Below are 55994 nucleotides of genomic sequence, written 5' to 3'. Positions count from 1 at the left end.
GGGATATTTATCGCCTGAGAAAGAAGGTCAGGCCAACAGGTCTTGCAGGGTCGCGAGGCTGTCCGCTTCATCGACGGTTTTATCCTGGCGCCAGCGCAACATCCTCGGAAAACGCACGGCAATTCCGCTCTTGTGCCGCCGCGACAGAGCGATGCCTTCGAAGCCCAGTTCAAACACCAAACTCGGTTTCACGCTACTTACCGGCCCAAATTTCTCCACCGTGGTCTTGCGCACAATGCTGTCGACCTGACGCATCTCCGCATCCGTCAGTCCCGAATACGCCTTGGCGAACGGCACCAGCGCCCGTTGGCTCGATTCCGGTGGGCCGTCCCACACGGCAAAGGTGTAATCGCTGTACAGACTGGCCCGGCGCCCGTGGCCGCGTTGCGCATAAATCAACACCGCATCGACGCTGAACGGATCAACCTTCCACTTCCACCAGACGCCCATGTCCTTGGTGCGGCCGACGCCGTACAGCGAATCGCGCGCCTTGAGCATCATCCCTTCGACGCCCAAACGCCGGGAGGCCTCGCGCTGGCGGGCAAGGTCGAACCAGTCGCTGCCGGTCAGCACGGGCGAGGGCAGTAACACCGGACTGTTACAGCGCGCGATGACCTCTTCCAATTGTGCTCGGCGTTTGGCCTGTGGCTGATTGCGCCAGTCCTCGCCCTGCCATTCCAGCAAATCGTAGGCGAGCACCACCACCGGCACCTCTTCGAGGATTTTCTTGTCGAGGGTTTTGCGGCCGATGCGCTGTTGCAGCAGGGCGAATGGCTGCACCGCTGGCGGCTCTGTCGATTGCGGATCGAAGGCATCTTCGGTGGTCGGGTGAGTGCTTTTCCACACAACGATTTCGCCGTCGATCACCGTGCCATCGGGCAAGCCGTGCACCAGCACATCCAGTTCGGGAAAACGCTCGGTGACCAGTTCCTCGCCGCGTGACCATACCCACAATTTGCCGTCGCGCTTGACCACTTGCGCGCGGATGCCATCCCATTTCCATTCAATCTGCCAATTACTGGCCGGGCCGATCAGCGCTTCAAATTCTTCAACCGGTTGCGACAACGCGTGGGCGAGGAAAAACGGGTAGGGCTGACCGCCGCGCTGGGCATGTTCATCAGCCGATTCCGGTGCGATCAGTTTCAGGTAGCTGGCGGCGTTCGGGCGGTTCGACAGATCGGTGTAACCCACCAGCCGTTGTGCCACGCGTTTGCTGTCCAGGCCGGCCATCGATGCCAGCGCGCGGGTGACGAGCAATTTCGACACGCCGACGCGAAAGCTGCCGGTGATCAGTTTGATGCACAGCATCAGGCTCGACCGATCCAGTTGTGTCCACAGATCAGGCAACTGGCGCGAGAGGAACTCCGGGGTTTCACCGCGCAATGGCAGCAGTTTGTCTTCAATCCATTCGGCGAGGCCGGCGTCGGAGCTGTGCAGGTTTTCCGGAAGCACCAGCGAAATGGTTTCCGCCAGATCGCCGACTGACTGATAACTCTCTTCGAACAGCCACGGTTCGAGGCCCGACATCCCCACGGCAATCTCGCGCAGGATGCGCACCGGCACCAATTGTCGAGGCCGTCCACCGGACAAAAAGTACACCGCCCACGCCGCGTCCTGCGGCGCCGCTTGGGCGAAGTAAGCTTGCATCGCTGCCAGTTTGGCGTTGCTTGAAGTGGTGGCGTCGAGCTCGGCGTACAACTCGGCGAAGGCTTTCATGTTGGCGTCTCGGCGACAGTGGGTTCGGCGGCGATGTTGTCTTCCTCGTCATCGCCATATTCAGTGTTGAAGCCTTGGGCATCGAGGCCTTGCTCGCGCAGATGGCGCACTAGCACGCCGATCGAGCCGTGCGTGACCATCACCCGTTCGGCGCCGGTCTGGTTGATCGCCCATAACAGGCCGGGCCAGTCGGCGTGATCGGAGAGCACGAAACCGCGATCGACGCCGCGCCGCCGGCGGGTGCCGCGCAAGCGCATCCAGCCACTGGCGAAGGCATCGCTGAAGTCGCCAAAGCGGCGCATCCAGCTACTGCCGCCGGCCGAGGGTGGGGCGATGACCAAAGCCTGACGCATGAGCGGATCATTTTTGCTGACGTCACCGGCGTAAATCGTCGGCGGCAGATACACGCCTGCTTCGCGGTACACCCGGTTCAGCGGCTCGACCGCACCATGGCTGAGAATCGGCCCGAGGCTTTCGTCGATGCCGTGAAGAATCCGCTGGGCCTTGCCGAACGAATAGCAGAACAGCACGCTGGCCTTGCCGGCGGCGATGTTGGCTGTCCACCACTGATTGATCTCGGCGAAGATCTGCGCTTGGGGCTGCCAGCGATAGATCGGCAGGCCGAAGGTCGATTCAGTGATGAAGGTATGGCAGCGCACCGGTTCGAAGGGCGCGCAGGTGCCGTCCGGCTCGACCTTGTAATCACCGGACGCAACCCAGACTTCACCGCCGTATTCGAGGCGCACCTGTGCGGAGCCGAGCACGTGGCCGGCGGGGTGAAAACTCAGGGTGACGCCGTGGTGGGTCAGGCGCTGGCCGTAGGCCAGGGTTTGCAGGTTGATGTCCTGGCCCAGACGCGCGCGCAAAATCCCTTCGCTGGCGCTGCTGGAAAGGTAATGCTGATTGCCCGTGCGGGCATGATCGCCGTGAGCATGGGTTATCACCGAGCGCTCGACGGGGCGCCAGGGGTCGATGTAGAAATCACCCGCAGGGCAATAAAGACCTTCGGGACGCGCGATAACAAGGTCCATGTCGTTACCAGAATGGGGGGCTTGTTAGCTATGAGGCTGGCGCTGGGCTGGAAGTTCTATCGACTTTTTCGCGGGGGTAAAAAGCAAAAGATCGCAGCCTTCGGCAGCTCCTACATTGATCGGTGTAGGAGCTGCCGCAGGCTGCGATCTTTTGATCTTGCCGTTACTTGCCCGGGGTAAGAGTCAAACGAGTTTTGCCATACACCCGGTCAAAGTTCTGCGGCTGCATCGGCAAACCGATGTATTGCCCCTTCAGCCACGCATCAATCCCGTTCACGTAATTCGGGCTGACCGGATTCCCCGATTGCCCTGTACCGTTCTGGCCCATCAGCGGTTCAGTCTGACCGAAGTCGACGATGAAACGCATCGAAGGTGCGCGGTTGGTGGTGAAATCCTGGCCCCAGGCAAACGCTGCGGTGTTCAACGTAGTGTGATCGCCACCCGCCGCCAGTGGGCCACGCACGTTCTGGCCATTGCTGTTTTTCCAAGTATAGCTGTGCAATTTGCCCCACTGCCAAGCCTTGTGATCGCCACCCAATTGACTGTCGCCCGCGCTGATCGCGGCGGCCAGACTGCGGGCGAGAATCAGCGCTTTGTCTTCTTTCTGCGGCGTGCGAATGTCGTCCCAGAACGGACTGTCTTCACGCCCCAGCAGGTGATCGGCCTGTGCCGCGTAGGACAAATCACCGTTGGCGATAAACGCTTTCCACGCCGGGCTCGATTCCGGACCCAGCTCGTCGAGGAAGATCTGCTTCATGCTTTCCTGCAGGAACAGCTCATAAATCGCCGCGTCCGCCGAGGTCGGGCTGAGCTTGCCGTCGAACGCCATCAACCGCGTGAAAGCCTCGCGCGCCTTGCTGCGATCCGCTTCCGGCAGGGCATCTATCGCCTGTTTCAGCGGTTGCTTCATGCCCGGAGCTTCGAAGACTTTCTTCAGCTTGGCAGCAAACGTGGTGGTCTGGTCGTACTGCATGGCGATCACGCTGCGGCTGTCATGCTTGCCGCTGCCGGCCAGTTCAGCCAGGCGTTCGCCACGCTCCGGTGCGGCCCAGGAATTGGACAGCTGCATGCCGTAACCGTGAGGAATCACGCGCTGGTTGGCGGTGCCGAGCCAGCCTTGCGCCGGGTCCTGATCGTAGGGGTGCAGCATCGGGTCGGCGTAACCGTCCCAGTCGTAGCGACCTTCCCAGCCCGGCGAGGGCAGCAGGCCTTCGCCTTCACGGCGATTGGGGTAGCGGCCGGTGACTTGCCAGCCAATGTTGCTCGCGTCGGCGAACACCAGATTCAGCGCGATGGCGCGAATTTCACGGCTGGCGTCCGATGCACGTTCAACGGTTTGAGCGCGGGTCAGATCAAAAAAGGCGTCCAGCGACTTGTCGTCGGTGAAGCTCGGCGTCTGCAACGCTACGCCGAAACCATTGCCTTGCGCGGCAGCCTGAACGCTGTTGAGCAGCGCACCGTGACGGGTTTCGTACACCGCTTCGCGAACCGGTCGCTGGCCTTTGACGAAGTAGGTTTCGTTGCGCACGCCCAGCGGCTGCCATTTGCCGTTGACCTCATAGGCCAGGCTGCTGCCCTGACGACGGATTTTTTCCAGAAACAGGTCCTGGTTGTCGCCGAGCACGCTGGTCATGCTCCACGCCACTTTGCCGTTGAAACCACCGAGTACGATCGGCAAACCGGCGACGGTGACGCCGGCGGCCTGATACTTCGGTGCGCGGATCTGCACGAAGCTCCACAGCGAAGGCGCAGCCAGCGGCCCGTGGGCATCGCTGGCCAGAATGCTCTTGCCGCTGCGGCTGCGTTGCGGGGCGATCGCCCAGTTGTTCGAAGACGTCGTGCCCAACAGGTTCAGCGCCGACAATTGCTGGCTGGCGCTGCTCAGTTCAGTCAGGCCGGGGATCTGCCCGTTGAGCTTGAGGCCTTGCAGTTTGTCGGCTTCGGCCAGCGGCAGGTTTTCATCGGGAGCGGACGGCGTCAGCCAGGCGAGTTTGTCGGTGGTGACGGTTTGCGCGAGCACCAGCGAGGAAATTTCTTCCGGCAGGTTGGCCGACTGGCTGAAATTCAGCAGGGCGAAAATCAGCGCCGAATCTTCGGGTTTCCAGTATTCGGGCTTGTAGCCGCTGGAGGCGAGGTCACCCGGCAGTTTGTCGGCGTAGCGGAACAGGTAGGCATTGACGCCCCGCGCGTAGACTTCGAAGAAGCGCTTGAGGCGTGGCGACGAGGCTTTATACAGCTCGCTGGCGCTTTTCTTCAGGTTGACCGCACGCATGTAGCGGTCAGCATCGAGCATCGACGCACCGGACATTTCCGCCAGACGGCCCTGAGCCAGCAGGCGCAAGGTAACCATCTGGTTGATGCGATCGCTGGCGTGGACGTAGCCGAGGCTGAACAGCGCGTCGTGGAAGGTATTACTTTCGATCAACGGTATGCCCATGGCATTGCGTCGCACCGACACGTTCTGCGCCAGGCCCTTGAGCGGTTGCACGCCGGAGGTCGGCGGGAGGGTGTCCTGAGCGTTCCAGGTCTGGCAACCGGACAGGCCCAAAACACCGGCCACTGCTGCGGCAACGCCGAACCGGGGAAGAAAATGTGTGAGGGCTGGCGAGGCCATGGCAAAGCTCCTGCGGGGGGTAGCGTCAGTAAAGGCGCTACGTTAGTGAGCAGGAGGATGCCGCGCAAGCGGGGGCGGGGGTTATTTCAGGATTTGTCTGATAAACAGCAACCTGGAAGTCGAGCCCAGTACTTGTGGTGAGGGGATTTATCCCCGACGGGCTGCGAAGCGGCCCTGATCCGGTTAACGCGGTCTGCCAGTTAAACCGCATTTGCAGGTTTTGCGACTGCTACGCAGCCGGTCGGGGATAAATTCCCTCGCCACAGTTTTTACTCAACAGCCTTACAAATCGGTTGGTTCAGGATTTCGGCGGATTGATTTTCTGCACCAGCGCATACGCCTTCACCGTCGCCGGGCGATCCTTGATGTGGTTGAACCAGCGCTGCACATGCGGGAAATCCTCAAGATTCTGGCTCTGCCATTTATGCGAAACGATCCACGGGTAAATCGCCATGTCGGCAATGCTGTATTCACTGCCCGCCACAAATTCGTTATCGGCCAGTTGCTTGTTCAATACGCCGTATAAACGTGCGGTCTCGTCGATGTAGCGCTTGATCGCGTAAGGGATTTTCTCCGGGGCGAACTGGCTGAAGTGATGATTTTGCCCGGCCATCGGCCCCAATCCGCCCATCTGCCAGAACAGCCACTGCAACGCCGTTTGCCGACCGCGCAGATCCTTGGGCAGAAACTTCCCGGTCTTCTCCGCCAGATACAAAAGAATCGCCCCGGATTCGAACAACGACAACGGCTCACCGCCATCGGCCGGTTCATGGTCGACGATGGCCGGGATGCGGTTGTTCGGGGCGATCTTCAGAAAGTGCGGCTGGAACTGCTCACCCTGACTGATGTTGATCGGGTGCACGTTGTACGGCAGGCCGGCCTCTTCGAGGAACAGCGAGATCTTGTGGCCGTTGGGGGTGGTCCAGTAATACAGGTCGATCATGGAAAACTCCGAAGCTGAAATGGACGTGCGTGCGAACAGCAAACGCCGGCGTCAGGTCGTCCTGTGTGCGTTCGATAGCTTGCTTAGTAGCAAGAGGTGATGCTGAACTGCGCAGAATTCAATGACCCCGCGTGAGAAAAATCGCCATGGAGCTTCAGGCCAATGCAGCACTGATCATCATCGACCAGCAAAAAGGCATCCTGCAGCCGCGTCTGGGGCGACGCAATAATCCTCTGGCCGAGGAACGGATTCTTGATCTGCTGGGGTTTTGGCGGCGTAGCTCAAGGCCGGCGATTCATGTGCAGCACCTGTCGCGCGAGCCTGATTCGGTGTTTTGGCCCGAGCAGGAAGGCGTTGAGTTTCAGCAGCGGTTTTTGCCGCAGGACGGCGAATGGCTGATTCAGAAACAGGTGCCGGATGCGTTTTGTGCCAGCGGCTTGGAGGCGCAGTTGCGTGGGGCAGGAGTCGGGCAACTGATCATCGTGGGCGTGGCGACCCATAACTCGGTTGAGTCAACGGCGCGCTCGGCGGGCAACCTGGGGTTTGATACGTGGGTGGCGGAGGATGCGTGCTTTACCTTCGACAAGGCCGATTATTTCGGAACGCTGCGCACGGCTGAAGAGGTGCACGCGATGTCGCTGGGGAATTTGCACGGGGAGTATGCGACGGTGGTCAGTGCTGCCCTGATTTTGGCAGCCGACTGATAAACCTGTGGGAGCTGGCTTGTCGGAACGCCGCATCGCAGCGATGGCGGAGTAACAGGCGACATCAATGTTGAATGTGCCGGCCTCATCGCTGGCAAGCCAGCTCCCACAGGGCCTGCAGATGTCCACAAAAAATGTGTTCAGTGCAGATCAACGGTGGCAGCGAGCCTGCTCGCGATAGCGGTGTGTCAGGCGAAGAAGGTCTTCGCCTTGAGCATCAAGCGCCGTGGCACTTTTTGAATTTCTTGCCGTTGCCGCATGGGCAAGGGTCGTTGCGGCCGACGTCTTTCAGGGCGTTGCGCACCGGTTCCTGGTGGGCGTGGCCGCAGTTCGGGCCGTGGACGTGGCCGTGGTCATGATCGTGGTGATGGTCATGATCATGATCGTGGTTGCAGTCAGGGCCATGGACATGAGGTTGCTGGGTCATCGGTATTGCTCCGGAATAAAATCGGCGGGGATTATCACGCCATTGCGCTCAAGGTGCACGTAGTGAGCGATGAATAAACCGGTTTCCATTTCACCCTGCAAGCGATAGGGGATCTGCTGGGTCGGACTTTTCAGCATTTTCACCACGTCTTTTACCTTCGGCCACAGGTTGGTGCGGATCGGTACTTTGAAATAGGCACTGCGTTTGGGTCCCACCGTGAACCAGTGTTCATGCTCGCCCTCGGCCAGCAGCATGTCTGCCAGATGAATGCGGTATTCGAGGCCGCGCACGGTCAGGTCGCTGTCGTTGGGGTTGTCGATGCGAAAGTGCAGGATGAATTTTTGTTCGAGCAGTTTGGCGCGCACCACTTCAACTTTCACCAGATGCACGGCGGGGTCGACGCTGTCGTCGCTGAACCACGAGGCGCAGCCGCCGAGGTTCAGGATCAGCATCAGAATGAAGCATTGGCAGGTGCGCCGACGACCGAGCATGGTTTAACTCCCTTTGGTGCCAGTCTAGACGCTAAAAGATCGCAGCCTTCGGCACCTCCTACAGGGTACGCAATCTCATGTAGGAGCTGCCGCAGGCTGCGATCTTTTGATCTTAAGCGCCAAAATACCCCGCACAGCATTTCTTGAACTTCTGCCCACTCGCGCACGGGCAACTGTCATTGCGCCCTAGCTTCATCTGCACCGTCGGGTCGATGAAGTACCAGCGCCCGGTGTTCTGCACAAACGAGGAACGCTCGCGATGGCTGTGCTCGCCCTGACTGTCATGCCAGCGCGCCGTAAAGGTGACAAAGGCGTGTTCCGGCTGGCCGCCGAAGACTTCCGAATGCTCCACCTCAAGGCCCAGCCAGGTGCTCTGCGCGCTCCAGTTGCTGATCGACTGGCGATCCAGGCCCGCTTGCTGGGCGGGCAGGGTGGTCGCCACCAGATAGTCGATCAGCCCCAGTACATAGGCGCTGTAGCGCGAACGCATCAGGGCCTCGGCGCACGGGGCCGGGAGTCCTGCGTGATAATGGCCGCAGCAGGCTTCCAGCAGATTGCCGCTGCCGCACGGGCAAATGGCTGTACTCATTGCATTACCACCAGTATTTGCCGAAGTTTTCCGGATTGGCCCAGAACCGTGAGTTGAGCCAGTCGGGGACTTGTTTGTATTCAAGCAGATCGTAGGTGAACAGCGTCAACACTTGATCGTCGCGCTTGAAGCGCTCGCTGGCTTGCAGGGCCAGCGAATAAAAGTCGGTTTCCTGCCAGCCACAGGCTGCCAGATCCGCCAGCACGGCGATGCGGCTGGCGTTCAAATTGCGAATCCCGCCCAACAGGTTCAGGCCATCGCGCTTGGGCAGATGTTCCAGGCAATCGACCACCAGCGCCAGGTCGAAACGCTGGGCGGCGAGCTCAACCGGTAACGCGCCAGGCGCAGCATGGGCCACGGCACAGTCCGGATGCGCCGCTTTGAAAGCGCTCAGCGCCGGAAACTCGCTGGCGCCAATCAACAACAAACGTGCCGGGGCGTAGCGATCCAGCAAAGCGGCCAACGCCTGTTGCGGCGTGCGCGAAGAAATAGCAGCGTTCATCGAAGCTCCTCAATCAGATCGCCAAGACTAGCCTGCCTGAACGCGCGGGCAAAGTGCCCTGTTCCGCTGGTTTGCGGGCAAAGCGCCAAAGTCCTGTGAACACTGTCGCAAACAGCAGTGGCCTATTGCTGGCGGAGATTAAAACTCCGGTCTTTACTCCCTGAATCGGTTCTAAGCCGATCCCTCAGGAGAAAACCAGATGAGCATAGTTCGGACAGCATTACCTTTGATTCTGCTAACCAGTGTGTTGACTGGTTGCGCAGGTTTGCAGAAAACCGACTGGCCGACCTGTGCGGCGGTCGGTGGTGTCGTCGGTGCCGGTCTCGGCGCCACCGAGAGCTCGGCGTGGGCAGGGTATGGTGCGCTGGTGGTCGGTGGTACGGCAGCGGCCTATTGCTGGGTTCACGGTGATGGCGACGAAGACGGCGATGGCGTGCCGGACAGTCGCGACAAGTGCCCGCATACGCCTAAAGGCGTGCAGGTCGATGCTGACGGTTGCCCTCCACCTGCGCCTGCTCCCGTGGTTGAAGAAGCTGTAGTGGTCAAGGAAGAAACCATCGTCATTCGTGATGTGCACTTCCAGTTCGACAAAGCCACGCTGACCGGTCCTGACAAACAAGTGCTCGACAAGGTCGCCACGCGCCTGAAACAGGAGTCCTCCACCGCACAACTGACCGTGACCGGTCACACCGACAGTGTCGGCAGCGATGCCTACAACAAGAAACTGTCGGATCGTCGTGCGCACTCGGTGGTTGAGTACCTGATCCAGCAGGGCGTACCGCGTGCCAGCTTCGTGTCGGTGTCCGGTCTGGGTGAAAGCCAGCCTGTGGCCGATAACAAATCGGCTGATGGTCGCGCGCAAAACCGTCGTACCGAAATCAAAATCGTCCGCTAGACCTCTCGCATCCGCGGCTTGTGCAGTCGCGGATGCGGGTCTTTACTCCTGTGTAACCGGTATGGGCCGGTGACACAGGAGCTTTCACAATGAGTGTTTTCTCAAGGTCCGTCTTGCCGGTACTACTGCTAGGCAGCTTGCTCACCGGTTGCGCCACCCACAGCGATGGCACTGCCCCCCTCAATCAACGTACGTGGCCGATCTGCAGCCTTATCGGCGGGCTGGTCGGTGGCGGTCTCGGCGCCATTGAAAGTGGCGGCTGGGCCGGTGGCGGCGCAGCGCTGGGGATTCTGACCGGCGGACTGATCTGTTATGCCCAGGACGGCGATGAGGATGACGACGGCGTATTCGACCGCCGCGACCGTTGCCCGGACACTCCGCAAAATACCCCGGTCGATCACCGCGGTTGCCCGCTGCCGCAATATCCAGTCACCGAAAAAGTACCAGAACCAGCGCCGCAGACTGAGGTGATTACCCTCAGCGATGCCGGCAACGTGCTGTTCGATTTCGACAAGTCCGACCTGACTCCGGCGGCGAAAGCCCAGCTCGATACGCTGATGGACAAGCTGCGCAATGCTGACGTGGTGAGCATCAAGGTCATCGGGCATACCGACAGCAAAGGCTCGGATGCGTATAACCAGGCCTTGTCGGAACGGCGCGCGAGCAGTGTTGCGGCGTATCTGCTGAGCCAGGGCCTGGCACCGAACAAACTCACCAGTGAAGGTCGCGGGGAAAGCGAACCGGTGGCCGACAACGCCAGCGACGAGGGACGCGCGCAAAACCGTCGCGTGGAGTTGCACATCAATCGTTAGGACGCGTCTGAAGGGCGCAGGCTAGAGCTGCCGGGCGGCGATCATCGTCGTTCCGGCAGCCATTTGGCGGTGCAGCGAAGTTTTTTCATTTTCCCCTCTGGCTTATCCCCCGCAGAAGCCGTTACTGTGCGCCCAAAGAATAATTCGCAACACGGGGGAGCGTATGAAACTGTTCTGGGGGCTGGGGCGTTTGTTGACCCTGCTGTTCTGCTGCGTGGTGCTGGCCAATCAACTGGTGCCGTTCGTACATCCGCTGCACCTGCTGGTCAATCTGGCCGGTGGTCTGCTGTTGCTGATCCATGTATTCGAAGTGCTGCTGTGCAATCGCAGCCTCAAAGGCCGTCCGCACCCTTGGCGTGACCGTGGCCGCATTCTGCTGTTCGGCGTATTCCACCTGCAAACCATCCCGGCCCCGGCCGCTCCGGAGGCTTCTTCCCATGCGTAAACTTTGCCTGCTCGCTGCATTCATCAGTCCTTTGGCCTGCGCCCAGGTGGTCAGTGTCGAAACCAATTCGCTGATGCGTTTGCCCAACACCGCCAGCACCTTGCAGCTGGAAAAACTGGAAGTCGCCGATTACGGCACGCTGTTGATTCCTGCCAACGTGACCGAGTTGAGCGTCGGTGAACTGCGCCTTGGTCATGAAGCGCGCATTGCGATCGTTCCGGGCGAACAGGCGCTGGACCTGAAGGTGCTTCGCGCCGAGTTGAGCGATGGCAGTCAGATCACTGCGCGCGGCGCGCCGGGCACCTACGAAAAAGCTGCGCGTGCCGGGCGCAATTTGAATCTGCAATTCAAGGCGTTGAATGCGCCGCAACTGTTGGTCGATGCCCGTGGCGGCACCGGTGCGCCGGGTTTTGTCGGTCTGGATGGCGGCAACGGTGAAGACCCGGGCTGTACGTATGGCTCGGCTGGTCATGGTTTTGATGGCAGTAACGGTAGCGACGGTCAGCCCGGTGCACCGGGTGCGCTAGTGCGCCTGGAAGTGCCACGCGAGTTTCCGGCCGATTTGATCAAGGTCAACGTGGCTGGCGGTGCCGGTGGCCCGGCGGGTGTTGGCGGTAAGGCAGGGAAGGGCGGCAAGTCCAAGGGCTGCCTGGTGTATCGCGCCGATGGCGGCAAGAGCGGCAAGGCCGGGGCGGATGGACAGCCTGGGCCGGTGGGGGCGGCGGGTGCGGTGACGGTGCAGCGCTTGTAAGCGCTTTTACTGATTGTTCCCACGCTCTGCGTGGGAACACAGCCAGTGACGCTCCGCGTCACTGGACGCGGAGCGTCCCTTGCGGCATTCCCACGCAGAGCGTGGGAACGATCACGGCCTCGCCGCAGCAATCGCCACCAGCACCAACCCCACAATCAAATTAATCCCCACTACCCGGCGAATTCGCCCCAGTACCGCCGCACCCGCCGGCCAGTCCTTCGCGTCCACCGCCGTGCGCAATTCCGGCAGCATCAACCCCTGAATCCGGATAAACAGCGCCGTCATTACCACGTACAACCCGATCATCACCTGCACATACTTCGGCGCGGTCTCAAACCCGACCTGCTGCAGATGCAACATGCCCACGCCGCTGATCGGCAACAGGATCACCGCGACCCAGACCCAGCGAAAAAAACCTTGAAACACTTCCACCCACAAGGTCAGTCGGGCAGGTCCGTCGAGGGCCTTCACAGCCGCGGGGCGCAGGACCATCCAGGCGAAAAACATGCCGCCGACCCATACTAAGGCGGACAGGACATGCAGGGGATAAACGAGGCTAAAAGGTGTCATTGGGGTACTCCGTTCTGCGCGGGATCGATTCGCGGGGTATGATAGCCGCCGAACCGAACCACTGAAAATTTATCCAGCGTTTTTGCGCCCGACACTCAATGATCAGCACTGAACTCAAAACCACGATCCAGGGCGCCTACTCGCGTTTTCTAGAGGCCAAGAGCCTCAAGCCGCGTTACGGCCAGCGCCTGATGATCGCTGAAATCGCCAAAGTCCTCGGGGATATCGACACCGACGACGAAGGCCGGCGCAGTGGCGACCCCGCAATTGTTGCGGTGGAAGCCGGCACCGGTACCGGCAAGACCGTGGCCTACAGCATGGCGGCGATCCCCACGGCCAAAGCCGCCGGCAAGCGTCTGGTGATCGCCACCGCGACCGTCGCCCTGCAAGAGCAGATCGTCTACAAGGATTTGCCCGACCTGATGCGCAACAGCGGGCTGAATTTCACTTTCGCGCTGGCCAAGGGCCGTGGCCGCTACATGTGCCTGTCCAAACTCGACATGCTCTTGCAGGAAGGCCACGCGCAAACCGCCACCGCCCAGCTGTTCGAAGAAGAAGGCTTCAAGATTGAGGTCGATGAGGCCAGTCAGAAGCTGTTCACCAGCATGATCGAAAAGCTTGCCGGCAATAAATGGGACGGCGACCGCGACAGCTGGCCCAACGCGCTGGAAGACGCCGATTGGGCGCGCCTGACCACCGATCACAGCCAGTGCACCAACCGTCATTGCCCGAACTTCGGCCAGTGCGCCTTCTACAAGGCCCGCGAAGGCATGGGCAAGGTCGACGTGATCGTCACCAACCACGACATGGTCCTGGCTGACTTGGCCTTGGGCGGCGGGGCAGTGCTTCCCGATCCGCGCGACACCATTTACGTGTTCGACGAAGGCCACCACCTGCCGGACAAGGCCATCGGCCACTTCGCCCACTACACGCGCCTGCGTTCCACCGCTGACTGGCTGGAAACCACCGCGAAGAACCTCACCAAACTGCTGGCCCAGCATCCGCTGCCGGGCGATCTCGGCAAGTTGATCGAGCAGGTGCCGGAGCTGGCGCGGGAGATCAAGGCCCAGCAACAGTTCATGTTCAGCGCCTGTGAGCAGGTTGCCGATTTCAAACCCGGCGAAGATGTCGAGGGCCGTGAGCGGCCGCGTCATCGTTTCGTCGCCGGGGTGATTCCCGAGCACATGCGCGAAATGGGCATCGAGCTGAAAAAAGGCTTTTCGCGCCTCAACGATCTGTTCACCCGTCTGACCGACCTGCTCAAGGAAGGCATGGACGGCGAGGTCAACATCGGTATCGCCAGCAATCAGGCCGAAGAGTGGTATCCGTTGTTCGGCAGCCTGTTGTCCCGCGCCTCCGGCAACTGGGAACTGTGGACCGCGTTCACCGCTGAAGACCCGGAAGACAGCCCGCCGATGGCGCGTTGGCTGACCCTGGCCGAAAGCGGCTCGCTGTTTGACATCGAGGTCAACGCCAGCCCGATCCTCGCTGCCGAAACCCTGCGCCGCAGTCTGTGGAACGTGGCCTATGGTTGCCTGGTGACCTCGGCAACGCTGACGGCGCTGGGCACTTTCGACCGCTTCCGCATGCGCGCCGGTCTGCCGAAAAAAGCCGTCACCGCCGTGGTGCCGAGCCCGTTCCATCACGCCGATGCCGGCGTGTTGCGCGTGCCGGACCTGAAGGCCGATCCGCGTGATGCCCCCGCGCACACCGCTGCGATCATTCGTGATCTGCCGGATCTGGTCGAAGGCTCGCGCGGCACGCTGGTGCTGTTTTCTTCGCGCAAACAGATGCAGGACGTGTTCGACGGCCTCGACCGCGACTGGCGCAAGCAAGTGTTCATTCAAGGCAACCTGTCGAAACAGGAAACCCTGAACAAGCACAAGGCGCGGGTGGATGGCGGTGATTCCAGCGTGCTGTTCGGTCTCGCCAGTTTTGCCGAAGGTGTCGACTTGCCGGGTGCGTACTGCGAGCACGTGGTGATCGCCAAGATCCCGTTCTCGGTGCCGGACGACCCGGTCGAAGCGGCGTTGTCGGAATGGATCGAAGCCCGTGGCGGCAATCCGTTCATGGAAATCTCCGTGCCCGATGCCTCGCTGAAGCTGGTTCAGGCCTGCGGGCGTCTGCTGCGCACCGAAGAAGACCGCGGCACCATCACCTTGCTCGATCGGCGCCTGGTCACCCAGCGCTATGGCAAGGCGATCCTCAATGCGTTGCCGCCCTTCCGTCGTGAAATATCCTGAGACATCAGTGGGCAGTTTTGCCCACTGCGTTGTCTATCTCTCTGCCATCGCTTTTCCATTGGCCTCAGTTGGTCGTTAGGGAGAACTCCGTTCTTATGATTCGCCGTTCGTTGCCTGCCGTTTTCGCCTTGATCTTCGCTGCGCCGTTGCTCGCAGCGCCAGCCGGTCAGCAGACCCTGTTCAACTTTGTGCGTCCGGCCGACGTGGTAAAGATCGCCACGGAAAACGCCGATTTGCCGCAAGCCAATGCCGAACAGACGGCTGAAGGCGAAGTGCTGCGCCGGGTAACCTTCAATCCGGTGGCCCGCCCGACTTTGCGCCTGACCCCGCAAACCGGTGCCTGGGATTGGTCGCAGTCGGGGATGATGACCCTGCGCTTGCAGAGCGCGATGAACTGGGCTGTCACCGTATACGTTCAGATCCAGAGCAATGACGGCCGCACGCTGGTCAGCCGCGTCGATCTGCCGGCAGGTCCTGCGCAGACGTTGCTGGTGCCACTGGTGGCGACTGCACCGTTGAGCCAGGGCATGAAGGCCGGCCCGCCGATGCCGATGACCGTCGATGGCCAGCGGATTTTGCTGGCCAGCAGCAGCGGTGAAATTGATCGCAGCCAGGTGGTCTCGGTGAGCTTGTCGATGGATCAACCGAAAGTCGCCCAGAGCCTGCTGCTCGAGCGTTTCGGTGTGCAGGACGGCGACTCGGTGACCCAGGCTGTTTACGGCAATCTGGTCGACGCCTACGGGCAATCGACCCGCAGCAAATGGCCGGAAAAAGTCGCCAATGACGAACAACTGAAATCCGCCGCCGCCAAGGAACAGCAACAGCTGAAAACCTGGCTGGCCGAGCGCGAGAAGTCCTCGTTGGACAAGTTCGGTGGCTGGAACAAAGGCCCGGCGTTCAAGGCCAGTGGCTTCTTCCGCACGGAAAAGCGTGATGGCCGCTGGTATCTGGTGACGCCTGAAGGGCACCCGTTCTACTCCCTTGGCGTCAACACCGTCAGCCCGGACGTCAACCAGACCTACGTGGCCGGTCGCGAGTACATGTTCGAATCGCTGCCCAAAGCTGACGAGCCACTGGCCAGGCATTTTGGCGAAGGCGATAACCGAGGTGGCAACGGCGCCGATCAGGGCCGTGGCCACGGTAACGGGCGTTGGTACGACTTCTATGGCGCCAATTTGCAGCGTGTGTACGGCGAACCGTGCAAAGCGGACAGCGAAAGCAAATCCGGCGTTGCTGAAGCGGCGAAAGCTGAAGCGGCTGAAACCGCTGCCGCCAAGGCATCAGAACCTGCCGCTGTACCGGCTGAGCCGAAGTCTGGCGTCGCCGAAGCGGCCAAGACTGAAACCGTGCAAGTGGCCAGCGAAAAGGCTCCCGCGCCGTGTAAAGCAGCAATTGATGAGTCGCAGTGGGCCAACCACACGCTTGATCGCCTGCAAGCCTGGGGCTTCAACACGGTCGGCAACTGGAGCGCGCCTGAGCTGGGCGATGCCGAGCGGGTGCCGTACACCTTGCCTCTGTCGATCGTTGGTGACTACACCAGCATCAGCACCGGCAGCGACTGGTGGGGCGGCATGCCCGATCCGTTCGACCCGCGTTTTGCCATGGCCACCGAGCGCGCCGTGGCCATTGCTGCCCGCGATCACCGTGACGATCCGTGGCTGATCGGCTATTACGCCGACAACGAACTGGCCTGGGCCGGTCCCGGCGCTGACCCGAAATCGCGTTACGCGCTGGCCTACGGCACGCTGAAAATGACCACCGACGTGCCGGCCAAGCGTGCGTTCCTCAAGCAACTGCGCGACAAGTACCGCAATCAGGCCGGGTTGTCGAAGGCTTGGGGCATTGACCTGCCGGCGTGGGAATTGATGGAAGACCCGGGCTTCGAACCACCGTTGCCGAGCCCGGAACACCCGGAAATCGAAGCCGACTTCAAATATTTCCAGAAGGTCTTCGCCGACACCTACTTCAAGACCATCTCCGATTCGCTGAAATGGCACGCGCCAAACCAGATGTTGCTCGGCGGTCGCTTCGCCATCAGCACTCCGGAAGCCGTGGCGTCCTGCGCGCAGTATTGCGATGTGCTGAGTTTCAACATGTACACGCTCAAGCCGCAGGATGGTTATGACTTCGCGGCATTGGGGGCTTTGGACAAACCGGTGTTGATTACCGAATTCAACTTCGGCTCTGCTGATCGCGGCCCGTTCTGGGGCGGCGTGACGCAACTGAGCAAAGAAGAAGATCGTGGCCCGGCCTACGCCAATTTCCTCAAGCAGGCCTTGAGCGAGCCTTCGATTGTCGGCGTGCACTGGTTCCAGTATCTGGATCAACCGGTGACCGGGCGTCTGCTCGATGGCGAGAATGGTCATTTCGGCTTGGTCGGGGTGACGGATCTGCCGTATCAGGGCTTTGTCGAGACGGTGCGCAAGAGCAATTTGCAGGCAGTTGAGCAGTTGGGGCAGGAAGCGCAGAAAGCCCCCGTGCACGAAGCCGAAGGCGGCCGCAAAGGTGAGGCCGGCAAAGGCGCGGGGGCAGGGCATGCGGGTGGGCATTCGGGGAATGGTCATTAAGGTTTGAAACGCTAAAAGATCGCAGCCTTCGGCAGCTCCTACAAAGGAACGCAATCCCATGTAGGAGCTGCCGCAGGCTGCGATCTTTTGATTTGGCTTTTTAACCGTCTGGCCCGCAGCTGTTCCCAAATCCCTCAAGGGCTGGAACAATGCGGGCCACTTTGTAGAGCGTTTTCGCGGGGGAGTTGCGGGTGCAGATTCAGGGACATTACGAGCTTCAATTTGAAGCGGTGCGCGAGGCTTTCGCAGCACTGTTCGACGATCCCCAGGAACGCGGCGCAGCCTTGTGCATTCAGGTCGGTGGACAAACCGTCCTCGACCTCTGGTCCGGTACCGCCGACAAGGACGGTGCCGAGGCTTGGCACAGCGACACCATCGCCAACCTGTTCTCCTGCACCAAAACCTTTACCGCTGTCACCGCGCTGCAACTGGTCGCCGAAGGCAAGTTGCAACTCGATGTTCCGGTCGCGCGCTACTGGCCGGAATTCGCCGCTGCCGGCAAGGAATCCGTGACCCTGCGCCAATTGCTCTGCCACCAGGCCGGCTTGCCGGCGCTGCGTGAATTGCTCGCCCCCGAAGCCCTTTACGACTGGCAAACCATGGTCGACGCCCTCGCGGCCGAAGCCCCGTGGTGGACGCCGGGCACCGGTCACGGGTATGCCGCGATCACCTACGGCTGGCTGATCGGTGAATTGCTGCGCCGCGCCGATGGTCGTGGCCCGGGTGAGTCCATCGTTGCCCGCGTGGCCAAACCGTTGGGCCTGGATTTCCACGTTGGCCTGGCCGACGAAGAATTCCATCGCGTGGCGCACATCGCGCGCGGAAAAGGCAATGCCGGCGATGCTGCCGCTCAGCGCCTGCTGCAAGTGACGATGCGCGAACCCAGCGCGATGACCACCCGTGCTTTCACCAATCCGCCGTCGGTGCTCACCAGCACCAACAAACCGGAATGGCGACGCATGCAGCAACCGGCGGCCAACGGCCACGGTAACGCGCGCAGCCTCGCCGGTTTCTACGCCGGTTTGCTCGACGGCAGCCTGCTCGAAAGCGACATGCTCGAAGAGCTGACCCGCGAACACAGCCTCGGTGAAGACAAAACATTGCTGACCCGCACCCGTTTTGGTCTGGGCTGCATGCTCGATCAACCGGACGTGGCCAACGCCACTTACGGCCTCGGCCCACGGGCGTTTGGTCATCCTGGCGCGGGTGGTTCCATTGGTTTTGCTGACCCTGAGCATGATGTCGCCTTCGGATTCGTGACAAACACCCTTGGGCCGTACGTTTTGATGGACCCGCGCGCGCAGAAGCTTGCGCGGGTACTTGCCACTTGTCTGTAAAGCGTCAATAGAGGCTCCAGGGTCGGAACCTCGACTGGTTTTTCGATTCAAATCGACTGTTTATCCGGGCGAAAGTGCTCTGATTTTTCATTACTTCATTTTGTGGATTTTCAATGTCATCTAAAAAGACCCTCGCCCTGGCCCTGTGTGTAGCGATCACCGGTTGCGCACAGACCCCGAAAAACGATGCGGACGGCGGCAGTTGGTGGCCGTTCGGTTCTTCCGACACTGTAGCCGCTAAAGAGCCGGCTCCTGCACCTTTGAAGCCAGCTGCCACTGCCCCGGTCGCCAAAACTGAAAGCAGCAGCCCTTGGTACTGGCCGTTCGGTTCCGATGATGAAGCGGCCAAGGCTGACATGAAGGCTGAAGTCGCACCGGAAGCCAAGAAACCGGTTGCCGTGGCCAAGGCTGACGCCGACACCGGTAGCAAGTGGTGGTGGCCGTTCGGTGGCAAGGATCAGCCGACCACCAAAGCCGTGCCGATGCCGGATCCGAAAGTCACTCAAGCCTGGCTTGACGACTACGAGCCGCGTCTGCGTGAAGCGGTCAAGGACAGCAACCTGCAACTCGAACGCCGTGAAAACGTGCTGGTCGTGACCGCTCCGGTGGAAGGCTCGTTCAACCCGGATCGTCCGGCGATGCTGCTGCCGGTCACCCTCGGCCCGTTCACCCGTGTGGCGAAAATCCTTGAAGCCGACCCGAAAACTGCCGTTCTGGTATTGGGCCACAGTGACTCCAGCGGTGCCGCTCCGGCCAACATCAAATTGAGCCAGGAACGTGCCCAGGCCATTGCGGCGATTTTCCGCCTCAGCGGTTTGCAGCGTGATCGCCTGATGCTGCGTGGCATGGGTTCCGAAGCCCCACGTGCGGCCAACGACAGCGTTGAAGGCCGTGCCCTGAACCGTCGCGTCGAACTGTTGGTAACCCCGCAAAACACCATGGTCGCGCTGCTGAGCAAGTACAACATGCCAGCGCCGAAGCCAGTGACCATGGTCGCCGCGCAAGACGTCAAGCCAGTGGCCAAACCGGTGACCCCGGCCCCCGCTGCAAAAAAAGCGGCTGTGCCTGCCGCGAAAAAGGCTCCGGCCAAGAAAGCCGCTGCCAAGGCTCCCGCCAAAAAAGCCCCGGCGAAGGCTCCAGCGAAGAAAACCACGCCAGCCAAAGCCGCCGCGACCGACAAGAAAGTCGCCGCTACCGATACCACCAAGAAGTGATCCGCTAACGAAAAGGAATGCGCCATGACCCAGGCTCTGGCAGATATGCGTCGTGATTACACCCGGGACGGTTTGACCGAGGCGCAAGCCCCGGCCGAGCCATTTGCGTTGTTCCACCAGTGGTTCGCCGACGCGGTGAAAACCGAACAGGCGCCGGTGGAAGCCAACGCCATGACCCTGGCCACGGTGGATGCGGACGGCCGTCCGCATTGCCGCATTCTGCTGCTCAAAGGCCTGGACGAGCAGGGTTTCACCTTCTTCACCAACTACGAGAGTGCCAAGGGCCAACACCTGGCGGCCAACCCTTTTGCTGCCATGACCTTCTTCTGGCCGACTCTTGAGCGCCAGGTACGCATCGAAGGTCGGGTGGTGAAGGTCACGCCCGAGGAGTCCGATGCCTATTACCAGGTGCGTCCGTTGGGCAGCCGTCTCGGCGCCTGGGCTTCACCGCAGAGCCGGGTGATCAACGGGCGCGGTGAACTGGAGGATTTGCTCAAGGCGACCGAACAGCGCTTTTCCGATACTCAGCCCGACTGCCCGCAACATTGGGGCGGTTATCGCTTGCTGCCTGAGCGCATCGAATTCTGGCAGGGCCGTCCGAGCCGTCTGCACGATCGCCTCAACTACCGTGTGCAGGGCGCTGACTGGATTCTTGAACGTCTGGCACCCTGAGCAGTCTACCGAGCGGGATAGCCTGCCGCAGCGGCCTCAAGTCACTGCGGCAGATCCCGGCGCTTGATCTTCTGCGCCTGAGCGTTCGCCAACTGCTCGAGCATGAAGGCCCGTTTGCCCTCATCCTTGCCGGCCAGCGACAGCGCCAGGTCGCGATCCATCCAGCGTTTGATCCGCACGTACAACCACCCATGGAAGTACAAACCGGCGGCCGTGGTGACGACGATGATCAAGTAATCCATGAAAATCCTTGGTGTCGGTGGCGCAGAATCTGGAATTTGGCGCTACTGTAGGGGCTTCTATAGGGAAAAGTGCAGGCGTCTGTACCTCGCCTGAATGAAAGCCAATTTGTCCGGGCTGCGTCGTGACAGGCGTCAAGCCACGGAGTTTAATGAATATATGTTCCTTTGGAGTTGATGCTATGCGTAAGTCTGTTCTGCTGGTTGCTTCCTTTTCCACGATGGCGATGTTGCTTACCGGCTGCCAATCGAGCCTGACCGGTGACTCCTACTCCCGTGACGAAGCGCGTCGCGTGCAGACGATTCGCATGGGCACCATCGAATCCCTGCGCCCGGTCAAAATCGAAGGCACCAAAACCCCGATCGGCGGCATCGCCGGTGCAGCAGTAGGTGGCGTTGGCGGCAGCGCCATCGGTGGCGGCAAGGGCAGCATTGTTGCTGCGGTCATCGGTGCAGTGGCGGGCGGTCTGATCGGTTCGGCCACAGAAGAAGGCCTGACCCGCACGCAAGGTGTGGAAATCACCGTGCGTGAAGACGACGGCAGCATGCGTGCCTACGTGCAGCAGGTTCAGGAGAACGAAGTGTTCCGCGTTGGCGAGCGCGTGCGCATCTCCACCGTTGGCGGGACCAGCCGCGTTTCGCACTAAGCGGGATGCAGGGTAAAGAAAACCCCGATCAGGTGACTGGTCGGGGTTTTTTGTTGGCTGCTTACCAATGGTCGCGGTAGACGAAAGCGATCTGAAAGTCGAAAGAAGATAAATCAATGGTTTGTCTGAAGTGGGGTTGCAAGATATCGACCCATTGCGAGGGCACATCGAATCCTCCGTTGTTCACATTATTTTCGATTGGCATTCCAAGTGATTCGATAATTGAACCGTCGTCACAGAAGTCCTTCGATAATTCTTCTCCTTCTCCCAGTCCCGTTTTCTTGTCATACCATTCAAGCCTGGCTCTTAGTCCCATAGATCCCTCATAGATATTTCTTGATGCTGCGCTTCTTCTTTTTCGGCGGATCTAGCTGCTTACCGGTTTTATGGTCGAACGAACCCAAGTGAGTGCCATCACTTGCCCGGTATGTCTCAAGCTCTCCATGCAGAAAATCCCATTCATATATTGTTCTACCTTTCACATCCGTCCAGCGATCTCGGAGACCACCCGCGTATGGGGTTTTCTTTTTTGCTCTTTTCAAACCGGGAAATGCGGTGATATCGCTTGTTTCGGGAGCAGGATGGTAGGTATGGCCAGCTTCGGCGGTACCGTGGCGTCGTATATTTAGAACAATATAAACCGGCCTAACACCCGACCCCACCGGAAACACCAGTATGAAATCTTTGTACTCCGGCGGATAAACCGGATTGACCAGAATCCCGTCCGCAGCGTTCGTCGGCGGATAAACCCAGATATGCGGTGCTTGCGGTGCAGCCTCCAGCGCAGGAATGCCGAGGATGTCCGAGCCATCCACAGCAGGTGTCCAGATCAGTTCTACGTCTTCACCAAGATCGGCAATAAACTCGCTGCCCCGCGCGCTGAATTGCACGACATCAACCATTTCCCAATCGCGATGCTTGCCGGTGTAGAAGCCGTAGCCCTTCAAGCTTCCATCAGCCTGTTGCTCGACTCTCAACCGGACGCGAGTTCGCGCCTGTTGAAGGCCGCGCAATTGCTCCTCGGTATACAGCGCGCTGTCACCAAGGCTCGATGGCATGAACAGCGCCACCAGACCCACCAATGGCGTAATCACCGGGCTGGATACAATTGCGGGCAGAGCTTTGAAAGCCGAACCTGCCAACGCAAAACTGCCAAATCCTGTAGGGATGACCGTTGCACCGATTTTCTTGAGATGAACTGCACCGCTTTCATCGGCTTCGCGGGCACCGAGCAGGATGAGATCGCCGTAATCCTTCAGGCTGTCGGTCGGCACCATCCCCGAGGGACTCGAGTAGTCGATGATTGCATCCGGCAAGTTGCAGGACTTGGCGAATACGCAGCCGGCCCGCTCTGGGTTGGCTTTTTTGACCGCCGCCTCACAGCTACGCTCGAAAGCCTCCTGCCGCGCCAACATGGCGTCGTAAGCGTTTTGTCTGGCGTCGCGTGCGGCCAATTCGCTGGCTTTCATGAAGCGTTGGGTGACGTGATGCCCGTCGCCTTGCGGTGGGTTGGGAACCCGGGGAATGTCCTTGTTGCCAGCCACTGATCGTCCTTTCGCTCATCCATCGACAGCCCTTTGCAAAGGGCTGGGCAACGTTAACGAAGCAGGAAAATTGTGGCTGTAGGACGCGTCTCTAAAGACGTGGGAATTGTTCGACGCAAGACCCGCTGGCGCTCTGCTGAAGAGCAAGACTATAAAAGAGTCAGAAGATTGGGGAGAAATTCGCGTCCATCACTTACAGCAACTTATCGAGTACGAACTCTTTGAACCATGGCGGCTGGGTGTCTGATTTAATTTCAATCAGTTCGCCATCAGTGATCTCCGCTATTTGCGTCAGGCCTTCACTGCCTTCATCCGAGTTGTCGAAAATATAGGCCCGGTTCGAGGTCAAGATAGCTTCAGACAAGAGCTCAAGAGATCTCCAGTACCGCGCTTGTATTTTTTCAGGAGGAACGCTGTGCCCACCTTGGGATACTCGATAGGCAACCCTGGCAATATTGATCTGAGGATCGGCTGTCGCGACGTAGTAAACGTAAACCCGGTAACCGGACTGATGGGCCTCGGCGAGCAGGCTGACTTTGTCAGAGGAGGACATGACTGTTTCAAAGGTAAAACTGATGCGTTCTTTGATCAGTGATCTACGTATAAAGTCGGAAAGGGCGGATGCGACGTATGAGTCGATTTCAGTATTGGAAAAGCTGAGGCGTTCGCCATCAATCGTAAGGGCATCGAGCTTTGCTAGTGAATGTGGGGATTTCTTTAGCAGGGCATGTTCACGGAAGAAGTCGAAAATGTCTTCCTTGTGAGCCTCGATGCGATAGGAGGTGAAATCAAAATAGCCCGTATCTTTGATTGCTCGTTCGATGTCATCAGGATTTATGTAGTTGCCCAGCAAATGCGCGGGAACCAGTCGATTGAAGGTGCTTTTTCCTGAGCCGTTCGGGCCCGCGAATATCCGTAACCTCGGTGTGCTCAAGAAGTGGCCTGTTTTGAGGATTTGTTGATGTGCAGGCGAGTGCCGCTTTTCAGATTTCCATAGGTGCCGATTGAGCGCAAAGCAATTGATGTCTTCTCGGTCACTTCAAACAGCTGACCATCTTTGGCAACGAGAACCGCAGCGCCGTTGGCGAGCGCCATTTTATAAGCGTTGCTGAAGGCCTTCAGAGCAATGTCCGGAATACGCGATTCCTGTACGGAAATCTGATCGTCCGTCATTGGGCGTTTTTCTGCTTTACGTGACATGGATGACTCCAGAAGCGGTGCTGAGAAGGTGCGGCTGTCAACGAAAGATATAGCACACTTGCAAGGTTCAGAGCCAAGCCCCTCTGGATAGAAGGGCTCTGCCTTTTGTAGAAATATGCGTATCAGGCGTTTTGCAGAGCATTGCGGCGACTCGCCGCTGCCGTCACCGCATAACCAATCAACGCCGCCAGAATCGAGCCGGTCAGAATGCCCATCCGATCCATCCCGGCGTAGTCGCTCACGCCCGGTTCAAAGGCCAGCGAACCGACGAACAGGCTCATGGTGAAGCCGATCCCGCAGAGAATTGCCACGCCCATGACCTGACCCCAGTTGGCGCCTTGGGGCAGGGCGGCGATGCCGACTTTGACCGCCAGCCAGGTCAGGCCGAACACACCGACGGTCTTGCCCAGCAGCAGGCCCACCGCGATGCCCATCGGCACGTGGTGAGTGAAGCTTTCCACGGTCACGCCGCTCAGTGAAAGGCCGGCGTTGGCGAAGGCGAACAGCGGCAGGATGCCGTAGGCCACCCACGGATGCAGCGCATGTTCGAGGGTCAGCAGTGGCGACGGCTCGGCGTTTTTCGTGCGCAGCGGGATGCAGAAGGCCAACGTCACGCCGGCCAGCGTCGCGTGCACTCCGCTCTTGAGTACACAAACCCAAAGGATCAGGCCGATGATCATGTACGGCCCGAGCTTGACCACCCCGAGCCGGTTCATCGCCACCAGCGCGGCAATGCACGCTGCGGCCAGGCCCAACGACAGGGTCGAGAGTTCGCCGGAGTAGAAGATCGCGATGATCACGATGGCGCCGAGGTCATCGATGATCGCCAGGGTCATCAGGAACAGCTTCAGCGACACCGGGACACGCTTGCCGAGCAACGCCAGTACGCCGAGGGCGAAGGCGATGTCGGTGGCGGTCGGGATCGCCCAGCCGCTCAGCGCCGCCGGGTTGTCACGGTTGAGAAACCAGTAGATCAGCGCCGGCACCAGCATACCGCCGATCGCCGCCGCGCCGGGCAGGACGATCTGCGAGGGCTTGGACAGCTGACCGTCGAGCACCTCGCGCTTCACTTCCAGGCCGATGAGCAGGAAGAACATCGCCATGAGGCCGTCGTTGATCCACAGCAGCAGAGGTTTGGCGATTTTCAACGCACCGATCTGCGCCACCACGGGGGTGTCGAGCAGGCCGGTGTACAGCCACGACAGCGGCGAGTTGTTGATAATCAGGGCCAGGATGGCTGCGGCGATCAATAACAGACCGCTGGCAGCTTCCAACTGAAAGAAACGCGTGAAAGTGCTACGCAGAGGCAAGGTCGCTCTCCATCGAATCGTCAAAAAGGTGGGACACCCTAACCCGTACTGTTAGTTGTTAAAACAAAAGTTATATTCTTTTTTGTTATATGGCGTTACAACGCGGCTGAGCCCCGGCCACGCTGAGCCTAGCAGTTGCCCGACACATTGAGACGCAGCTGTATCTGTGCGTGAAGGAGGATTTTTCCTAAGCTGATGAGCAAGCCTTTCGAACAGATAGACCTCCTGCCCGATTCAACGAGAACCATCACCATGAGCGACAACCGACAGTGGGCCCGCGAAGCCATCCGCATCATCGAAGCGGATTTTCAGCGCAGCGCCGACACCCACCTGATCCCCTTGCCGCTGCCAGGTTTTGCCGGCATCGAGTTGTATTTCAAGGATGAGTCCAGCCATCCGACCGGCAGCCTCAAACATCGGCTGGCACGTTCGCTGTTTCTCTATGCGTTGTGTAACGGCTGGCTTAAACCCGGCGCGCCGGTGATCGAAGCGTCCAGTGGCTCGACGGCAATTTCCGAAGCCTATTTCGCGCGGATGCTCGGTTTGCCGTTCATTGCGGTGATGCCGGCAACCACCTCGAAAGAGAAGATCGCGCAGATTGCGTTCTACGGTGGCCAGAGTCATCTGGTGCAAGATCCGACGCAGATCTACGCCGAATCCGAGCGTCTGGCGCGTGAGCATGGTGGCCATTTCATCGACCAGTTCACCTACGCCGAACGTGCCACCGACTGGCGCGCGAACAACAACATCGCCGAGTCAATCTTTCAGCAGATGCGTTACGAGCAACACCCGGAACCAAGCTGGTTGATTTCCAGCCCCGGCACCGGCGGCACCACCGCGACCCTCGGCCGTTATGTGCGCTATCGCCAGCATTGTACGCGCGTGTTGTGTGCCGACGCCGAGCGCTCGGTGTTCTTCGATTACTACCAGAGCGGCGATGCGAGTTTGCGTCTGGAGTGTGGTTCGCGGATAGAGGGTATCGGTCGGCCACGGGTGGAGGCGTCGTTCCTGCCCAAGGTGATTGATGCGATGGTCAAGGTGCCGGATGCCTTGTCGCTGGCGGCCATGCATTATCTGGCGCAGCGTCTGGGGCGGCACGTCGGCGGGTCGAGCGGGACTAATCTGATCGGCGCGTTGATGGCGGCGCAGCAGATGAAAGCAGCGGGGGAGTCGGGGTCGATCGTGGCGATTCTTTGCGATGGCGGCGAGCGCTATGCCGACACGTATTACGATCAGGATTGGCTGAAAGCGCAGGGCTATGAGCTGAGTGGGTTGATCGAAGCCGTGACAGCGAGTGCCGAGCGCGGTGAACCGCTGCCGACCTCAGTCCTGCGCGCCAACATCTGACACACCGAAATCAATGTGGGAGCTGGCTTGCCAGCGATGGCAGTGGTTCAGTCAACATTAATGTTGAAACTGAGTCCGTCATCGCTGGCAAGCCAGCTCCCACAGGGGGGGATGTCAGGGGATGCTGATCACTCAGTCAGGCCGAGGATGTCGCGCGCCACGGCTTCGGCAATGCGAATCCCGTCAACACCCGCCGACAGAATCCCGCCCGCATAACCGGCGCCTTCACCGGCGGGGAACAAGCCCTTCACGTTCATGCTCTGCAGCGTCTCGTTACGCGTAATGCGCAGCGGCGACGAGGTGCGCGTCTCGATCCCGGTCAACACCGCATCGTGCAGCGAATACCCGCGAATCTGCTTCTCGAATGCCGGCAAGGCCTCGCGGATGGCCTCAATGGCAAAGTCCGGCAACGCCAGCGCGAGGTCGCCCAGCGCCACGCCCGGCTTGTACGAGGGCTCGACTTCGCCCAGCTCGGTCGAGGGAATGTCATTAATGAAGTCGCCGACCAGTTGCGCCGGCGCCTTGTAATCGCTGCCACCCAGAATGAACGCGTGGGATTCCAGACGTTCCTGCAACTCGATCCCTGCCAGCGGGCCGCCCGGATAATCGACTTCCGGGGTAATACCGACAACGATGCCGGAGTTGGCGTTGCGCTCGTTACGCGAGTACTGACTCATGCCGTTGGTGACCACGCGGTTCGGCTCGGAGGTCGCCGCGACCACGGTGCCGCCCGGGCACATGCAGAAGCTGTAGACCGAACGGCCGTTCTTGGCGTGGTGCACCAGTTTGTAGTCGGCGGCACCTAGTTTCGGGTGGCCGGCGTACTTGCCCAAGCGCGCACGGTCGATCAGCGATTGCGGGTGTTCGATGCGGAAACCCACCGAGAACGGCTTGGCTTCCATGAACACGCCACGGCTGTGGAGCATGCGGAAGGTGTCGCGGGCGCTGTGGCCGAGGGCCAGAACCACGTGTTTCGAATGCAGGGTTTCGCCGCTGGCCAGCTCGACGCCGACCAGTTGGCCGTCTTCGATCAGTACGTCGGTGACGCGTTCCTGGAAGCGCACTTCGCCGCCGAGTTCGCGGATCTGCTCGCGCATGTTTTCAACCATGCCGGTCAGACGGAACGTACCGATGTGCGGTTTGCTGACGTAGAGGATTTCTTCCGGCGCGCCGGCCTTGACGAACTCGTGCAGGACTTTGCGGCCAAGGAACTTCGGATCCTTGATCTGGCTGTACAGCTTGCCGTCGGAGAACGTGCCCGCGCCGCCTTCGCCGAACTGCACGTTGGATTCTGGGTTGAGTACGCTTTTACGCCACAGGCCCCAGGTGTCTTTGGTGCGCTGACGGACTTCGGTGCCACGTTCGAGGACGATCGGCTTGAAACCCATTTGTGCCAGCAGCAGGCCGGCGAAGATGCCGCACGGGCCGAAACCGACAACGATCGGGCGCTGGCTCAGGTCACTCGGCGCTTCACCTACGAATTTGTAGCTGACATCCGGCGCCACGTTGACGTTACGGTCGTCGGCGAACTTGCCCAACACCTTGGCCTCGTCGCGCACGCTGAGGTCGATGGTGTAGATGAAGCACAGTTCGGAGGACTTTTTGCGCGCATCGTAGCTGCGCTTGAACAAGGTGAAATCGAGCAGATCATCGCTGGCGATGCCCAGACGCTGCACGATGGCAGGGCGCAGGTCTTCTTCGGGATGGTCGATTGGCAGCTTGAGTTCAGTGATTCGTAACATGGCGAGGATCCGGGTTCGCGGGGCGCACAACTGCGCCAGGGCGTTTGAAGGCCGCGATTATAAGCCGCAAAGGCCGGATCCGGTGAGGCTAAAACGCTCAGTCGTTGCGCGATCCGCCGAAATACCCGCAACCGCGCTGCACCTGGCCGTCGATGCGCAACTCGGCGCTCATGTGCTGCACGCTGCCGGTGTTGCTGTCGACGCAGCGCTGCGGCGCGACCCACAACTCGATGCGCTGGTTGTTGGCTTCACTGCTGAGGTTGAAGCGGCCGTCGCCCAGTTGTTCTTCAACATAAGGCACGGCGAGCGGCGGCTGACCGTCGCGGTCGATGACCATGCCTTTGCCGCTGACCTTGACGTTCCACTCCGGGCCATGGCCGGTCGCGCGCAGGATCAGCAGTTTGAAATTCGGATCATCGCAGGCCGTACCGGAGCGCTCGACGCGGTACAGTTGCGTCAGATCGAGGCGATCACCGGTGACTTTGCCGCGAACATCGGCAAACAGTTTGCCCTGCTCATCGGCGAGGGTCGCCGCCTCTTGCAGGACGCTGGTGCCGCCGATGTCATTGACCACCAGTTGGCGCTGATCCTGACACGGCTGAAACACCAGTTTGCCGTCAGCGGCGGTCAGTTGCCCCTGCATCCGCGTCTGCCCGACGTGCGAGGCACTTTCACGCTGGCCATCGAACAACTGGCAAGCGGCAAACAACGGCAGCAGGGCAACAAGGACTAACGAACGGGCAACACGCATCTTCGACTCTCCAGACAAGTGCCGCCACGTTACTGAGGGTGGGCGGTGATCACAAGGCTTGTGTGGCCGATGCCTGCCTACGCTTGAGTTGAGCACCGGGCCACAGCATAGTGGCGCACCTGTCCAGCAGCGGGCTCATCAGACATGCAGCAAGACTCTTCCGTATTTCCTCAACGACTGCATGCGCTGGACGCATTGCGCGGCCTCGCGGCGCTGGCCGTGGTGTTCTGGCACTGGCAACACTTCTTTTTCCTCGGCGCAGTGCCCGGTCCGTTACTGCGCGAGGAACAACCGTTTTACAGTGTTTTTTCGCTGTTCTACCGCCATGGCGGCGATGCCGTTTCGCTGTTTTTCAGTCTTTCCGGGTTTGTGTTTTTCTGGTTGTTTGCGCGTGCCCTCGCGCAGCGCGAACTGACCGCGAAACAGTTTTTCATTGATCGGTTCAGCCGGATTTACCCATTGCATCTGGCGACATTTGTTGTCGTCGCGGTGCTGCAAAAGATCTACAGCGCCTACACCGGTAACGCATTTGTTTATCCTTTCAACGATGCGTATCACGCGTTGTTGAATGTGCTTCTGGCGCCCGCGTGGGGGTTCGAGGACGGTTGGTCGTTCAATGGGCCGGTCTGGTCTGTCTCGGTGGAAGTGCTGTTGTACGGCGCATTTTTCCTGTTGTGGCGTTATGCGCCTAAGCCGCTAGTCATCAGCGTCGGTTTGGTGGTCAGTGCCGCATGGATATTTCCCGCACACTACAAAATCGCCCTGGGTGTGATCGGATTTTTCGGCGGTGGCTTGGCCTACTTCGGGGTGGCCGCGTTGTTGCGGCGGTTTGCCGAGCGCTGGGTGGGTGTGAGTCTGACGCTCGTCTGCGCGGCAGGCTGGTGGCTGTTCGACGATACAACCCAATCGGCACTGATCAAATTTGCCGTACTGTTTCCGCTGTCCGTCGCCTGCGTGGCGGCCTGTCACTCATGGCTGGAACCGTTGGCCAGGCGTCTGTCCTGGCTCGGCGACATCAGTTACGCCACCTATTTACTACATTTTCCGCTGCAAATTTCTGCGGCGTTGCTGGCCGACAAATTCTTCAATGGGCGCGAGGTGTTTTATCAACCGTGGAGTTTTTTGCTGTTTTTCACGGTGTTGATCGGCGCCAGCCTGCTTTGCCATCGTCTGTTCGAACGACCGCTGCAGCGCTGGCTTCGACAGCGCGCCGGTGGGTACGCCAAGCAACTTGAACCCGCTCGCTGACCCACCTCGTTGCAGTAGACGGCTCAGTTCACATGAAACGTCTGACCGGTTTGCAGGCCTTCGACACTTTTCGCGTAGGCCAACGCCACATCTGCCGCAGCAACTGGCTTATAGCCACGGAAGTACGGCGCATATTTGCCCATCGCTTCCAGCAACACGGTCGGACTGACCGAATTCACCCGCAGGCCGCGCGGTAACTCAATGGCGGCCGCCCGCACAAAACTGTCCAGCGCACCGTTGACCAGCGCCGCCGACGCACCGCTGCGGATCGGATCATGACTGAGCACGCCCGTGGTGAAGGTGAACGAAGCGCCATCATTGGCGAATTCGCGGCCGATCAACAGCAGGTTGACTTGGCCCATCAGCTTGTCCTTGAGGCCGAGGGCGAAGCTGTCTCCAGTCATCTCGCCGAGCGGCGCGAAGGTCACGTTACCGGCAGCGCAGATCAGCGCGTCGAACTTTCCGGTCTGTTCGAACAATTGGCGGATCGATGCGCTGTCGCTGATATCGACATTGAGGTCACCGCTGTTGCGACCGATGCGAATGATTTCGTGACGTTGCGAGAGCTCTTTGTCCACGGCTGAACCAATGGTGCCGCCAGCGCCTATCAATAGAATTTTCATCGAGCTGTACCTCAAGTGATTGAACGAGGACTCAGTCTAGAGTGGTTTTTTCTGCGGATAAGCGCACTAATAGGCAACCTTTGGTTTTCAAATGGAAACAATCCATGAGCGAAATGGATGATCTGGCGGCGTTTGCCGTGTTGATCGAGGCCGGCAGTTTTACCCTGGCGGCGCAGCAGTTAGGCTGCAGCAAGGGGCAGTTGTCCAAACGCATCAGCCAACTTGAAGCGCGGTTTGCTGTGGTGCTGCTGCAGCGCACCACACGTCGCTTGAGCCTGACGGCGGCAGGTGCGGCGTTGCTGCCGCAAGCGCAGGCGCTGGTCGTGCAGGTCGAAAAAGCGCGTCAGGCGTTGGCGCGGCTGAAAGACGATATGGCCGGTCCCGTGCGAATGACAGTGCCGGTTTCGCTGGGGGAAACCTTTTTCGATGGCTTGCTGCTGGAGTTCTCGCAGCAATATCCCGAGGTGCAGATCGAACTGGAGCTGAACAACAGCTATCGGGATTTGTCCCGCGACGGTTTTGATCTGGCGATTCGCAGCGAGGTGGCCAATGACGAGAGACTGGTCGCCAAGCCGCTGCTGGCCTGGCAGGAAATGACCTGTGCCAGCCCGGCGTATCTGCAGCGATTCGGCGAACCGACGACCCCGCAAGCGCTGGCCGAGCACCGTTGTTTGCTCAACAGCCACTACAGCGGCCGTGAGGAATGGCTGTATCACCAGCAGCACGAATTGCTGCGAGTACGGGTGTCGGGGCCGTTCGCCAGCAATCACTACAACCTGCTGAAGAAAGCTGCGCTCACTGGCGCGGGCATCGCCCGATTGCCTTCGTACTTGCTCCAGGCGGAATTGGCTGACGGCCGATTGCGCCTGCTGCTGCGCGACTATCAGACCCGACGGATGCCGATGTACCTGGTGCATCCGTATCAGGGCGGTTTGCCGAAACGCACGCAGGTATTGGCGGACTATCTGATCGGCTGGTTCAAGCGCAGCGGCGAGGCACTGGATCGCCTCCAGCACTGACCCATCCCCCTGTAGGAGCTGCCGAAGGCTGCGATCTTTTGATCTTGCTTTTAAAAGACAAGATCAAAAGATCGCAACCTTCGGCAGCTCCTACATGAATCTCAGTGGTTGTAGTGTCGGGCGATCAGGTGATCGATCGACAATTTTCCCGGCCCGGTCGCCATCAGGTACAGCAACACTGCCGCCCAGGTGCCATGAGTCGGATAGGCATCGGGATACACAAACAGCTGAATGGTCAGGGTCATGCCCAACAATGCCAGCGCCGAAAACCTTGTGGCGAAGCCGATCAGGATCAACATCGGAAAGAAGTGCTCGGCAAACGCCGCCATGTGCGCGGCAATCTCCGGTGACAGCAGCGGCACATGATATTCACTGGTGAACAACGGAATGGTCGAATCGGCCAGGCGCGGCCAGCCGAGCTGGAAGGTACCGTCGACCAGGTCGATCGCCAGCCCCTCGATCTTGGTCTGCCCGGACTTCCAGAACACCGCCGCAATCGCGAAGCGCGCAATAAAAGCGATCAGGCTCTGGGGGATTCTCTCGAGCAGCGAAATGGCGCGAGTGATCAGGTTGTTCATGGCGTTACCTTATTGTTCAAGTGGGTGATGACGTTGCGCGCGATCAGCAAGGCCAGGGTCTGGCTGAGATCGAATTCGGGGCTGTTTTCGGCGGCTGCCCGCAGTGGCTGGCCATCGCTCAGTTGGCGGATAAACACGCTGGCGCCGTGATCAAGGGCAAACACCTCAACCTCCAGCCCGTTACGCAAAACCAGCGCGTGCTGGCCCTGATCGGTCTCGATGCCTCCCAGCGTGGCGTCTTGCTGATGCACCGCCCAGATCGCAACCACGGCATAGGCCGAATCGAGCAGGTGCAGGGAGGGATGAAGCGTGAAGCACAGTTCGCTCAATGCCTGTGGGGCGGCCAGCGCGGCGGTGATTTGTTCTGGCCGCACGGGGTCGGCGTCGGCGGCGTGATAGGCCTGCGTGCGCAGATACTCAAGGCGCGCGACATCGGCCAGATAAGGTAGGCTCGATGCCGGTTCGAAGACGTCGATAAAGTCCGCAAACGCTTCGCCATAGCGACTCATTAACGGACTCTGCGGCGGCTGTTGTTGTACGAAAATGGCCGCCATGGCGCGGAAAAACTCTTCGCCAACCAATTGCGCGACCACCGGATAACTGTCGGCTAGTGCATTGATCAACGAGTTCTGCACATTGTTGCGATACACCGCAAAACGGCTGGCGGGATCGGCGCCGTTGCTGCTGCACAAACCAGCGGGGCAGGGCAGGCGCACATCGAGCAGCGCGGCGCTGAATGCGCTTTGCGTGCTCATGGCCGACTCCCGGCGCACAGCAGCATCTCGTCTGCCTGATGCGCTTCGGCCAGCAAGGTGTTGAACGCGGGCACCTGATTGTCGCGTTCGATCAAGGTTGCTTTCGGCCCGATACGATCCAGCGTCTGCCAGTACAAAGCCCAAACGGCCTGATCAATCGGCGCGCCGTGATCGTCAATCAGCAAGCGGTCACCCAGGCTGTCGGAATCTTCGGCAAACCCGGCCAGATGAATCTCACCAACCGTGTTCAGCGGCAGCGCATCGAGATACTCCAGCGGATCACGGTGATGGTTCACACACGACACATAGACATTGTTGACGTCGAGCAACAGGCCACAGCCGCTGCGACGGATCACTTCGTGGATGAAGTCGGGCTCGTCGTATGTCGAACGCTGAAACGCCAGATAGGTCGCCGGATTCTCCAGCAGCATCGGTCGTTTAAGGGTGTTCTGCACCTGATCGATATGCGCGCAGACGCGGTTCAGCGTCGGCTCGTCGTAGGCCAGGGGCAGCAGGTCATTGAGGAACACCGGGCCGTGGCTCGACCAGGCCAGATGTTCGGAAAAGGAGTGTGGTTGATAGCGCTCAATCAGCTCGGCCAGGCGTTGCAGGTGCTGAGTATCCAGCGGGCCTTCGCAGCCGATGGACAGGCCGACGCCATGCAGTGACAGCGGATACTGTTCGCGAATCAAACCGAGAAAATGATGAAACGGGCCGCCGGCCACCATGTAGTTTTCGGCGTGGACTTCGAAGAAACCGATGTCCGGTTGAGTGTCGAGCACTTCACGAAAGTGCCCGGTCTTGAGCCCCAGCCCGGCACGGGGCGGGAGCTCGGCAAGGGCTGCCTGAGTGCCGGGGAGGGGAGTGTCTTGTGTTGTAAACATGATCGTCACTCAGGCAGGCCTTGGATCAGGACTTGGCTTTGAAGGCTTCCATCTGACCGAAACCGGTCGGCGAGGTCTTGCTTTCGGTGGTGGCGCAGGTGCCTTTCGGGACGAGTTTCCAGGCGTTGGCCTGGTAGTCCATTTTCGCCGTGCCGGCACACGTGGTGCCTGCACCGGCGGCGCAATCGTTGTGACCTTTCATGGCGACGCCGAAGCATTTTTCCATGTCGTCGGCGGCGTGGGCGGTGGAGACGGCAGCCATGCTCAGGGCAGAACCGAGGGCCAGAACCAGGGCGGTGGCGGACAGGGTGCGGGTGGTAGCAGTCATGATGTTTCTCCAGTCTTGATCAGGGTTTTTACAAACGCTTTTGCGCTTGCTTACCCCTCTAGAGAACGCTCATGACGATGCGTTACACCCTACGCAAAATCTTTTTCACTACCCCTGTAGGAGCTGCCGCAGGCTCGGGCCGCGATCGGACGATCTTTTGACGTTGGTTGTAAAAAACAAGATCAAAAGATCGCAGCCTGCGGCAGCTCCTACAGGGGGATCGCGTTTCCAGATGTGTTCTATAGTCATTTCGAAGGCTCATCGTATCGGGCCGATTTACCAGGACGGTATCTCATGACAAAGGATTGCTCGAACGCAGCTGTGCTATTGCGCAAAGTTTCATCATTTGCCTTCGCCCTCACGCTGCCCTTGTTACTGAACACGGCCATCGCCCAGCCTGATCCGCTGGACACACTCAAACGGATCAATTCCAACTACAACACCCTCAAGGATTCCTGCCAGGAACCCGATACCGGCGCCGCGCGGGGGCTCTATTACTGCAGCGGCGTGACGCTGCGCATGGTCAATGACGGGCCTTTCAATCCGTGGGATTACAGCCCTTATGCGATCAAGATAGGTGCGACGTCCTACTCGTGGATTCGCAAGGATCTGAGCACGCGAATCCTCATCCACCCGGCCGGGTTCATTCTGCGCACGCCCACCGATGCGGCGACGCTGAACCTGCCGGTCAAGGAGCAGGGCTTCACCTGTATTTACGCTTTCGATGGCGGCACGGGGCCGGAGCGCAAGTGGTATGGCTGCGGTTTCTTCGACAGTCGCGAGCCGCCGCGCGCGGCGCAGGGGGTGATGAACAATCGCAATGCCGCGCTGGCCTATGGCACTTGTGCCGAAGCCGGGGTCAGCACCGCCGAGCAGTGGACGCAGAAATACACCGGGTTGATGAAGGGGCCGATTCAATACGGCCAATGTTCGTGGAACGCGGAAAAACCCAGCGACTGGAAAGCGATGATCCGCGTGCACGAGTCGCGGCCAAACACCACCAACAAGGACCCTTTTGCCTTCAGTGCCCAGGTCAACGAGTTCATGTTGAAAAACGCCACGGCGACCAACGATGGCAGCGAAAACATGAAGTACATCGATGCCTTCATCTACAACGTCAACAGCACGCAGAACTTCGCCACTCGCGGTGATCAGGCGCCACCGAAACCCGAGAACGGCCTGAACAGCGCACGCAACTTCCAGAAAAAACTTCAGGCGCGAGGCTACAGCGTGCCAATCCTGCGGCTGGATTTCACCAAGCCTGCCGAACAGCGTTTCAGCTACGTTGCGGCCGATCAGGCGATCGATCCTGGCGTGGCGAGCGACACCCAGCCGCCACCGCTTGCAGCGCAGTACATTGCTTCGGCCGACTGGATCAAACGTTATGACCCCGGCACCCGCAAGGATGAGTGGAGCCTGAGCATCGTGCCCACGGCGGCGGGGCGGGCCTTGCCTAAAGAACAGATTGACGCGATCTACCAGCAACTGTTTGCCCTCAAAGGCGCTGACAGCAATTGGCGCGACAACGAAAAGTCGGTGGGCAGCATGCGTCAGCAATTGAGCTGCGTGCTGGTCAATTACCGCAACAAGACGCCGTGGAACCTCGAGCCTTTCCGGCCGGCGTTATCGGACAGCGAAACCCGGGCGGCGGGTTGCAACCCGGTGCCGCGTTGAAGGTGTGTGTTGGCTAATCAAGGAGATGCAAGCCATGCAAAAACGTTTAAACAGGATCGCTCCATTGCTTATGTTCCCGCTGCTGATTCAGGCAACGTGGGCGCATGCCGAGTCGTGCGACGAGACACTGAAAAAGGTCGAAACCTTGTACAACAAAACGGTCGACAGTTGCGGGCAGGACCCCGCGTCGGACTGTTCCGGACTACTGGTTCGCGGCACCCACCGCGCTGATCCGGCGAAGGGGCAGAAATGGGACGTGTGGAACCCCAGTCCGAAAGCCGTGGAAATCGGCACGTTTGCCGCCTCGTATATGCGCGCCGATGGCATCAGCTATGAAGACCCGGGCATGAGCACGCAGAACGGCTACCTGATTACGCCCAGAGGCCTGGTGCGCGACCCCGAGACGCCGGTGCATGTCTACTGTGCGTTTCCTAACGATGCCTGGACCGATTTTCGCAATGACCGGGGCTGTGGCGACAACAAAAACACCGCCCCGACAGAAGCGGTTTGCCAGGCGATGAAACCACCGATCACCAGCCCGAATGCCTGGGTCGCGCACTTCACCCAGTACAACAATAATCGGCAGCAGGATCAGTTGCAGTGCGGTTTCAACATGCGCAATCCGATGAGCAACAAGGAGCGGGTCGACGCGTTCCGCAACTTCCTGGGCGCGCGCAAAGTCATCAACAGCCGTGAGTTTCAAACACAGACGGAGCTGCGTCTGGGCAATCCGAAAACCGATGAACTGCCGATTCTGGCGTTCTTCTACAGCGATCAGCGCGGCTTGAACGATGCCATGGCCAATCAGCGCGACTACAAGGCCAAGACCGGTAAGGACCGCAACATCATCAAGATCAATTTCCCGCAAACCCCGGTCGCCAAGGCTTCGTTCTCATGCATCCAGACTGCGACGCCAGCGGCGCCACAGTTCTGTGAGAAGTACATCGAATCGAGCACTTGGGTACAACGCCCCGATCCGAAACTGGGGCCGAACACCTGGTCGCTGTCAGTGGTGCCAACCGCCTGCGGCCGCGCGATCAAGGATGACCAGACTGACCGGATGTTTGCCGAGCTCTACAACAAGCACAAAGACGATTCGCAATGGCGCCAGTACAGCGTCAACGGTGGCTCGTTGCGTCGGCAGATGGTCTGCCATCTGGCGGCAACGTACGAGGGCAAGCCAGTGCGCAACAAGCCTGAGTGGAACCTTGAACCGGCGCGTCCGTATGTCGATCAGGCCACCGCTGTAGCCCAACACTGCAACCCGTACTAACACCAATGCTCTGTAGGAGCTGCCGCAGGCTCGGGCCGCGATCGGACGATCTTTTGATCTTGTTTTTAAGAACCAACGTCAAAAGATCGCAGCCTGCGGCAGCTCCTACAGGGGGGATGTGTGGGGTAAAAAAAAACGGCCCGAAGGCCGTTTTTTTTTGTTGGGCGTGCGCATCAACCGCCGAGGTACGCCTCGCGTACTTTCGGGTCGGTCAGCAGTGCTTCACCAGTGCCTTGCATGACCACACGACCGTTCTCCAGAACGTACGCCCGGTCAGCGATTTTCAGCGCCTGGTTGGCGTTCTGCTCGACCAGGAACACCGTCACACCGTCCTTGCGCAGCATTTCGATGATGTCGAAAATCTGCTGGATGATGATCGGTGCCAGGCCCAGCGACGGTTCGTCGAGCAGCAGCAGTTTCGGCTTGCTCATCAGCGCACGGCCGATGGCGAGCATTTGCTGTTCGCCGCCGGACATGGTGCCGCCGCGCTGGTTGAAGCGTTCTTTCAGGCGCGGGAACAGGCCGAGAACCTTGTCCATCTGTTCCTGATAGTCGCCCTTGTCGGTGAAGAAACCGCCCATGGACAGGTTTTCCTCAACGGTCAGACGGGCAAACACCCGACGACCTTCCGGCACCACCGCGATGCTCTTGCGCATGATCTGCGACGAGTCCTGGCCGACCAGTTCCTCACCCATGTAACGGATGCTGCCGCTGTGCGCCTGCGGTGAACCGCAAAGCGTCATCAGCAGCGTCGACTTGCCGGCACCGTTGGCGCCGATCAGGGTCACGATCTCGCCCTGACGGACTTCGACGTTGACGCTGTGCAGGGCCTGGATCTTGCCGTAGAAGGTGGAAACGTTTTCGAACTGCAGCATTTACGCTTCCCCCAGGTAGGCTTTGATCACTTCAGGATTGTCGCGGATCTGTTCCGGCGTGCCGTCAGCCAGAGGCGTGCCCTGGTTGATCACGACGATGTGGTCGGAAATGCTCATGACCAGTTTCATGTCGTGTTCGATCAGCAGCACGGTGACGTTGTGCTCTTCACGCAGCACGCCGATCAGCGCCTTGAGGTCTTCGGTTTCCTTCGGGTTCAGGCCGGCGGCCGGTTCGTCGAGCATGAGGATCCGCGGACGGGTCATCATGCAGCGAGCGATTTCCAGACGCCGTTGCTGACCGTAGGCCAGGGTGCCGGCGGTACGGTTGGCGAACTCCTTGAGGTTGACCTTTTCCAGCCAGTACTCGGCAAACTCCATGGCCTCGCGCTCGCTTTTGCGGAACGACGGGGTCTTGAACAGGCCGGCCAGAAAGTTCGTGTTCAGGTGACGGTGCTGGGCGATCAGCAGGTTCTCGACCGCCGTCATGTCCTTGAACAGGCGCACGTTCTGGAAGGTGCGCACCACGCCTTTGAGGGCTATCTTGTGGCCCGGCAGGCCTTGAATCGGCTCGCCGTCGAGCAGGATGCTGCCGCCCGTTGGCTGATAGAAACCGGTCAGGCAGTTGAACACGGTGGTCTTGCCCGCGCCGTTCGGCCCGATCAGTGCAACCACTTGTTTCTCTTTGACGGTCAGGGCCACGCCGTTGACCGCCAGCAAGCCGCCGAAGCGCATGCTCAGGTTTTCGACTTTAAGGATCTCGCGGCTCATTTTCGCAACTCCATGTGTGGGCGTTGCATCGGCAGCAGACCTTGTGGACGCCAGATCATCATCAACACCATCAGCGCACCGAACATCAACATGCGGTACTCGCTGAACTCACGCATCATTTCCGGTAACAGGATCATTACCACGGCGGCCAGAATCACACCCAACTGTGAACCCATACCGCCCAACACCACGATGGCGAGGATGATTGCCGACTCGATGAAGGTGAACGATTCCGGGGTTACCAGACCCTGACGGGCGGCGAAGAAGCTACCGGCGAAACCGGCGAACGCAGCGCCAAGTGTGAAGGCCGACAGCTTGATGATTGTCGGATTCAGACCCAAAGCACGGCAGGCGATCTCGTCTTCACGCAGCGCTTCCCACGCACGGCCGATCGGCATGCGCAGCAAACGGTTGATGACGAACAGCGCCGCCAGCGCCAGTACCAGGGCAACCAGGTAGAGGAAGATCACCTTGTTGATCGAGTTGTATTGCAGGCCGAAATACTCGTGGAAGGTTTGCATGCCTTCCGCAGCCTTGCGTTCAAAGGTCAGACCGAAGAACGTTGGTTTCTCGATGTTGCTGATGCCGTTCGGGCCGCCAGTGATGTCGGTCAGGTTACGCAGGAACAGACGGATGATCTCGCCGAAGCCGAGGGTCACGATCGCCAGATAGTCACCGCGCAGGCGCAGCACCGGGAAGCCCAGCAGGAAGCCGAACGTCGCCGCCATCAGGCCGGCAATCGGCAGGCAGATCCAGAAGCTCAAGCCGTAGTAGTGCGACAGCAGCGCGTAGCTGTAGGCGCCGACGGCGTAGAAGCCGACGTAACCGAGGTCGAGCAGACCGGCCAGACCGACGACGATGTTCAGGCCGAGGCCAAGCATCACGTAGATCAGGATCAGCGTCGCGATGTCCACCGCGCCACGCGAACCGAAGAACGGCCACACCAATGCACCGATGATCAGCGCAATGATGAAGTAGCGTTGCGTGGTCGGCAGGGTCAGGAAGTTGCTGGCCTTGGCCGGGATCAGCGGCATACCCGGCGAGGATTTCCATGCCTTGCTGATCTGCTGGTTGAACAGCACCCGCAGGAACATCAGCACCGAACAGATGGCGATGGTCGCCAGAATCATCGGGCTGGTGTTGTGCACTTCGAGGTTGATGCCGACGATGGTCAGTTTCAGTCCGAGTACCGGGTAGGCCACAGCCCACACCAGCAAGGCACTGAACAGTGCCTGTTTAAGATTCCTAGTCATACTTTCTCAACCTCCGGACGGCCCAGAATGCCGGTCGGACGGAACAACAGCACCAGAACCAACAAGCCGAAAGCCACGACGTCCTTGTATTGGTCACCGAAGATATCGGCACCAAACGCTTCCGCCACCCCAAGCACCAACCCGCCGAGCATGGCGCCGGGGATGCTGCCGATGCCGCCGAGTACCGCAGCGGTGAAGGCTTTGAGGCCGACGAGGAAACCGGCGTTCGGGTTGATCACGCCATATTGCATGCTCAGCAGCACGGCCGCGATGGCCGCCAGCGCAGCACCAATGACGAAGGTCAGGGCGATGATGTTGTTGGTGTTGATGCCGAGCAGGTTGGCCATCTTGATGTCTTCGGCGCAGGCGCGGCAGGCGCGACCCAGGCGAGAACGGGAGATGAACAGCGTCAGGCCGAGCATGGCGATCAGCGTCACCACGAACACCACGATTTGCATGTAGGAAATCAGCACTTCATGTGCGCCACCTGGCCCGAAGGAAATGTTCCCGGGGATCAGGTTGGGGATGGATTTGTCCTTGGAGTCTTGCGCCAGCAGAACCGTGTTCTGCAGGAAGATCGACATACCGATGGCGGAGATCAGCGGGATCAGACGGTTGCTGCCGCGCAGGGGTCGGTAGGCGATCCGTTCGATGCTGTAACCGTAGGAACTGGTGACAACGATGCTCGCGATGAAGGCTGCGGTCATCAACAGCGGGACGTTGTCGATTCCCATCATGGCCAGCCCGGCGATGGCGATGAACGCCACGTAGGAACCGATCATGTACACCTCGCCGTGGGCGAAGTTGATCATTCCAATGATGCCGTAAACCATCGTATAGCCGATGGCAATCAGGGCATACGTGCTGCCAATGGTCAGGCCATTAACCAGCTGCTGGAAGAAGTGATAGAGGTCAGGCATTACAACGCTCCTAAAAACCTGATACGCATTTCACTGGTGGAGTCATTTTTCCGCCCGGCCCCGTGGATCTATATCCACTTCGAATCCGGGTTTTGCCAGCGAACCGCTGATGACGGTTTTGAGATTTTCAGGTGGGGAGACTGGCGGATCACGCCAGCGCGGCCCATACATTCGTAAAACAAAGCCCACGGCACGCCGTGGGCTTTATTGGCAGTCAGTCAGGGCGCGCCTTACTGAGGCGACACTTCAGTTTTTGGTTTGCCGAAGTGCCACTCGTAAACCACAAATTTGAAGTCCTTCAGGTCGCCCTTGGCGTCGAAGCTCAGGTCGCCAGTCGGGGTCTTGAAGGTGCCGGCGTGAATGGCTTCGGCCACTTTGGCCGGGTCTTCGGATTTGGCCGCGGTGATACCGCCGGCAATCACTTCAACCGCCGAGTAGGAAGGGAACACGAACGGGCCGCTCGGATCTTCTTTCTTCGCCTTGAAGGCATCCGCCAGGGCAATGTTGGCCGGATCCTGGTCGAAGGATTTCGGCAGGGTTACCAGCAGACCTTCGGAAGCGTCTTTGGCGATCTGCGAAATCGAGTCGTTACCCACGCCTTCCGGACCCATGAACTTGGCTTTCAGGCCTTTTTCAGCCGATTGACGCAGGATCAGACCCAGCTCCGGGTGGTAGCCGCCGTAGTAAACGAAGTCGACGTTGGCTTGCTTGAGTTTGGCGATGATCGAGGAGAAGTCCTTGTCGCCGGCGTTGACGCCTTCGAACACGGCAACTTTCACGCCTTTCTTCTCAAGGGTAGATTTGACGGCGGTGGCGATGCCTTCACCGTATTGTTGCTTGTCGTGCAGCACAGCAACGATTTTCGGTTTGACGTGATCGGCAATGTAGTTACCGGCGGCAGGGCCCTGGGCGCTGTCCAGACCGATGGTACGGAAGACCATTTTGTAACCACGGGCGGTGATGTCCGGGCTGGTGGCGGCCGGGGTGATCATGATCACGCCTTCGTCTTCGTAGATGTCCGAAGCCGGTTGAGTGGAGCTGGAGCACAGGTGACCGACGACGAACTTGACGCCGTCGTTGACGACCTTGTTCGCTACCGCTACTGCTTGTTTCGGATCGCAGGCATCGTCGTATTCAACGGCTTCGAGTTTCTTGCCGTCGACGCCGCCCTTGGCGTTGATTTGCTCGATGGCCATTTTCGCGCCACTGAACTGCATGTCGCCGTATTGGGCTACTGGACCGGTCTTAGGGCCGGCGATACCGATTTTGATGGTGTCAGCTGCGAACGAATGGCTGGCAACCCCGGCCAGAACCATAGCGGCAAACAGTTTGGAAATCTGCTTAGTAGCCTTAGTCATAGTGCTCCACTCTTACTGTTGTAATTTTTTTTGAGTTCTGGCGCCGTAGCAGCAGAACCGGGTCAGATATCTTTGCGATACCCTCCGGAAATGCCCCCGGCAACTGTACCGGTACAGTGTAGAGCGCCGGTTGTTGGCCTGGGAAGCGGGCGCCGAGGGGCAAAACTTGGGGGTGTCGCATTTTTGAATGAAAAAGACAGAATTGCGGCGGGGCGTTCGTGGGTATATATCCCAATCAACAGCATTCCTTGGCGTTCCTGCTCTTTTCGTTCGGTGAAGCCATTTGCAACCGGGTTTTTCTGGCGGACCACCGACGTTATCATTCGCGTCGATTTCTTCTCCGGACAGTTCCCATGAATCAAGAACCTAGCACCCTCTATGCCAAGCTGCTTGGTGAAACCGCATCTATTACCTGGAAAGAGCTGGAGCCGTTCTTCGCCAAGGGTGCCCTATTGTGGGTCGACCCTGCGCTGGATCTGATCGCGGCCGCCGAGGCCGTGGCTTCGGATGAAGGCGAGAAAGTGGCCGCCTGGCTGGCCGAAGACAAAGTCGCCAAGCTGTCTGAAACGCGGGCGCTGGATCTTTTCGAGCGCGATCCGGCGTTGTGGGCGGTGGTGGTTTCGCCGTGGATTCTGATCCAGGAAAGGGCAGTCGCCGCCGACGTCGCACCTTGATGGTGCGACCGCTCATCAGCGAAAAGTGTGTAGCGGAGTAGCGTGATGGCACGTTGCCGTAGAGAAACACCACAGGCGAGGGTGGCATCACGGTGACGTAAACGTAACGGGAACAGTTTAGTAAGCAGCCTAACGGCTGCTTAATTGTTTCTGGATATTGGAAAGGCTGAAATCTTCAGTGAATTTCAGGGCCTCATCGCTGGCAAGCCAGCTCCCACAGGTTTGGTGTTGTTCACAAAATTTGTGTTCACCCGGACCTTGTGGGAGCTGGCTTGCCAGCGATAGGGGCGACTCGGTCCTGGATCAGACCGAGAACGACTTGCCGGTATGGTTATTGAGGGAAATAACCTTGGTCTTGCCAATCCGGTGACGATAGATCTCGCGCAGGTACTTGATCGACTTCTTCACGCAATCACGCGACAAACGAATGTCGTTGATCGAGACGAATTTCTCTTTGTCGTTGATCAGCTCGCGGTACTTCTTCTCGTACATCGGCTTGATCGCGTACCAATTGGTGTCGAGGATCTTCGCCGGGTTTTCGAACTCATTGAGCAGGTCGTCGATGCGGTCTTCGTCGAACTCTTCGTTGATGATGAAATCGAGGATCGAGTTGTCCAGCGTCTCGTCGAAACGGTACGGGTTCTTCGCGAAGCAGCGCTTGATGAACGCGACGATCAGGGTCAGGAAATCATCCGACAGGCACGGGCTCTTCGCGATCAATGTGGTCAGCGACAGGTTGGCCGAGGCGCCGATCACCAGCGCGTAACGCTTCAGCGTGGTGTTGGGGAACAGGCTGTTGAGGTGGGTCTTCAACCGGTTCAGATCCATGTACGACAGCTTGTAATCCTTCGGCAGCGAAACGATCGAGACCACCGACGAGCAGTTCTTGAAGAAGTGCAGGTCGTGCAACGCGGCGGCGTCGTAACCGGAATTCTTGTACTGCTCAAGCGAAGCGCGATAACGCTTGGATTCGATCGGCAGCAGGCTGATGCCTTCAATCGCCTGCGTGACCTTGTTGAAGTGCGGCAAGTCGATCGAGCGGAAGAACAGGTCGTCGATGTTCAGGCGCTGCGGCTCTTTGTCGAACACCTTGAATTTGTCGCTGCTCGGCGGCGGCGTTTCCGGCACCACCGATTCGGCGTAGGCAATCGCCACCGGCCCGGCCAGACTCATGAACAGGTCGTTGGCGTCGAGGCGAATGGTCTCGCCGATGTCGATGCCGGCACGGCGGAAATAGTTCTGGTCGTAGTCAGTGGTGACTGCCTGCGCCGTCAGAATGTTGAAGATTTGCTGTGAGATGTACTGGTTGGCGTGCTTCTCCATCGCATTGACATCAATGTTCTGGATGTTGCCGTCATCGCTTTCTTCGGCGTAACGCATGATGTCGTTGGAGATCAGCATCATTGCGTTCCATGGGCGGATACGGCCCATGACGCTGGCTTCGCTGCTGTCTTCGTTGGCGAAGTTGTAGGAGAAATCCCATTCTTCCGAGAGGTATTTGCACAGCAGGCGACCGGCGTTGATGTGCAGCGCCTCGGACATTTCGCTGCGATGGTCGGAAATGTTCGGCAGCACGCAGATGCCGCTGGTGAAGATCGGCTCGAAGACGAACGAATGACCGCTCTTGCCGTCATGCTCGTCCATCGGCTTGGTGTCGAACGTCTTGTTCATGTACGAGTGCTGCTGGGCCAGGCCGAATTCCGAGGCCATGCCGGAACCGGTACCGCCGCCGGCGCTGAAGATCGAGAAATACAGGCGCGACTGGTTGGCCTTGATCCCGCAGCTGTCGATCAGGTACGAGTGGATCATTTTCCAGTCAGGGCTGGAGAAACGCTGGGTGTCCTTGTTGAGGATGATCTTCGCCAGATATTGGCCGAGGATCGGCGCGTTACCGGCGCCGCCGGCGTGGACTTCGGACAAGTCCATAATCTTCATTTTGCTGTAGTCGCGCAGGAAGCCGCTTTTCTCGCCCTTGCGCGAGAAACGGATGCGCCCGGCAATGTCTTTGTCGAGGTCGCCGAGCATCACCAGCGGCTCGACCAGGAACACCGGTTTGCTCGCCTTGTTGTTGCCGATGCGCAGGTTGTTCTTGATCCACTGCGCCGGGCTGTAACCCTTGTCGGCCGATCGGCGATCCGCCGCACGGTCTTCGTTGTTGAATTCGTTGAGGTAGAACTTGCGCGCGTTGTACACCAGCTCCGCGACGTCGAGGGCGATGTTGGAGCCGCAGCGACCGAGGCCGATCAGGCACACCGATGGGAATTCCTGATCGTTGTGCTGTTCGTTATCGCCTTCCAGGTGCGGCGGGCGCGGGAACACCAGATCACGCAGGCCGTCGAGATTGTCGAGGATACGGTCGGTATTGGTTTCGGTGAAGTACAGGTATTGCTGGGTCGACAGCGGGCGCGACGGGACCAATGGCTTCGACGATGGCGGGCTGTTGGCGGCGGGGCTCAAAGTCAGATCGGATACCGCAGTGGCGGGATTGTTTTTAGAAGTCATTGTGCGCCATATACCTGGACTGGATGGCTCGTCGGCCAGTTGCCTGCGAACCTCACGGAATAAGATCTCGCGTCTTTTGTGCGCGAATTGAGCCCGAGCGTCAGGGATTTGGCCTGAGTGTCGCTGGGGGGAATCCTTTCCTGATCGTTGATGAATCGGCCATTATTCGGCGATCTTTAATCGAAAAGAGGCAAAATGATGTCAACGCTACCTTCGTTGGGGTTCGCCGGAATCGGTCTGATGGGGCTGCCCATGTGCCGGCGTCTGTTGGCGGCGGGTTATCCGCTGACCGTGTGGAATCGCAACCCGGCCAAGTGCGCGCCGCTGGTCGAGGCCGGTGCCCGGCAGGTGGCGCGTCCCGCCGATTTGTGCGAACACGCGGACATCGTGATGTTGTGCCTGGCCGATACGGCGGTGGTGCGTGGGGTGGTGTTTGGCGCTGGCGGTATTGCCGAAGGCGCGAAAAACGGCCAGCTGCTGGTGGATTTTTCCAGCCTCGAACCGACCGCCACGCGCGAGATGGCGGCGCAACTGGCCGAGAACAGCGGCATGGCCTGGCTGGATTCTCCGGTGTCCGGCGGCGTGGTCGGCGCCGAAGCGGGCAGTCTGGCGATCATGGTCGGTGGCGATGCGGCAGATCTTCAGCGCGTGCGCCCGGTGCTGCTCAATCTCGGTCAGCGCGTGACGCACATGGGCGGTGTCGGCGCCGGGCAGGTGACCAAGGCTTGCAACCAGATGATCGTTGCCTGCAATGCCTTGGTGATTGCCGAAGTGGTGGCCCTGGCCGAGCAGGCCGGGGTTGATGCGAGCCTGATTGCCGAAGCGCTGGCCGGCGGTTTTGCCGATTCGAAACCACTGCAGATCCTCGCCCCGCAAATGGCTGAAAGCCGCTTCGAGCCGATCAAATGGCACGTGCGCACCTTGCTCAAGGACCTCGACACCGCCGTGAAATTCTCCCGCGAGCAGGGTTCAGCGACACCCATCAGCGGATTGGCCGCACAACTGATGCGCCTGCATGGGGCGCAGGGTTTTTTGGCGCAGGATCCAGCAACACTGGTGCAAATGTACCGCGCGCCAGAATCAACGGATTGACCGTATGGGCATGTTTGCGCTGATTGATTTCTTCCAGCACCGGGCGCAGCTCCTCCAGCGGCACCGGGCGGCTGAGCAGGTAGCCCTGAATGAAATCGCAGCCCGAACGCTCGAGAAATTCGTACTGCTCCAGGCTTTCCACGCCTTCGGTGACCACCTGCAAATGCAGGGTGTGCGCCATGACGATGATTGCCTGGACGATCTCCATGTCCGCCGTGGCATTGGGAATGTCGATGATGAACGAACGGTCGATCTTCAGTGTGTTCAGCGGCAGGCGCTTGAGATAGGCCAGCGATGAATAACCGGTACCAAAGTCATCGATCGACAGTGACACGCCGAGGGCACGGATTTGCCGCAGCAGCACCAGGGTGTTGGCGATGTTGCCCATCAGCGCATTTTCGGTGACTTCCAGTTCCAGGCGTTCCGGTGCAACGCCGGCGGTGCGCAGCGCACTTTCAATCTCGAGGGCCAGCTCCTCGCGGGCAAGATTGAGGGGCGAGCAGTTCCAGGCGATTTTCAGTTCTTCGCAGCCATGGCGCGAGAGCTCGCCGAGGTCTTTGCAGGCCCGGCGCAATACCCAGTTATCCAGCTCGGCGATCAGACCATTGTTTTCGGCGATGCTGATAAAGCGATCCGGGGTCAGCAAACCGTGCAGCGGGTGTTGCCAGCGGATCAACGCTTCGAGCTTGGTGACGCGGCCGGTTTTCAGTTCGAAGATCGGCTGGTAATAGAGCATCAAGCCGTTTTCTTCGCGCAGGGCATGGCGCAATTCTTCCTCGAGTTGCAGTTCCAGGGTCGCGCGGTTTTTCAGGTTGGAATTGAAAAAGTGCAGGCCGTTGCGCCCAGCACCCTTGGATTGATACAGCGCCAGATCGGCGTGCTTGAGCAGTTCTTCGCAGGTGGTGCCGTCCTCCGGAAACAGACTGATGCCAATGCTGGTGGTCATGACCATGCGCCGCCCGGCCAGTTCGATCGGCTCCTTCATCTTGAGCATGATGCGCTGGGCCATGTTGCGCGCCTCTTCACGATCACGCAGGCTGATCAGGATGCAGAACTCATCGCCACCGAAGCGCGCGACCACGTCTTCATGGCTGCGTACCGAGCCTTTGATGTGCTGGGCGATGACTTTGAGCAACTCGTCACCAGCGTCATGGCCGAGGCTGTCGTTGATCCGTTTGAAGTGGTCGATGTCGAGAAACATCACCGCGAGCATGCCGCCCTCGGTGGTTTTCTGGCTGAGTTTCTCGGCGAAGATCTGGTTAAAGCCGCGACGGTTGATCAGGTTGGTCAGGGCATCGTAGTTGGCCACTTGCTGCAGCGACATGCGCGCCTGGTCGAGTTGACTGAGCAAGGCGTTGACCCGGCGCAGGTCGTGTTCCTTGCTCTGCAGTTTCTTGTCGGCCAGCGCGGCGCTGACCGCGCTGCCGAGTATCAACAGGGTGATCAACGCGACCGTCAGGCCCAACTGCATATGGCTGGTTTCGACGGGTATCGCTGGCACGCTGCCTTCGGGCAAGACCAGGTGCAACGCGGCCATCCCGGTGAAGTGCATGCTGAAAATGCCGGCGCCGAGGATCAGCGCGGCGCTGTATTTGAGCATCTGATGAAACAGGCCGCTGCCTTCGCGAAGGTAACCCGCCACCCACAGCGCGGCGAAACTGGCGCCGATGGCAATGACCACCGACAGGGCAAACAGGCCGGGGTCATAGTAAGCGACGGCGCTCGACTGCATGGCCGTCATGCCGACGTAATGCATGCCGGCAATCCCCAGGCCGATGACGATGGCTGTTTTCAGGTACAGCACCAGGCTGGGGCGGGCCTCGCTCAGGGTGTGCATGGCCAGCCATGAGGCAAGCAGGGCGATCAGCAAGGAAAACAGGGTAATGGGCAGGTCGTACTGGATGTCGATCGGCGCTTGGAACGCCAGCATGCCAATGAAGTGCATGGCCCAGATGCCGCCGGCCAGGCAGGTGGCGCCGATCCAGCGCCACACCCGCTGCGAACGTGGATCTTCGGCGTGGCCCACCCGCTCGGCCATGTCGAGGGTGGCAAAACTGGCGGCGCAAGCGACCAGATAAGCCACCAGCACCAGCAAGGGATTGTGTGTGCAATCGAGGATGACCTGCCCGCTCTCCGGCAGCTCGGTAACAAACTGCAAACCAAGCCACTCCATAGCATGCCCCGTCTCTGAAGTCGTCCTTACTGCGTCGTCAACGCAGGCGAATGACTGGAGTATAGAGGCGGTTTCTGGGGTGAATGCGGTAGTGGCATATTGGCGCTAACGATTTCGGCATTAGCGCCATAGCGTTTGGCACTAATAGAGTCAGGCGCTCTGGTCGAAAGGAATTTGCGCCCAGTCCGGTTGCAGCGGCGGCAGGCCGAAACGCGCCCGGGCCTTGTCGCAATCGACATTCTGTTCGCCGTTTTCCCATGACGACTCGAATTCGCGGCAGGGGCTGGAGCGCAATTCATAAATCGAGCACTTCACCTCGCTGCCGACTTCGCCGACCAACGCCGTGCAACGCGGCGATTTACAGTCGGTGCCGTTCATCGCCACCCGGCTCGGGCTGATCTGCGTGACCAGTTCATCAGGCACCGTGCCACCGGAGGAAGCGCATTCACCCCAGAAAAAAGACACACGAAAATGGGAACAACAGGCACCGCAATTCAGACACGGACTGACTTCGGACATGGGGAGGGCATCAAAGGGATTGATCGGCGAATCCGGACGGATCCGGCGGCTATTCTAGGCTTCGCCACGGACTTGGGAAGGGGGGCGCGCAACTATTTTTTTGTGCCAGGATTTTGCGGTAGAAGCCCCGGTTTTCGGGGGATTGCAGACTTATCAAGGGCTTACGTTTCGTTACAGTGGCATGGCCCGATATCAGGCAGACAAATGATCACAGACAGCGTCCGACGGGCTGACTAGATTGCAGGTTCCGGGCTCGGATGCGTTGGCAGTGAAGCCCTATAACAATAAAGAGACGGACCCATGCAGAACTCGACCCAAGCGGCGAATGCCTGGCGCATTCTGTTCCTGCTGTTCCTCGCCAACCTGTTCAACTTCTTCGACCGCACCATTCCGGCGATCATCATCGAGCCGATCCGTATGGAATGGCACCTCAGCGACTTTCAGCTGGGAATCGTCGGTACCGCATTCACCATTGTTTACGCGATTGCCGGGCTGCCGTTGGGGCGCATGGCTGACACCGGCTCGCGGCGCAAACTGATGGGCTGGGGCCTGGCGACGTGGAGTGCGCTGACAGCGGTCAACGGTCTGGTCGGTAGCTTCTGGAGCTTTTTGATCGTGCGCATGGGCATCGGCATCGGCGAGGCCAGCTATGCGCCGGCGGCCAATTCGCTGATCGGCGATCTGTTCCCGGCGCATCGTCGGGCGCGGGCGATGGGCATATTCATGCTCGGTCTGCCGCTGGGCTTGTTGCTGGCGTTTTTCACCATCGGCGCGATGGTCAAGGCGTTCGACAGCTGGCGGGCGCCGTTCTTTATCGCGGCAGTGCCGGGGCTGATCCTGGCGATTTTCATGTTCTTCATTAAAGAGCCGAAGCGCGGCGCGGCGGAAACCGTGCAGGTCTCGCAAGAGCGCGTCGACAAGCCGATCCGGCGGATTCTGGCGGTGCCGACCTTTCTGTGGTTGGTGATGGCCGGGTTGTGCTTCAACTTCGCGACCTATGCCTGCAACTCGTTTCTGGTGCCGATGCTGCAGCGTTATTTCCTGATGCCGTTGCAGGAAGCGGCGGTGGCGACCGGGGTGATTGTCGGCGTGACCGGGTTGGTCGGATTGACGTTGGGCGGCTGGATTGCCGACAAGATTCACCAACGCGTGGCCAATGGGCGGCTGTTGTTCGCCGCGTTCAGCCTGATTATTTCGACGCTGTGCACGGCGTGGGCGCTGCATGCCGGGCGTATCGAGATTGGTGTGTTTGTCGCGGTGTTCAGTGTCGGTTGGCTGTTTGCCTACAACTTCTACACCTGTGTTTACACGGCGATTCAGGACGTGGTCGAACCGCGCCTGAGGGCGACGGCGATGGCGTTGTTTTTTGCCGGGTTGTATTTGCTGGGTGGTGGTCTGGGGCCGGTGGTGGTTGGTGGTTTGTCGGACCATTTTGCCCACACGGCGATGTTGTCGGCAGGGGCTGAGCAGATGACCGAGGCGTTCAAGGCGGTCGGGCTGCATGATGCGATGTACCTGATTCCGGTGGCGCTGTTTTTGACCATGATGTTTCTGTTTCTGGCGGCGCGGTGTTTTGTGCGCGATGCGCAGCGGATGAAGGAGGGGCTGGTTGCAGTGGTTGAGCCAGAAGTTGCAGCGGCGACTGCCTAGCCGTCATCGCTGGCAAGCCAGCTCCCACAGTGACCGAGTCGTACACATAATTTGTTAACAACCCGAAACCTGTGGGAGCTGGCTTGCCAGCGATGAGGCCATCAGCATTGATCGTTCCCACGCTCTGCGTGGGAATGCAGCCGGGACGCTCTGCGTCCCTTTCCAGAGCTGGAACGCGGAGCGTCCCTTGAGGCATTCCCACGCGGAGCGTGGGAACGATCGGCCCGCATCGCTGCGGGCCTTGTTGTTTTCAGCGCTGGAGCAGGGCGGTTTAGCCTGCCACCAACACCCGAATCGCTTCCAGGCGCAACGCCGCTTTGTCCAGCATCGCCAGACCCTGCTCACGCTGCTCACGCAACGCCACCAGTTCACTGTCACGTACGGTCGGGTTGACCGCTTGCAACGCGGTCAGGCGCGCCAGTTCTTCGTCGGTGTCGGCCGCCAGACGGCGACGGGCCTCGGCTACGCGCTCGGCGTGACGCGGGGCGATCTTGTCTTCACCGGCGTTGATCCGTGGCGTCAGCTGATCGCGCTGGGCCTGGATGAACTTGTTGGCGCTGGCGCGTGGCACGCTTTCCAGCTGATCGTTCAGCGTTTCAAACGAGACGCGAGCCGACAGGTCGTTGCCATTGGCATCCAGCAGGCAACGCAGGGCGGCCGGCGGCAGGTAACGGCCCAGTTGCAGCGAACGTGGCGCAACCACTTCGCTGACATACAGCAGTTCCAGCAGCACGGTGCCCGGCTTCAACGCTTTGTTCTTGATCAGCGCGACGGCGGTGTTGCCCATCGAGCCGGACAGCACCAGGTCCATGCCGCCCTGCACCATCGGGTGTTCCCAGGTGATGAACTGCATGTCTTCGCGCGACAGCGCCTGGTTGCGGTCGTAGGTGATGGTCACGCCTTCGTCGTCGCCCAGCGGGAAACTGGCGTCGAGCATCTTCTCGCTCGGCTTGAGGATCAGGGCGTTTTCCGAATGGTCTTCGCTGTCGATGCCGAACGCGTCGAACAGGGTTTCCATGTAGATCGGCAGGGCGAACTGATCGTCTTGCTCAAGGATGTCCTCGACCAGTGCTTCACCTTCGCCGGCGCCACCGGAGTTGAGCTCCAGCAGACGGTCGCGGCCGGTGTGCAGTTCGGCTTCCAGACGCTCACGCTCGCTGCGCGCTTCGTCGATCAGCGCTTGCCACTCGCTGTCGTCGGCTTCTTCGAGCAGCGGCAGCAGGCGCGGGCCGAACTGATGCTGCAAGGCGTTGCCGGTCGGGCAGGTGTTGAGGAACGCGTTCAGCGCTTCGTGGTACCACTGGAACAGGCGCTCTTGCGGGCTGGTTTCCAGGTACGGCACGTGCAGTTCGATGATGTGCTTCTGGCCGATCCGGTCGAGACGACCGATACGCTGCTCGAGCAGGTCCGGGTGCGACGGCAGATCGAACAACACCAGGTGGTGAGCGAACTGGAAGTTGCGACCTTCACTGCCGATTTCCGAGCAGATCAGCACTTGCGCACCGAACTCTTCATCAGCGAAGTACGCAGCAGCGCGGTCACGCTCAAGGATATTCATGCCTTCGTGGAACACTGTGGCCGGGATGCCGGAACGCACGCGCAGGGCGTCTTCCAGGTCCATCGCGGTTTCGGCGTGGGCGCAGATCACCAGCACTTTGGTGCGCTTGAGCATTTTCAGCTGATCGATCAGCCACTCGACACGCGGGTCGAATTTCCACCAGCGTTCTTCTTCGCTGGCGTCCGGTTGTGCCTGGAAGCTGACTTCCGGGTACAGCTCGGCGTGTTCGCCCAACGGCAGCTCGAGGTATTCGTCCGGGCACGGCAGCGGATACGGGTGCAGCTTGCGCTCCGGGAAACCCTGCACGGCAGCGCGGGTGTTACGGAACAGCACGCGGCCGGTGCCGTGGCGATCGAGCAGTTCGCGCACGAGGCGGGCGCTGGCTTCGGTGTCGCCATCGTTGACCGCGGTCAGCAAGGCTTCGCCTTCGTTGCCGAGGAAACCCTGAATGGTTTTGTGCGCTTTGGCCGAGAGACGGCCCTTGTCGAGCAACTCCTGAACGGCTTCAGCCACCGGGCGATAGTTATCGCTCTCGGCGCGGAAGGCGGCCAGGTCGTGGAAACGGTTTGGATCGAGCAGGCGCAGACGGGCGAAGTGGCTGTCCTGACCGAGCTGTTCCGGGGTGGCGGTGAGCAGCAGCACGCCCGGGATGACTTCGGCGAGTTGCTCGACCAGCGAGTACTCGGCGCTGGCTTTCTCTTCGTGCCAGACCAGGTGGTGGGCTTCGTCGACGACCAACAGATCCCAACCGGCGGCGAACAGCGCGTCCTGGGCCTTCTCGTCATCGACCAGCCATTCCAGCGCGACCAGCGCCAGTTGGGTGTCTTCGAACGGGTTGGCGGCATCGCTTTCGATAAAGCGTTCTTCGTCGAACAGCGCGACTTGCAGGTTGAAGCGGCGGCGCATCTCCACCAGCCACTGGTGCTGGAGGTTTTCCGGGACGAGGATCAGCACGCGGTTGGCGCGGCCCGAGAGCAGTTGGCGATGGATCACCAGACCGGCTTCGATGGTTTTACCCAGACCCACTTCGTCCGCCAGCAGAACGCGCGGCGCGATGCGGTCAGCGACTTCACGGGCGATGTGCAATTGGTGCGCGATCGGTTGCGCACGCACGCCACCCAAGCCCCAGAGCGAAGATTGCAGCTGGCGGCTGGTGTGTTCGAGGGTGTTGTAACGCAGCGAGAACCACGCCAGCGGGTCGATCTGCCCGGCGAACAGACGGTCGCTGGCCAGACGGAACTGAATGAAGTTCGACAGCTGGGTTTCCGGCAGGGTGACGGCTTCGTTCTGCCCATTGAGGCCGTGATAGACCATCAGCCCGTCGACATCGTCGACTTGCTGCACGGTCATCTTCCAGCCTTCGAAGTGGGTGATGCTGTCGCCCGGCGAGAATCGCACACGGGTCAGGGGCGCATTCCGTAGCGCGTACTGGCGGGTTTCGCCAGTGGCCGGGTAAAGCACGGTCAACAAGCGGCCGTCCTGTGCCAGAACGGTGCCTAAACCAAGCTCTGCTTCGCTGTCACTGATCCAGCGTTGCCCCGGTTGATACTGCTGCGCCATGCTGCCTGACTCCCACCTTGAAAAAGCGGGCTATCTTAACGGAATGCGACCCTGAGGCCAAAGGAATACTGGGGTAGGAGCTGCCGAAGGCTGCGATCTTTTGATCTTGGGAAACACTTGGAATCGGTGTTGTCCCATTAAAAGATCGCAGCCTTCGGCAGCTCCTACAGTGCCAACACGGTCACAAGTTTGCGACCGACGGCTCAAGCCATCATTGCCCAAGCCGATAGCCTGCAGACAGGAGACCCTTTATATGTTGCCACCGATGCTCCCCTTGAGCGCTGTGCCGATCACTTCCCAGCAGGACCCGATCCGCCAGCGACCGGACATTCCTCCGGTGGTGCCGGTGCAGGAAAGCTCCAACGAAAGCACGATTGATCTGCAAAATCGCGATCCGGAAGAGGATCGACTGATGGCGCGCGAAGAACAGCGCCGCCAGCAGGAGCGCGATCGTCGTCGTCGCGAAGCCGATGAAGACCCGGAAGAACATCTGGCGGTGCCCGGCACTGAACTCAATGCCGATAACACCGTGCCGGTGGTGCCGCTGATGGAAGACCAGCCGCGTCAGGGGTTGTGGGTCGATATCGAGATTTGACCGTTGTCGTTCACATGAATTGTTTTACAGCGTTTAAGCCGGTGGCTGGTCAGCGTTGGCGTCTGGCTGCATTATTGGCGCAGGTCTGCCGGTGATGTGGCAGTTGTGATTCTTTCAAGCGATGTTCCGAACGCCATGAGCCAAGACGACAAACTGATCGACCTCAGCACCGAACGCGCCAAGCGGGTGCATGACATTAAAGAGAAGCGCCTTAACGAGGTGCGACAGGCTTTCGAGCAGGCCATGCCGCTGGGAAAAGCCAAGAAAAAGTCGAAGAACAAGCCGAAAAAGCGTTGATCTCCCCCTGCATCCGTTGATGCAGGTCAGTTATTTCCCCTCCTTTATCTCCCTTCGTTGCTGGCATTGATCCCGGTCAATTTGTGCGCCTGTGTGTTTGGTAACTTAGTCCCATCGCAGCAGAGCAGGGGCCAGGAGGCCAGTCATGTTTTTCGATAACGTGGTGTTTGCCGGGGTCCTGACTGTAGGGCTGATGGTTCTGTTTTTTGCAGGGTTTGGATTTTTTATCTGGAAGGACGCGAATAAGCGCAAGAAGTGATTCTTCTGGAGTGATGAGCACGCAAGGCATTTTGGGGCGACTTCGGTTGCCCCTTTTTTTTTGCCTTGGCGGCCTGTGGGCCGACCAGGCTTTGGGTTGTTTTGTGTGAATATCCGTTGCTGCGGTAACGGCTGCTTAGGGTTCCGCCCTTACGGCGGGTCACCTTTTCCAAACGCCGAAAAGGTAACCCAAAAGGCTTGCTCCTACGTGCGGCCCGCTCGCTGGGGCTCGGGGTCCCTTCGCTCCGGGATCGATC

General features: G+C 59.7%; 53 protein-coding genes. 22 read left to right on the top strand and 31 right to left on the bottom strand.

Annotated elements, in window-relative coordinates; genetic code table 11:
• Positions 1-27 precede the first annotated feature (27 nt).
• The 4 genes from EJA70_RS16500 to EJA70_RS16485 form a co-directional block, all read right to left on the bottom strand.
• Positions 28-1716 carry an ATP-dependent DNA ligase gene (locus EJA70_RS16500; protein WP_158832064.1) on the bottom strand — a complete coding sequence of 563 codons (1689 nt, stop codon included), beginning with the start codon at positions 1714-1716 and terminating at the stop codon, positions 28-30.
• Positions 1713-2747 (bottom strand): ligase-associated DNA damage response exonuclease, encoded by a 1035-nt coding sequence (locus EJA70_RS16495; protein ID WP_158832062.1) that lies wholly within the window; start codon positions 2745-2747, stop codon positions 1713-1715. The genes EJA70_RS16500 and EJA70_RS16495 overlap by 4 nt, the downstream gene beginning before the upstream one ends.
• Before the next feature lie 163 nt (positions 2748-2910).
• Positions 2911-5361: a penicillin acylase family protein gene (locus EJA70_RS16490; protein WP_158832060.1), complete on the bottom strand. Its 2451-nt coding sequence runs from the start codon at positions 5359-5361 to the stop codon at positions 2911-2913.
• Positions 5362-5659: 298 nt separating this feature from the next.
• A complete protein-coding gene (locus tag EJA70_RS16485) occupies positions 5660-6304 on the bottom strand; it encodes a glutathione binding-like protein (protein WP_095113859.1) in 645 nt (214 codons plus the stop codon).
• A gap of 146 nt (positions 6305-6450) precedes the next feature.
• On the opposite strand from EJA70_RS16485, the gene EJA70_RS16480 reads away from it, so the two are divergent.
• Positions 6451-7008 carry a cysteine hydrolase family protein gene (locus EJA70_RS16480; protein WP_158832090.1) on the top strand — a complete coding sequence of 186 codons (558 nt, stop codon included), beginning with the start codon at positions 6451-6453 and terminating at the stop codon, positions 7006-7008.
• Between the two features lie 217 nt (positions 7009-7225).
• Here the strand turns inward: EJA70_RS16480 and EJA70_RS16475 are convergent, their stop codons facing one another.
• The 4 genes from EJA70_RS16475 to EJA70_RS16460 all read right to left on the bottom strand — a co-directional run bounded on the left by EJA70_RS16475 (position 7226) and on the right by EJA70_RS16460 (position 9017).
• On the bottom strand, positions 7226-7435 hold the full coding sequence (locus EJA70_RS16475) for an SEC-C metal-binding domain-containing protein (RefSeq protein WP_008083915.1): 210 nt from the start codon (positions 7433-7435) through the stop codon (positions 7226-7228).
• On the bottom strand, positions 7432-7926 hold the full coding sequence (locus tag EJA70_RS16470; protein ID WP_158832058.1) for an LEA type 2 family protein: 495 nt from the start codon (positions 7924-7926) through the stop codon (positions 7432-7434). The genes EJA70_RS16475 and EJA70_RS16470 overlap by 4 nt, the downstream gene beginning before the upstream one ends.
• A 112-nt stretch (positions 7927-8038) precedes the next feature.
• Positions 8039-8515, bottom strand: coding sequence for a YchJ family protein (locus tag EJA70_RS16465; RefSeq protein WP_045123197.1), 477 nt, complete (start codon positions 8513-8515; stop codon positions 8039-8041).
• A gap of 4 nt (positions 8516-8519) precedes the next feature.
• Complete coding sequence (locus EJA70_RS16460) at positions 8520-9017, bottom strand: DUF6231 family protein (RefSeq protein ID WP_158832056.1); 498 nt, start codon at positions 9015-9017, stop codon at positions 8520-8522.
• A gap of 199 nt (positions 9018-9216) precedes the next feature.
• Here EJA70_RS16460 and EJA70_RS16455 point away from each other — a divergent pair, with 199 nt between their 5' ends.
• The 4 genes from EJA70_RS16455 to EJA70_RS16440 all read left to right on the top strand — a co-directional run bounded on the left by EJA70_RS16455 (position 9217) and on the right by EJA70_RS16440 (position 11920).
• On the top strand, positions 9217-9912 hold the full coding sequence (locus tag EJA70_RS16455; protein ID WP_158832054.1) for an OmpA family protein: 696 nt from the start codon (positions 9217-9219) through the stop codon (positions 9910-9912).
• Between the two features lie 89 nt (positions 9913-10001).
• A complete protein-coding gene (locus EJA70_RS16450) occupies positions 10002-10724 on the top strand; it encodes an OmpA family protein (RefSeq protein ID WP_158832052.1) in 723 nt (240 codons plus the stop codon).
• A 163-nt stretch (positions 10725-10887) separates the two neighbouring features.
• Positions 10888-11169 carry a DUF1145 domain-containing protein gene (locus tag EJA70_RS16445; protein WP_158832050.1) on the top strand — a complete coding sequence of 94 codons (282 nt, stop codon included), beginning with the start codon at positions 10888-10890 and terminating at the stop codon, positions 11167-11169.
• Complete coding sequence (locus EJA70_RS16440; RefSeq protein WP_158832048.1) at positions 11162-11920, top strand: collagen-like protein; 759 nt, start codon at positions 11162-11164, stop codon at positions 11918-11920. The genes EJA70_RS16445 and EJA70_RS16440 overlap by 8 nt, the downstream gene beginning before the upstream one ends.
• A gap of 111 nt (positions 11921-12031) precedes the next feature.
• On the opposite strand, the gene EJA70_RS16435 is transcribed toward EJA70_RS16440, so the two are convergent.
• On the bottom strand, positions 12032-12490 hold the full coding sequence (locus EJA70_RS16435) for a CopD family protein (protein ID WP_158832046.1): 459 nt from the start codon (positions 12488-12490) through the stop codon (positions 12032-12034).
• 98 nt (positions 12491-12588) lie between these two features.
• Here EJA70_RS16435 and dinG point away from each other — a divergent pair, with 98 nt between their 5' ends.
• The 5 genes from dinG to pdxH all read left to right on the top strand — a co-directional run bounded on the left by dinG (position 12589) and on the right by pdxH (position 20523).
• Positions 12589-14733 (top strand): ATP-dependent DNA helicase DinG, encoded by a 2145-nt coding sequence (dinG, locus tag EJA70_RS16430; protein ID WP_008085357.1) that lies wholly within the window; start codon positions 12589-12591, stop codon positions 14731-14733.
• A gap of 95 nt (positions 14734-14828) precedes the next feature.
• The gene (locus tag EJA70_RS16425) at positions 14829-17300 is read left to right on the top strand and encodes a beta-galactosidase (RefSeq protein ID WP_158832044.1); all 2472 of its coding nucleotides are present in this window, start codon (positions 14829-14831) and stop codon (positions 17298-17300) included.
• Positions 17301-17491: 191 nt separating this feature from the next.
• The gene (locus EJA70_RS16420) at positions 17492-18637 is read left to right on the top strand and encodes a serine hydrolase domain-containing protein (protein ID WP_158832042.1); all 1146 of its coding nucleotides are present in this window, start codon (positions 17492-17494) and stop codon (positions 18635-18637) included.
• 113 nt (positions 18638-18750) lie between these two features.
• A complete protein-coding gene (locus EJA70_RS16415) occupies positions 18751-19851 on the top strand; it encodes an OmpA family protein (RefSeq protein ID WP_158832040.1) in 1101 nt (366 codons plus the stop codon).
• A gap of 24 nt (positions 19852-19875) precedes the next feature.
• Positions 19876-20523 carry a pyridoxamine 5'-phosphate oxidase gene (gene pdxH, locus EJA70_RS16410; protein WP_158832038.1) on the top strand — a complete coding sequence of 216 codons (648 nt, stop codon included), beginning with the start codon at positions 19876-19878 and terminating at the stop codon, positions 20521-20523.
• Between the two features lie 41 nt (positions 20524-20564).
• Here the strand turns inward: pdxH and EJA70_RS16405 are convergent, their stop codons facing one another.
• Positions 20565-20765, bottom strand: coding sequence for a hypothetical protein (locus tag EJA70_RS16405; protein WP_158832036.1), 201 nt, complete (start codon positions 20763-20765; stop codon positions 20565-20567).
• A gap of 179 nt (positions 20766-20944) precedes the next feature.
• Here EJA70_RS16405 and EJA70_RS16400 point away from each other — a divergent pair, with 179 nt between their 5' ends.
• Positions 20945-21409, top strand: a complete 465-nt coding sequence (locus EJA70_RS16400) for a glycine zipper 2TM domain-containing protein (protein WP_008086349.1) — start codon at positions 20945-20947, stop codon at positions 21407-21409.
• Between the two features lie 61 nt (positions 21410-21470).
• Here the strand turns inward: EJA70_RS16400 and EJA70_RS16395 are convergent, their stop codons facing one another.
• The 5 genes from EJA70_RS16395 to nhaA form a co-directional block, all read right to left on the bottom strand.
• A complete protein-coding gene (locus tag EJA70_RS16395; protein WP_158832034.1) occupies positions 21471-21725 on the bottom strand; it encodes a colicin E3-like toxin immunity protein in 255 nt (84 codons plus the stop codon).
• A gap of 7 nt (positions 21726-21732) precedes the next feature.
• The gene (locus EJA70_RS16390) at positions 21733-22953 is read right to left on the bottom strand and encodes an S-type pyocin domain-containing protein (RefSeq protein ID WP_158832032.1); all 1221 of its coding nucleotides are present in this window, start codon (positions 22951-22953) and stop codon (positions 21733-21735) included.
• A 193-nt stretch (positions 22954-23146) separates the two neighbouring features.
• On the bottom strand, positions 23147-23887 hold the full coding sequence (locus EJA70_RS16385; protein ID WP_158832030.1) for a zeta toxin family protein: 741 nt from the start codon (positions 23885-23887) through the stop codon (positions 23147-23149).
• Positions 23884-24153 (bottom strand): hypothetical protein, encoded by a 270-nt coding sequence (locus EJA70_RS16380; RefSeq protein WP_158832028.1) that lies wholly within the window; start codon positions 24151-24153, stop codon positions 23884-23886. Before EJA70_RS16380 ends, EJA70_RS16385 begins: the two co-directional genes overlap by 4 nt.
• 122 nt (positions 24154-24275) lie before the next feature.
• Entirely contained in the window at positions 24276-25463 is a 1188-nt protein-coding gene (gene nhaA, locus EJA70_RS16375) for a Na+/H+ antiporter NhaA (RefSeq protein ID WP_008086339.1), read from the bottom strand.
• Between the two features lie 252 nt (positions 25464-25715).
• Between nhaA and EJA70_RS16370 the strand changes: the two genes are divergently transcribed.
• Positions 25716-26810 carry a PLP-dependent cysteine synthase family protein gene (locus tag EJA70_RS16370; RefSeq protein ID WP_158832026.1) on the top strand — a complete coding sequence of 365 codons (1095 nt, stop codon included), beginning with the start codon at positions 25716-25718 and terminating at the stop codon, positions 26808-26810.
• A 128-nt stretch (positions 26811-26938) separates the two neighbouring features.
• Here the strand turns inward: EJA70_RS16370 and EJA70_RS16365 are convergent, their stop codons facing one another.
• Both EJA70_RS16365 and EJA70_RS16360 read right to left on the bottom strand, forming a co-directional pair.
• Complete coding sequence (locus EJA70_RS16365; protein WP_158832024.1) at positions 26939-28552, bottom strand: NAD(P)/FAD-dependent oxidoreductase; 1614 nt, start codon at positions 28550-28552, stop codon at positions 26939-26941.
• Between the two features lie 97 nt (positions 28553-28649).
• Positions 28650-29303: a COG3650 family protein gene (locus EJA70_RS16360; RefSeq protein ID WP_158832022.1), complete on the bottom strand. Its 654-nt coding sequence runs from the start codon at positions 29301-29303 to the stop codon at positions 28650-28652.
• A gap of 144 nt (positions 29304-29447) precedes the next feature.
• Here EJA70_RS16360 and EJA70_RS16355 point away from each other — a divergent pair, with 144 nt between their 5' ends.
• Positions 29448-30551, top strand: a complete 1104-nt coding sequence (locus EJA70_RS16355) for an acyltransferase (protein ID WP_158832020.1) — start codon at positions 29448-29450, stop codon at positions 30549-30551.
• A 23-nt stretch (positions 30552-30574) separates the two neighbouring features.
• On the opposite strand, the gene EJA70_RS16350 is transcribed toward EJA70_RS16355, so the two are convergent.
• Entirely contained in the window at positions 30575-31174 is a 600-nt protein-coding gene (locus EJA70_RS16350) for a short chain dehydrogenase (RefSeq protein ID WP_008086329.1), read from the bottom strand.
• Positions 31175-31278: 104 nt separating this feature from the next.
• On the opposite strand from EJA70_RS16350, the gene EJA70_RS16345 reads away from it, so the two are divergent.
• Positions 31279-32193 (top strand): LysR family transcriptional regulator, encoded by a 915-nt coding sequence (locus tag EJA70_RS16345; protein ID WP_158832018.1) that lies wholly within the window; start codon positions 31279-31281, stop codon positions 32191-32193.
• A gap of 101 nt (positions 32194-32294) precedes the next feature.
• Here the strand turns inward: EJA70_RS16345 and EJA70_RS16340 are convergent, their stop codons facing one another.
• From EJA70_RS16340 to EJA70_RS16325, 4 genes are read right to left on the bottom strand one after another with little or no spacing between them, the layout of a single operon-like run.
• Positions 32295-32771: a DoxX family protein gene (locus tag EJA70_RS16340; RefSeq protein WP_158832016.1), complete on the bottom strand. Its 477-nt coding sequence runs from the start codon at positions 32769-32771 to the stop codon at positions 32295-32297.
• Positions 32768-33526, bottom strand: a complete 759-nt coding sequence (locus EJA70_RS16335; RefSeq protein ID WP_158832014.1) for a DUF2063 domain-containing protein — start codon at positions 33524-33526, stop codon at positions 32768-32770. The genes EJA70_RS16340 and EJA70_RS16335 overlap by 4 nt, the downstream gene beginning before the upstream one ends.
• Positions 33523-34410, bottom strand: coding sequence for a DUF692 domain-containing protein (locus EJA70_RS16330; RefSeq protein WP_158832012.1), 888 nt, complete (start codon positions 34408-34410; stop codon positions 33523-33525). The genes EJA70_RS16335 and EJA70_RS16330 overlap by 4 nt, the downstream gene beginning before the upstream one ends.
• A 25-nt stretch (positions 34411-34435) precedes the next feature.
• Positions 34436-34738, bottom strand: coding sequence for a DUF2282 domain-containing protein (locus tag EJA70_RS16325; RefSeq protein WP_008086321.1), 303 nt, complete (start codon positions 34736-34738; stop codon positions 34436-34438).
• A 294-nt stretch (positions 34739-35032) separates the two neighbouring features.
• On the opposite strand from EJA70_RS16325, the gene EJA70_RS16320 reads away from it, so the two are divergent.
• Both EJA70_RS16320 and EJA70_RS16315 read left to right on the top strand, forming a co-directional pair.
• On the top strand, positions 35033-36412 hold the full coding sequence (locus tag EJA70_RS16320; protein WP_158832010.1) for a DUF2599 domain-containing protein: 1380 nt from the start codon (positions 35033-35035) through the stop codon (positions 36410-36412).
• Between the two features lie 34 nt (positions 36413-36446).
• Positions 36447-37685, top strand: a complete 1239-nt coding sequence (locus EJA70_RS16315; RefSeq protein WP_158832008.1) for a DUF2599 domain-containing protein — start codon at positions 36447-36449, stop codon at positions 37683-37685.
• Positions 37686-37858: 173 nt separating this feature from the next.
• Here the strand turns inward: EJA70_RS16315 and EJA70_RS16310 are convergent, their stop codons facing one another.
• The 5 genes from EJA70_RS16310 to EJA70_RS16290 form a co-directional block, all read right to left on the bottom strand.
• The gene (locus EJA70_RS16310; RefSeq protein WP_008082262.1) at positions 37859-38560 is read right to left on the bottom strand and encodes an ABC transporter ATP-binding protein; all 702 of its coding nucleotides are present in this window, start codon (positions 38558-38560) and stop codon (positions 37859-37861) included.
• Complete coding sequence (livG, locus tag EJA70_RS16305; protein ID WP_008082259.1) at positions 38561-39328, bottom strand: high-affinity branched-chain amino acid ABC transporter ATP-binding protein LivG; 768 nt, start codon at positions 39326-39328, stop codon at positions 38561-38563.
• Positions 39325-40581 (bottom strand): high-affinity branched-chain amino acid ABC transporter permease LivM, encoded by a 1257-nt coding sequence (locus EJA70_RS16300; protein ID WP_008082257.1) that lies wholly within the window; start codon positions 40579-40581, stop codon positions 39325-39327. The genes livG and EJA70_RS16300 overlap by 4 nt, the downstream gene beginning before the upstream one ends.
• Complete coding sequence (gene livH, locus EJA70_RS16295) at positions 40578-41501, bottom strand: high-affinity branched-chain amino acid ABC transporter permease LivH (protein ID WP_008082254.1); 924 nt, start codon at positions 41499-41501, stop codon at positions 40578-40580. Before livH ends, EJA70_RS16300 begins: the two co-directional genes overlap by 4 nt.
• Before the next feature lie 230 nt (positions 41502-41731).
• Complete coding sequence (locus tag EJA70_RS16290; protein ID WP_053117839.1) at positions 41732-42859, bottom strand: branched-chain amino acid ABC transporter substrate-binding protein; 1128 nt, start codon at positions 42857-42859, stop codon at positions 41732-41734.
• Positions 42860-43212: 353 nt separating this feature from the next.
• Between EJA70_RS16290 and EJA70_RS16285 the strand changes: the two genes are divergently transcribed.
• Entirely contained in the window at positions 43213-43533 is a 321-nt protein-coding gene (locus EJA70_RS16285; RefSeq protein WP_008082246.1) for a DUF2288 domain-containing protein, read from the top strand.
• A gap of 303 nt (positions 43534-43836) precedes the next feature.
• On the opposite strand, the gene EJA70_RS16280 is transcribed toward EJA70_RS16285, so the two are convergent.
• On the bottom strand, positions 43837-46035 hold the full coding sequence (locus tag EJA70_RS16280) for a hypothetical protein (RefSeq protein WP_158832006.1): 2199 nt from the start codon (positions 46033-46035) through the stop codon (positions 43837-43839).
• Between the two features lie 195 nt (positions 46036-46230).
• Between EJA70_RS16280 and EJA70_RS16275 the strand changes: the two genes are divergently transcribed.
• On the top strand, positions 46231-47127 hold the full coding sequence (locus EJA70_RS16275) for an NAD(P)-dependent oxidoreductase (protein WP_178116866.1): 897 nt from the start codon (positions 46231-46233) through the stop codon (positions 47125-47127).
• On the opposite strand, the gene EJA70_RS16270 is transcribed toward EJA70_RS16275, so the two are convergent.
• Both EJA70_RS16270 and EJA70_RS16265 read right to left on the bottom strand, forming a co-directional pair.
• Positions 47018-49300, bottom strand: coding sequence for a bifunctional diguanylate cyclase/phosphodiesterase (locus EJA70_RS16270; protein WP_158832002.1), 2283 nt, complete (start codon positions 49298-49300; stop codon positions 47018-47020). The genes EJA70_RS16275 and EJA70_RS16270 overlap by 110 nt on opposite strands.
• A 150-nt stretch (positions 49301-49450) precedes the next feature.
• Positions 49451-49819 (bottom strand): YkgJ family cysteine cluster protein, encoded by a 369-nt coding sequence (locus EJA70_RS16265; RefSeq protein ID WP_008082241.1) that lies wholly within the window; start codon positions 49817-49819, stop codon positions 49451-49453.
• A 300-nt stretch (positions 49820-50119) separates the two neighbouring features.
• Between EJA70_RS16265 and EJA70_RS16260 the strand changes: the two genes are divergently transcribed.
• Complete coding sequence (locus EJA70_RS16260) at positions 50120-51469, top strand: MFS transporter (RefSeq protein ID WP_158832000.1); 1350 nt, start codon at positions 50120-50122, stop codon at positions 51467-51469.
• Between the two features lie 271 nt (positions 51470-51740).
• Here the strand turns inward: EJA70_RS16260 and rapA are convergent, their stop codons facing one another.
• Positions 51741-54587 carry an RNA polymerase-associated protein RapA gene (gene rapA / locus EJA70_RS16255; protein WP_008082238.1) on the bottom strand — a complete coding sequence of 949 codons (2847 nt, stop codon included), beginning with the start codon at positions 54585-54587 and terminating at the stop codon, positions 51741-51743.
• A 253-nt stretch (positions 54588-54840) separates the two neighbouring features.
• Here rapA and EJA70_RS16250 point away from each other — a divergent pair, with 253 nt between their 5' ends.
• The 3 genes from EJA70_RS16250 to ccoM all read left to right on the top strand — a co-directional run bounded on the left by EJA70_RS16250 (position 54841) and on the right by ccoM (position 55738).
• Entirely contained in the window at positions 54841-55182 is a 342-nt protein-coding gene (locus EJA70_RS16250; RefSeq protein WP_008082237.1) for a hypothetical protein, read from the top strand.
• Positions 55183-55278: 96 nt separating this feature from the next.
• Positions 55279-55479, top strand: coding sequence for a hypothetical protein (locus tag EJA70_RS16245; protein WP_157173089.1), 201 nt, complete (start codon positions 55279-55281; stop codon positions 55477-55479).
• A gap of 145 nt (positions 55480-55624) precedes the next feature.
• Complete coding sequence (gene ccoM / locus EJA70_RS31270) at positions 55625-55738, top strand: cytochrome c oxidase subunit CcoM (protein ID WP_003222396.1); 114 nt, start codon at positions 55625-55627, stop codon at positions 55736-55738.
• The last annotated feature ends 256 nt before the right edge of the window (positions 55739-55994 follow it).

Origin of the sequence: Pseudomonas sp. PB103, assembly GCF_009764635.1 — a bacterium.
Lineage (GTDB): Bacteria > Pseudomonadota > Gammaproteobacteria > Pseudomonadales > Pseudomonadaceae > Aquipseudomonas.
The sequence above is the reverse complement of the archived record's forward strand: the minus strand, read 5'-3'. Positions and strand labels throughout refer to the sequence as shown.

Bases quoted from the DNA above. Each gene is read 5' to 3' on its own strand.
- EJA70_RS16500 (WP_158832064.1), bottom strand. From the start codon at position 1,716: ATGAAAGCCTTCGCCGAGTTGTACGCCGAGCTCGACGCCACCACTTCA.
- EJA70_RS16495 (WP_158832062.1), bottom strand. From the start codon at position 2,747: ATGGACCTTGTTATCGCGCGTCCCGAAGGTCTTTATTGCCCTGCGGGT.
- EJA70_RS16490 (WP_158832060.1), bottom strand. From the start codon at position 5,361: ATGGCCTCGCCAGCCCTCACACATTTTCTTCCCCGGTTCGGCGTTGCC.
- EJA70_RS16485 (WP_095113859.1), bottom strand. From the start codon at position 6,304: ATGATCGACCTGTATTACTGGACCACCCCCAACGGCCACAAGATCTCG.
- EJA70_RS16480 (WP_158832090.1), top strand. From the start codon at position 6,451: ATGGAGCTTCAGGCCAATGCAGCACTGATCATCATCGACCAGCAAAAA.
- EJA70_RS16475 (WP_008083915.1), bottom strand. From the start codon at position 7,435: ATGACCCAGCAACCTCATGTCCATGGCCCTGACTGCAACCACGATCAT.
- EJA70_RS16470 (WP_158832058.1), bottom strand. From the start codon at position 7,926: ATGCTCGGTCGTCGGCGCACCTGCCAATGCTTCATTCTGATGCTGATC.
- EJA70_RS16465 (WP_045123197.1), bottom strand. From the start codon at position 8,515: ATGAGTACAGCCATTTGCCCGTGCGGCAGCGGCAATCTGCTGGAAGCC.
- EJA70_RS16460 (WP_158832056.1), bottom strand. From the start codon at position 9,017: ATGAACGCTGCTATTTCTTCGCGCACGCCGCAACAGGCGTTGGCCGCT.
- EJA70_RS16455 (WP_158832054.1), top strand. From the start codon at position 9,217: ATGAGCATAGTTCGGACAGCATTACCTTTGATTCTGCTAACCAGTGTG.
- EJA70_RS16450 (WP_158832052.1), top strand. From the start codon at position 10,002: ATGAGTGTTTTCTCAAGGTCCGTCTTGCCGGTACTACTGCTAGGCAGC.
- EJA70_RS16445 (WP_158832050.1), top strand. From the start codon at position 10,888: ATGAAACTGTTCTGGGGGCTGGGGCGTTTGTTGACCCTGCTGTTCTGC.
- EJA70_RS16440 (WP_158832048.1), top strand. From the start codon at position 11,162: ATGCGTAAACTTTGCCTGCTCGCTGCATTCATCAGTCCTTTGGCCTGC.
- EJA70_RS16435 (WP_158832046.1), bottom strand. From the start codon at position 12,490: ATGACACCTTTTAGCCTCGTTTATCCCCTGCATGTCCTGTCCGCCTTA.
- dinG (WP_008085357.1), top strand. From the start codon at position 12,589: ATGATCAGCACTGAACTCAAAACCACGATCCAGGGCGCCTACTCGCGT.
- EJA70_RS16425 (WP_158832044.1), top strand. From the start codon at position 14,829: ATGATTCGCCGTTCGTTGCCTGCCGTTTTCGCCTTGATCTTCGCTGCG.
- EJA70_RS16415 (WP_158832040.1), top strand. From the start codon at position 18,751: ATGTCATCTAAAAAGACCCTCGCCCTGGCCCTGTGTGTAGCGATCACC.
- pdxH (WP_158832038.1), top strand. From the start codon at position 19,876: ATGACCCAGGCTCTGGCAGATATGCGTCGTGATTACACCCGGGACGGT.
- EJA70_RS16405 (WP_158832036.1), bottom strand. From the start codon at position 20,765: ATGGATTACTTGATCATCGTCGTCACCACGGCCGCCGGTTTGTACTTC.
- EJA70_RS16400 (WP_008086349.1), top strand. From the start codon at position 20,945: ATGCGTAAGTCTGTTCTGCTGGTTGCTTCCTTTTCCACGATGGCGATG.
- EJA70_RS16395 (WP_158832034.1), bottom strand. From the start codon at position 21,725: ATGGGACTAAGAGCCAGGCTTGAATGGTATGACAAGAAAACGGGACTG.
- EJA70_RS16380 (WP_158832028.1), bottom strand. From the start codon at position 24,153: ATGTCACGTAAAGCAGAAAAACGCCCAATGACGGACGATCAGATTTCC.
- EJA70_RS16370 (WP_158832026.1), top strand. From the start codon at position 25,716: ATGAGCGACAACCGACAGTGGGCCCGCGAAGCCATCCGCATCATCGAA.
- EJA70_RS16365 (WP_158832024.1), bottom strand. From the start codon at position 28,552: ATGTTACGAATCACTGAACTCAAGCTGCCAATCGACCATCCCGAAGAA.
- EJA70_RS16360 (WP_158832022.1), bottom strand. From the start codon at position 29,303: ATGCGTGTTGCCCGTTCGTTAGTCCTTGTTGCCCTGCTGCCGTTGTTT.
- EJA70_RS16355 (WP_158832020.1), top strand. From the start codon at position 29,448: ATGCAGCAAGACTCTTCCGTATTTCCTCAACGACTGCATGCGCTGGAC.
- EJA70_RS16350 (WP_008086329.1), bottom strand. From the start codon at position 31,174: ATGAAAATTCTATTGATAGGCGCTGGCGGCACCATTGGTTCAGCCGTG.
- EJA70_RS16345 (WP_158832018.1), top strand. From the start codon at position 31,279: ATGAGCGAAATGGATGATCTGGCGGCGTTTGCCGTGTTGATCGAGGCC.
- EJA70_RS16340 (WP_158832016.1), bottom strand. From the start codon at position 32,771: ATGAACAACCTGATCACTCGCGCCATTTCGCTGCTCGAGAGAATCCCC.
- EJA70_RS16335 (WP_158832014.1), bottom strand. From the start codon at position 33,526: ATGAGCACGCAAAGCGCATTCAGCGCCGCGCTGCTCGATGTGCGCCTG.
- EJA70_RS16330 (WP_158832012.1), bottom strand. From the start codon at position 34,410: ATGTTTACAACACAAGACACTCCCCTCCCCGGCACTCAGGCAGCCCTT.
- EJA70_RS16325 (WP_008086321.1), bottom strand. From the start codon at position 34,738: ATGACTGCTACCACCCGCACCCTGTCCGCCACCGCCCTGGTTCTGGCC.
- EJA70_RS16320 (WP_158832010.1), top strand. From the start codon at position 35,033: ATGACAAAGGATTGCTCGAACGCAGCTGTGCTATTGCGCAAAGTTTCA.
- EJA70_RS16315 (WP_158832008.1), top strand. From the start codon at position 36,447: ATGCAAAAACGTTTAAACAGGATCGCTCCATTGCTTATGTTCCCGCTG.
- EJA70_RS16310 (WP_008082262.1), bottom strand. From the start codon at position 38,560: ATGCTGCAGTTCGAAAACGTTTCCACCTTCTACGGCAAGATCCAGGCC.
- livG (WP_008082259.1), bottom strand. From the start codon at position 39,328: ATGAGCCGCGAGATCCTTAAAGTCGAAAACCTGAGCATGCGCTTCGGC.
- EJA70_RS16300 (WP_008082257.1), bottom strand. From the start codon at position 40,581: ATGACTAGGAATCTTAAACAGGCACTGTTCAGTGCCTTGCTGGTGTGG.
- livH (WP_008082254.1), bottom strand. From the start codon at position 41,501: ATGCCTGACCTCTATCACTTCTTCCAGCAGCTGGTTAATGGCCTGACC.
- EJA70_RS16290 (WP_053117839.1), bottom strand. From the start codon at position 42,859: ATGACTAAGGCTACTAAGCAGATTTCCAAACTGTTTGCCGCTATGGTT.
- EJA70_RS16285 (WP_008082246.1), top strand. From the start codon at position 43,213: ATGAATCAAGAACCTAGCACCCTCTATGCCAAGCTGCTTGGTGAAACC.
- EJA70_RS16280 (WP_158832006.1), bottom strand. From the start codon at position 46,035: ATGACTTCTAAAAACAATCCCGCCACTGCGGTATCCGATCTGACTTTG.
- EJA70_RS16275 (WP_178116866.1), top strand. From the start codon at position 46,231: ATGATGTCAACGCTACCTTCGTTGGGGTTCGCCGGAATCGGTCTGATG.
- EJA70_RS16270 (WP_158832002.1), bottom strand. From the start codon at position 49,300: ATGGAGTGGCTTGGTTTGCAGTTTGTTACCGAGCTGCCGGAGAGCGGG.
- EJA70_RS16265 (WP_008082241.1), bottom strand. From the start codon at position 49,819: ATGTCCGAAGTCAGTCCGTGTCTGAATTGCGGTGCCTGTTGTTCCCAT.
- EJA70_RS16260 (WP_158832000.1), top strand. From the start codon at position 50,120: ATGCAGAACTCGACCCAAGCGGCGAATGCCTGGCGCATTCTGTTCCTG.
- rapA (WP_008082238.1), bottom strand. From the start codon at position 54,587: ATGGCGCAGCAGTATCAACCGGGGCAACGCTGGATCAGTGACAGCGAA.
- EJA70_RS16250 (WP_008082237.1), top strand. From the start codon at position 54,841: ATGTTGCCACCGATGCTCCCCTTGAGCGCTGTGCCGATCACTTCCCAG.
- ccoM (WP_003222396.1), top strand. From the start codon at position 55,625: ATGTTTTTCGATAACGTGGTGTTTGCCGGGGTCCTGACTGTAGGGCTG.